Here is a 40,745-nt window from a genome sequence, read left to right as displayed (position 1 = left end):
TATATTAAATTAATTTTTCATAATTAGAATCTTATACCAAGCTGAGCACCCAAATCTACACTAGATAGTTTAAAGTCATAAGTTTTGCTTTTCATAAATGGTATATCATAAGCAATATAAATACCAGCTGTTAAATTAAGAGGTAAAATGAAATCAAGAGCAACTTTTACATAAGGTATAAAAGGTTTATTAAATTCTCTATATAGTTTTTGTATCATACATACTAGCTTGAGCTATTCCGTTTTCACCTCTTTTGTCATACATAAGTCCTGCTATAGGGAATTTAAATCCTCCGCCTACACCTATAGAAATAAAAGCTAAATCTATTCTAGGCATTAAACCAAGATTAAAACTGTCAAAAGAAGCACCGTATCTTCCTTTTTCACCTTTTAATCCGAAAGCAAATACATCTTTCTGATAACCTATATCAAGACCTATTCCTAAAGCTATATTGCTTATTCCAAAATAATATCCAGGTATAACATGAATACCAAATTCAAAACCAGCATCAGCTTTAGTGTATTTAGAAGCATCAGTTCCAGTGTATGTTCCTAAACTTACACCAAAAGGAAATAATATATTTACCTCAAATCCTGTTTTTGCCATCAGATTTCCACTTAATGCAATGATTAGTAAGCTTACAATTGTTATTATTTTTTTTATTTTTTATAGTCCTTTATATATTTTTTATTGTCATATATATTCGACAATCGCTATAATATATTTATAATAAAAAAAATTATGATAAAAAAAGAGGAATACATATTATTGAATATGCATTCCCCAAATATTGTTTTTTATTAATTAAATTTTTTATTAGAATCTTAAACCAACTTCAGTACCTAAATCGAAGGCAGACATTTTAATATTGTTGCCCGGATCTTTGTGTTCAACTAAAGGTATATCATAAGCAGCATATACTCCCAAAACTAAATTTAAAGGAAGCATAAAGTCAACAACACCTTTAATATAAGGTATATATGGATTTTTAAAGTTTTCTTTTATTTTATTTAAATTATATTTTTCAGAAGTTTCTGAGCCATTTCCTTCATTAAAATAGCTGCTTCCTCCTAAAGGTATTTTTACACCAGCACCTACACCTATAGAAACAAAAGCAACATCTAATCTAGGAAGTACACCTATCATTAAACTGTCAAAAGTTACTCCGCCTTTTAAAGTTTCGTCCATTGCAGCTTTGAATGCAAATACATCTCTGTTATATCCTAAATCTAAGCCTAAACCGAATGATAACATATCAAAACCAAAGTAATATGCAGGCTGAACATGAACACCAAATTCAAATCCGACATCAGACTTTAAATTTTTAGCATCATTACCGCTAAAATGACTGAAACTTGCTCCAAGAGGCACCATAATACCTAAACCAAAACCTGTTTTTGCCATAAGTCCGCTGCTTATGCTCATTACTAATATACTTGTTATTATAATAAATTTTTTCATTGTATTTTCTCTCCTAAAAAATTGTATATATCTATATAGTAAATTATAGTTGTTAAGAAAAATAAACCATATATAATTTGATTTTTGTTTATTTATTCTATATGCTATAATGTTATTTGAATTATTAATTGTTTTTAGATTGTAAGAGTATTCTAACTTTTTTGCAAGTTATTTTTTATGTTTTTTAACTTTCGACTAAATTGTTAAAAAGTACAAAAATGATAAAATAGGATTGCAATAAATAGAAAATAATTATATGTTGTTTTAACGAGGTATTTAAATTTTGGTTTAAAATCTAATAGTTAGATAAAAAAATCTAATAAGGACTTAAATAAATATGCAAGAGAAAATTAACGAATTAAGAAAAAGAAAAGAAAAAATAGAAGAAGGCGGCGGAAAAGAAAAAATAGAAGAACGCCACAAAAAAGGTAAATTAACAGCTAGAGAACGTATTTTGCAGCTTTTAGATGAAGATACTTTCTGTGAGATTGATGCTTTTATAGAGCATAGATGCAGTGATTTTGGAATGGAAAAGAACAAAGTTGCTGGAGAAGGTGTAGTTACAGGATACGGTAAAATTAATGGAAGACAAGTATGCGTATATGCTCAAGACTTCACTGTAATAGGCGGTTCATTGGGACAAATGCATGCTGCTAAAATTTGTAAAGTACAGGATATGGCAATAAAGCTAGGCTGTCCTTGTATTGGTATCAATGACTCAGGCGGAGCTAGAATACAAGAGGGTATTGACTCTTTAAGAGGTTATGGTGATATATTCTATAGAAACGTTCAGGCTTCTGGTGTAATTCCTCAAATATGTGTTATTATGGGACCTTGTGCCGGCGGTGCAGTTTATTCTCCTGCTTTGATGGACTTTATACTTATGACTGATAAAACTGCTAACATGTTCATTACTGGCCCTCAAGTAGTAAAAGCAGTAACAGGCGAACAAGTTTCAGCTGAAGAACTTGGAGGAGCTTTTGTTCATAGTAAAACTTCCGGTGTTGCTTCTTTGATGTTCCCAGATGAAATTTCTACTTTAGAAGGTGTAAAAAAATTACTTTCTTATATACCTCAAAATAATTTGGAAGATGTACCTTTAGAAAATACTGAAGATGATCCTAATAGAACTGATGAAGAATTATCAAATATACTTCCAGACAGCCCTAATAAACCTTATGATGTTAAAGAGATAATAAAAAGAGTAGTTGATAATGGTGAGTTTTTTGAACTTCAGCCTTTATTTGCTACTAATATAGTTATATGTTTTGCACGTCTTGATGGTAAATCTGTTGGTATAATAGCAAATCAGCCTAATTCTATGGCTGGTGTATTAGATATTAATGCAGCAGATAAAGCAGCAAGATTCATACGTTTCTGCGACAGTTTCAATATTCCATTGGTTACTTTAGTTGATACTGCAGGATATTTACCTGGTGTAGGTCAGGAGCATAATGGTGTTATTAGACATGGTGCTAAACTTTTATATGCTTATTCAGAAGCTACTGCCCCAAAAATTACTCTTATTATAAGAAAATCTTACGGCGGAGCTTATATAGCTATGTGTTCTAAACATTTAGGTGCTGATATGGTTTATGCTTGGCCTTCTGCTGAAATTGCTGTTATGGGCCCAGATGGTGCTGCTAATATCATATTCAAGAAAGATATAGATAAAGCAGATGATCCTAAAAAAGTTAGAGCTGAAAAAATAGAAGAATACAAAAAAGAATTTGCTAATCCTTACAGAGCTGCAGTTAGAGGCTATGTTGATGATGTAATAGAACCAGAATATACTAGAAGCTATCTTATTAATGCTTTACATTTACTTGCAAGCAAAAGAGAAACTAGACTTCCTAGAAAACATGGTAATATACCTCTATAAGTTTATTTGATTAATAATTATTAAGGAGTTATTAAAAATGGAACATAATGCGGCTATTGCCATATTTGGTATAATGTCTGTTTTGATTGTTGCTTTAGTTTTCTATATATTGTCTATAATTTTGGGTATGATTTTCAAAACTAGAAATATAAAGAAAGAAGAAGAAATCATTAAAGTAGTAGAAGAAAGCAAAACTAAAGAAGAAGATTTACTTGATGATACTGAACTTGTAGCAGTAATAACAGCTTCAATCTCAGCTTATACAGGTATGTCTAATAATAAATTCATTATTACATCTATAAAAGAATCTAAAACTCCTATATGGGGAATGGTAGATAGAGTAAATAAAGTTAATTAAAAATAGGGAGAAATAATTATTATGATTAAACAATATAAAATAACTGTTAATGGAAAAGTATACGATGTATCAGTAGAGGAAATCAAATCTGAAAAAAGTAAGCCGGCAGCTACTGCAGTAAATACAGCAACTCCTGCAGCAGCTCCTAAACCAGCAGCAACTACAACTGCAGCAGCTCCTGCTCCAAAAGCAGCTGTAGCTATAGATGAAAATGCTATATCAGTAAAAGCAACTATGCCTGGTACTATATTATCATTCAATGTGGCAGTTGGAGACAAAGTTGAGGAAGGTCAGGTTGTAGCTATATTGGAAGCTATGAAGATGGAAAATGAAGTTACAGCTCCTGCTTCAGGTGAAGTAAAATCTATACATGTTGAAAAAGGCTCATCTGTAGTTGAAGGTCAAGTTATATTACAAATTAAGTAATATTAAGGGGTAAATATGAATAATGCTTTAGGTTTGGATTTTAACAATTTACTTACAGGTTTTTATCCGCCAACTATTGCCCAAATTATAATGATACTTTTAGGTGCATATCTTATATATATGTCCATCTATTATAAAAAGAAACCTTTACTTCTTCTTCCTATGGGTGTTGCTATATTAGCAGCTAATATGCCTTTGCCAAAGCTTACCGAAGATGTTGTAACAAGTTTTTTAGGTTTTTTACATAGTGGGGCAGATAGCGGAGTTTATCCAGTATTGGTATTTTTTGCTGTAGGTACTATGATAGATTTAGGTCTTGTACTTGCTGACCCTAAGAATTTCTTTATAGGAGCAAGTTCACAAATAGGAATATTGATAGTATTCTATATTATGAGTTCATTAAATGTGGGTGAAGGTTTATCTGCTGCTGCTTCAATTATAGGTGCTGCTGATGGTGCTTTAGCTATGTATATGAGTTCATTAATTACAGAGCCTAAATATTTTGCAGCTATTGTTATGGCAGCTTATTTATATATGGAACTTCTTCCTTTATTACAATCAACTCTTACAAAAGTTTTAACTACTTCTAAAGAAAGAAAAATTCCTATGAATTATTTAAGACAAGTATCAAGAGGCGAGAAAATTATATTTGCTGTTATTGCTATGGGGCTTTGCGGTATATTCTTAGCTAATTCATTCCCTCTTATAGCTGCACTTTTATTCGGAAGTATTTTAAGAGAATCTGATATTATAAAGAATTTCTCTATAACTTTACAAAAGTCATTAACTGGAATACTTACAATGCTTATTGGTATAGCTATAGGTTCTTCTGCTACTGCTGAATATTTCATGACTTTCAATACTATTATCATATTTGTATTTGGTTTATTGTCATTGATATTGAGCACTACTATAGGTATAGTTACTGCTAAGATTATAAATATATTATCAGGCGGTAAAGTTAATCCTATAATAGGTTCTGCAGGTTTAAGTGCTTTTCCAGTACCTGCTTGGGGAGCCCATGTTTACGGACAGGAGAATAGTTCTTCTAACTGTTTGCTTCTTCATGCTATGGCAGTTAATATTTCCGGTATAATATCAGGTGCTGTTGTTATGGGTATACTTCTTACTTTCTTTCATTAATTAAGATTATTAAATTATTTTTATAAATGAATTTTAAGCCTTGCTGTTGATATTAAAACGGCAGGGCTTTTTATATATACCTAAACAACTATATTTTGTCAGAAATAATTTTTTAAATCTTAAATATCTGCAGGGCTTTGCCCTTACGAAGTACACAGCGTGCAGCACCCCACTTCTTTTGCTACCGAAGGAAGTGCCTGCGACCATAGGAAGTCCTTTAGGGTGGTATTGCCACAAAGAAGCTTATATCCTCGACAGGCTCGGATACGCTTCGCGAAAGACTGCATTTTTGACATAAATCTTGGTTTTACTTCACATTTCAAACAAAACTTAATAATATTTTATACTATTAATAAACAAAAATTAGATTTACAAAAAAGTAAAAATTGACAAAATATAGTTGTTTAGGTATATTCTAATTTATTAATTACAATTTGCTTATTAAATCATTATATTTATCTATATCTAAATTGATTTCATTTAGTATTTTACGCATTAAAGGTCTTGATATTACTTTACTTGAATGAAAAGGAAGAACAGTACATCTTCCGTCTTTATGTTTATAGAATACATGACTTCCTTTTTGTCTATCCTTGATAAAACCTAATAACAATAAAAGTTTTTCAATAGTTTTAGCGTCTTTTAATATAAGCCTGCTCATACCAATTCTATTTCTTCTATTTTTACAAATTCAGGTATAGTATTAATTTCGTCACTATCCATTTCTTCAAGACATAAATCCAAAACTTCTTTTAACTTTATATATAATTCCTCCAAAGTGTCAGCCTGAGTATGTGCTCCTGCGATTGAAGGAATATATCCTACATATACATCAGTTTCTTTATCGTATTCTATATATGCAAAGAATTTTTTATTCATAAGTTTAAGCCTTTATATTTGTTAAAGATATTATAACAATAATCAAAGTAAATTACCAGCAATGCAGCATTTATCTAAAACCGTATTGATTTTGAATATTTTTTATATTATTTTTAGCCTCAATATTATTAGGATTTAATTCCAAAGCCTTTTTATAATCTTTTAAAGCTTCTTTGTACTGTCCTAAATTTTGTTTAGAAAATCCTCTGTTATTATAAAAATCACTGTCATTATTATTTAACTCTATAGCTTTATTATAATCTTTAATAGCTTCTTGATACTGACCTAAACCATATTTAGCATTTCCTCTATTAAAATAGGCATTAGGATTATTAGAATCTAATTCTATAGTTTTATTATAATCTTTAATAGCTTCATTATATTGTTCTAAAGATATTTTTGAATTTCCTCTATTATAATAAGCATCAGCATTATTAGGATTTAATTCTATTGCTTTGTCATAATCTCTAATAGCTTCAAAATATTGTAATAAACATTCTTTAGTAAGTCCTCTGTTATTATAAGTATTACCATCATTAGGGTCTAACTCTATCGCTTTGTCATAATCTTTGATGGCTTCAAAATATTCTTCTAAATGATATTTAGCATTTCCTCTACTAAAATAGGCATTAGGATTATTAGAATCTAACTCTATAGATTTATTATAATCTACAATAGCTTGTGAATACTGACCTAAATTTAATTTAGAATTTCCTCTGTTGCAATAAGCATAACTATTATTAGGGTCTAGCTCTATTGCTTTGTCATAGTCTTTAATAGCTTCAAAATACTGATTTATTTTATCTTTAGAAACCCCACGGTGTATGTAAGAATTACTATAATTAGGGTTTAAGTCTATGGCTTTGTTGTAATCTTTAATAGCTTCTAAATATTCTCCTAAACTATATTTACTAAGTCCCCTACCAATATAAGAATTAGTATGATAAGAGTTTAATTCTATAGATTTATTAAAATCTTTAATAGCTTCTTTGTATTGTCCTAATTGTGCTTTAGCTATCCCTCTATCATTATAAATATTATAATCATTAGTATTTAATTTTATTGCTTTATCAAAAGACTGCACTGCTTCTTCATATTTTTTTTCTTTACAATAATTAACGCCTTCTTCATAATACTTTTCGCTGTCTTTATATGATGATAGTTTTTTATTAATTTCTTCCAAGGCTTGTTTAGCTTCATTATAATTAGGGTTTAATTCTAATGCTTTTTTATAATCGTCTATTGCCTCACTATAGAGTCCAATTTCTGCTCTTAAATCGCCTCTTTCTTTATAAAGCTCAAAATCATCGTCTGTTCTTTCAAGAAATTTATCCAGCCTTTTTAAATTCTTGATATCTCTTTCACTCGTATTGTTAAATTTATTTTTATCATAAGAAAAACTACTAATAAAATCTGTATATGTATAAAAATCATCTTCGCTTACATTTTGTATTACATAAACCAATGTTGATATATTGGTGCTTGCTTTCATTATTCTATTTAGTTCTTCATTGAAAGTTTTTATTTTGCTATTAAATCCATTAAAATCAGTATAGCTTTCTGCACTGATACTGCTTAAAAAATTATTTATTTCTTCTATGTATTTTCTTGTTTCTACTATTAAATCTTCTCTTACATCTTTGAATTTGTTTTTCTCAAAATCTTCCAATTCTTTTTTACATCTTTCTATATGTTTTTCAAAAAAGTAGTTAATAATAGACATACATAATTCCTAGTATAAAATTATTTATATTATAATACAAAAAATAGTTAAATACAATAATAATGTATAAAATTTTACGCACGGTTAGCTAAGCTCTATATATAATAAAAATTAAAATTATGAATCTATCTATATTTTAAATTATATTCTCCGTGCGGTAGTTACATTGTAAATTTAAAAAATATGGGTGGGCAGCTATAATAAGAGTTTTGATTTTAAAGAAGAATAATTTATAAATATCAGAAGTTATTGAAAGGGTATAGGGCGGGCATGCAAAAAACATTCTTCAATTATGAAATTAATTACATTCCCCGCCATTTATTCCTTACTATTATCTTTTGAATTTTAATATCAATTTTTTAATTTGCTTAATTATAAAATTAATATTATTAGATGTACATAAAGTTTAATTCAAACCACCATATCTATTTTGAATATTTTTTATATTATTTTTAGCGTATTCATTGTTAGGGTCTAATTCCAATGCCTTTTTATAATCGTTTAATGCATCCTTGTACTGCTCTAAATTTTCTTTAGATACTCCTCTGTTGTAATAAATATAACTATTGTTAGGGTCTAACTCTATCGCTTTGTTATAGTCTTTAATAGCTTCAGCATACTGTTTTAAATAGTTTTCAGTATATCCTCTCATATAATAAGCATCACTATAATTAGGATCTAAATATATTGCTCTATCATAGTCTTTAATAGCTTCAAAATGCTGTCTTAAAGAATATTTAGCATTTCCCCTGTTATAATAAGCTATTGAAAAATTCGGGTCTAACTCTATTGCTTTGTCATAGTCTCTAATAGCTTCAGCATACTCATATAAATATAAATTTATATTTCCAAATACTAAATAGATTTCAGCATTATTTCTATCTAACTCTAAAGCTGTTTCTGCATCTTTTTTTGCTTCTTCGTATTGTTTTAAACACTCTTTTACTCTGGCTATTGCACTATAATATTTTGATTTACTATCATCTAATTCTATAGATTTATTAAAAGACTGAACAGCTTCTTCATATTTTTTCTCTTTAAAATAATTTATACCCTCCTCATAATATTTTTCACTTTCACTATTGAAAATATTTCTGTTTTTTATATTTGTTATTTTTTTATTAATTTTTTTTAGAGCATTTTTAGATTCATCATAATTAGGGTTTAATTCTGATGCCTTTTTATAATCATCTATTGCTTCATTATAGAACCCAAGCTCTGCTTTTAAATCTCCTCTTTCTTTATAAAGCTCAAAATCATCATTTATTTTTTGTAAGTACTTATCTAGCAATTTTAAGTATTTTATATCTCTTTCACTAGCATTATTAAATTTATTTTCATCATAATAAAAACTACTAATAAAATCTGTATATGCATCAAAATTATCTTCACTTGCTTTCATTATTCTGTTTACTTCATCATTAAAGAATTTTATTTTGTTATTAAAGCTGTTAAAATCAGTATCACTAATACTACTTAACAAATTATTTATTTCTTCTATGTATTTTCTTGTTTCTACTCTTAAATCTTCTCTTACTTCTTTAAAATTATTATTTTCAAAATTTTCCAATTCTTTTTTACATCTTTTTAAATGCTTTTCAAAAAAATAATTAATAACTAACATTGGCAATTCCTTATACAAATATTATTAATATTATAATACAAAAAATAGTTAAATACCATAATAATGTATAAAATTTTACGCACGGTTAGCTAAGTTCTATATAATAAAAATAAAAATTATGAATCTATCTATATTTTAAATTATATTCTCCGTGCGGTAGTTACATTGTAAATTTAAAAAATCTGGGTGGGCAGCTATAATAAGAGTTTAGATTTTAAAGAAGAATAATTTATAAATATCAGAAATGATTGAAAGGGTAGAGGGTGGGCATACAAAAAACATTCTTCAATTATAAAATTAATTACATACTCCTACCTTTATTCTTTATTACCAGTTTTTGAATTGTGATATCAATTTCCTAATTGCTTAATTATAAATTTTAGCACCCGCCCAAGTGCTGATTAACTTTAAAATTTCTTTCCCGCACGGTGAGCTAGATTAACAATATAGTAAGATTTGAATTACAAACAAATCAATATTTTTAGCTTTACTTAAATTCCAGCCCTTTATACTTTGTTATCAACTTTGTAATTTTAATATCTATTTCTTAATTTACTTAATTAGAATTTTTAGTACCCGCCCAAGTGCTGATTAACTTAAAAATGCTTTTACTGCACGGGGACAAAATTAACAATATAGTAAGATTTGAATTATCAATATTTATATTTTTGGCTTTATTTAAATTCCCGCCCTTTATTCTTTATTATCAGTTTTGAATTTTAATATCAATTTCCTAATTACTTAATTAGAATTTTTAGCACCCGCCCAAGTTTTTATTAACTTTAAAACGTTTTCCCGCACGGTGAACTAGATTAACAATGTAATAAAGTTTGAATTACAAATAAATTTATATTTTTAGCTTTACTTAAATTCCAGCCCTTTATACTTTGTTATCAACTTTGTAATTGTAATATCAATTTCCTAATTACTTAATTAGAATTTTTAGCACCCGCCCAAGTGGTGATTAACTTTAAAATTTCTTTCCCGCACGGTGAACTAGATTAACAATGTAATAAAGTTTGAATTACAAATAAATTTATATTTTTAGCTTAATTCTGCGTGCGGTGGATAATTAATAAATTTAAAAAAAATTATAAAATTAGGCTTAAAATGATAAAAAAATTTGTTTAACTATTAGCATACGATTAATAATTTTAAGGAGTTTATTATGTCAGGTAATGCTAATATAGTTGTTATGGAAGGAAGATTAACTAAAGACCCTACTTATATGAAAACAAAAAATGGAAAATCTTTATGTAAGTTTTCTATAGCAAATAACAGATTTTATTATATGAATGGAACTTTACAAAAGGAAGTTTTCTTTTTTGATTTAGTTACTTGGGGATATACTGCTGATAAAGCTGCTGTAAGTTTGTTTAAAGGAAGGCATGTATTAGTAAATGGTGAATTAAGACAAAATGTTTATACCGCTAAAGACGGCACTAAAAAAAGCAGTGTTTATATATTAGCATTGGATATAAAAAATTTAGATAAGAAGTCTATAGGTAATACAACATATACCCAAACTGCTAATAATCAAACAGTATCAGATTTTATTGAGGAAAATCTTGAGGAAGTATTTTAGAATCTTTAATAAATTGTATTAATTCTTTTTTTAAAGTTTCTTCATCTCTGTCAGCATTTATATGATGCATATATGGTTCATTGAAGGAAGAAAATATTTCATCAACTTTTTTAAGATAGGTTTCATTTTCAAATCTATCTACGAAGCCTCTTTTTTGCATGATTCTGTTTAAAGCAGTTTCTATAGGAAGATGGAATATGAATACTAAATCAGGTTCTATAATGAAATCTTTATGCAAATTATATATATACTCTTGATCAATGCCTTTAGTACCTTGATAAGCTATAGAGGAGTACATATATCTATCAAGAACAACTACATATCCGTCATTAAGAGCAGGTTTGATCATGTGTGTTATATGCTCTTTTCTATCTGCTATAAAAAGAGATAATTCTTCTTCAGGTTTTAAATCTTTAGAAAGCATGCTCTCTCTTAATTTAGAACCATAATATGCATGAGTAGGTTCAAAAGTATATATTGATTTTATTCCAATATTATTTAATTCATTTGCAATATTCATACCATGGGTAGATTTACCAGAACCATCAATACCTTCTAAAACTATTAATTTGCCGTCCATAAGCTTCCTTAAAAATTAAATTACCTCGTATAAAATATAACAAAATATATAAATAAGAAAATGATTTTATTTGTTTTTTATCTTATTTTTAGTGTTGCTATCCCTATAATAGCTGCAATTATACCTATTATGTAGAATCTGAATACAACTTGAGTTTCTTTCCAGCCTGATTTTTCAAAATGGTGATGTAAAGGAGCCATTTTAAATATACGCTTTTTGAATAGTTTATAAGAAAATACTTGTAATACTACACTTAAAGCCTCTGCTACATAAACAGCACCTATAATGAGAAGAAGTAATTCATGTTTTATAAATAAAGCTATGATACCTAAAACTCCTCCTAAAGATAAACTTCCTACATCTCCCATAAATACCTGTGCTGGGTGAGCATTGAACCATAAGAATCCTAAACCTGCCCCTATTAAAGCACCTACAAATACTGTCACTTCTCCAGCATCTGCTATAAAAGGTATTTTTAAATATGTTGCTATGAGTGAGTTTCCTGATACATAAGAGAGAACAGCTAAAGCTATAGACATTATTATTAAAAGCCCTATAGCTAAACCGTCAAGTCCGTCAGTTAAATTTACAGCATTACTCATACTTACAACTACAAATGTAGCAAAAGGTATGTATAAAATTTTTAAGTCTATGTATAAAGTACTGGCAAATGGAATAAATACAGTAGAAGAAGGAACCTGTGCCACTTTTACTGCTTCTAATACTCCGATACCTTGATTAAGTTCAAAAGTCATTAAGAATGTTGATTTATCAAAATAATATAAATAAACACCTATTATTATACCTACGAAAGTTTGGAAAAATATTTTATATTTACCAGGCAAACCTTTGGAATTTTTATATTTTATTTTGAGAAAATCATCTAAAAAACCAGCTATAGAAAGTATTACTAATGATAAAGTGAGCAGTATTATTTTTAAGTTATCTAATTTTCCCCATAAAAGTATACTAATTAAAATACTTCCTACAATGAATATACCACCCATAGTAGGAGTTCCTGTTTTTACTAAATGTGTTTCTGGGCCGTCATCTCTTACAACTTGACCAAAATGCAGCTTTCTTAATTTTTCTATAATTCCCGGAGCAAATAAAAGTACTAATATCAATGCAGTGGCAACTGCACCTGCAGTTCTGAATGTAATATATCTAAATATGTTGAAACCAAAAAATGACTCTCTTAATGGATAAAAAATTTCGTATAACATTAATAAACAACCTTAAAATTTAAAAAACTTAATTTATTTCCAATATACTATTATATATAAATTATTTTGTCAATTAAAAATATTATGTTAATTAGTTAAATTTAACTAAATTTGTATTAAAATAATAAAAATATATAAGATATTTGGTTATGTACTTATCAGTATTTATAATATGATTAAATAGAAAGTTGTAAAATATAATTTAGAAGAATTTTTATTTAAAATAAAAAACAGAGAGATAAAAGCTAAATCTCTCTGTTTTATTTATATAGAAATAATATTTAATTAAATAATTATGCTAAGAAACCTTGTATTACTGGCATTAATATTTTTAATAAAAGAAGTGCTGATAATATCCAAGTTAATAAAGATATATCTTTACTTTTACCAGAAACAAATTTTAATATAGTGAATGATAATACTCCGAAAGTAATACCTTCAGCTATACTATAAGCGAAAGGCATAAATATTATACATATAAATGCTGGAATAGATTCTGTATAATCTCCGAAATTAATTTCTAATATAGGAGTCATCATGAATAAACCAACTATTATCAAAGCAGGAGCAGTTGCAGCACTAGGTATAGCTAAGAATATATGTGATAAGAATAATGATATAGTAAATAATATAGCTACTACTAAAGAAGTTAAACCAGTTTTTCCGCCTTCAGCAACACCTGAAGCACTTTCTACATAAGTAGTAACTGTAGAAGTACCTAAACAAGCACCTACTACTGTACCAACAGCATCAGCAAATAAAGCCTGTTTACATCTAGGAACTTCTCCGCCTCTAGTAAGCATATTAGCTTTAGTACAAACTCCTACCAATGTTCCTACAGTATCAAACATATCTACGAAAAGAAAAGTAAACATCACTATAAACATATTAGAACTGAATATATTGCTGAAATCAAGTTTAAAAGCTATAGGTTCTAATGAAGGAGGTATAAAACTTGCATGAGGAGAAAGTTTTGTAAGCCCCATAGGAATGCCTATTATAGTAGTAATAAATATACCCAAAAGTATAGCTCCTTTAACATTGTAGGCAAGCAAAATAGCTGTTATAATAATACCCAATATTGCAAGAAGTCCGCTTCCGGAAGTAATATTTCCGAGACTTAGCAAAGTAGAATCATTATTAACTATTATTTTAGCATTTTGAAGTCCTATAAAAGCAATAAACAAACCTATTCCCACAGAAATAGCTCTTTTCATATTAACAGGTATACTATTAACTATAGCCTCTCTTACATTAAATAGAGTAAGGGTAATAAATATAATACCTTCTATGAATACTGCAGTTAAAGCTGTCTGCCAGCTGTATCCCATACCAAGAACTACAGTATAAGCAAAGAATGCATTTAATCCCATACCAGGTGCTAATGCGAAAGGTAAATTAGCAAGTAATGACATTATTAATGTAGCTATTATTGCTGATACTACAGTAGCAGTAAATACAGCACCTTTATCCATACCAGTAGTACTAAGTATGTCTGGGTTTACAGCCAATATATAAGCCATAGTCATAAAAGTTGTAATACCTGCTATGACTTCAGTTTTTACATTGCTGCCATGCTCTTTGAGCTTGAAAAACTTTTCCATAAAATATATCCTTTAATTTTTTTATTCATATAATACAAATAAACTATATGAAAGCTATACTATATACAAAATTAAAAATTTTGCAATATTTTTTTTACTATAAATTCATTATATCTGTTTTAATACGCTCTTATTTTTTATAATAATGAATACTATTAATGATATTTTTATAGTTCCAAAGAATCTAAAAATTCTAATTTTCTTTCATTCTGTTCATTATCTCCGCCTTCATGTCCATTAAAAGTGTAAACATTGATAGATTTATCTCCAGCATAATTGTTATAAGCGGCAAATACTGTTGAAGGAGGGCATATTATATCCATTAATCCTACAGAAAATAATGCTTTTACTTTAGAACGTTTGGCAAAGAAAGCTCCGTCAAAATATGATAAAGTTTCAAAAGCAGTTTTTTCGTACATTCTATTAGTTTTGCAAAATCTAGCTATTTCATTATAAGGCAAAGTATCTGTGATAGTACATGCTCTTTTATAATCGCATAGGAAAGGAACATCAATCATAGCAGCTTCAATTTTTTCTTTAGTCAAAGAAGAAAGTCCCAAAACTGCAAGCGATATACCGCCGCCCTGACTTCCTCCGCTTATTACAATTTTATCTGTAAGAGTATGTTCTTTAGCAGCTTCTATCGATTTAACGGCGTCAATAAAAACTCTTTTATAATAATAGTCTTTTTTATCATGTATTCCCATAGTAAGAAAACCGTCAGCATGAGGAGATGAACCTACAGGGTCTGGAGTTATTGCTCCGTTTCCGCCTTCTGCTCCCTGACCTCTAACTTCCATTACAAATACGCTATATCCAGCAGATGGGTATAATAAATGTTTATTAGGATAATCGCGTCCTCCGCCATATCCGGGGTAAGTTATTACACATGTTAATTTTTCATTTCTTTCTCTAGCGTATTTTGGTGCTATATACCAGCCGTTTATTGTATGCTGTGAATAACCTTTGAAGCTTACACTCCATACGTCAAATAATTTTAAATGAGTGTCTATTAAAGTGTATTGAGCTTCTGTTTTATGATTATTCTCTTTTAATGTATTAGTCCAAAATTCGTCAAAATCTTTAGGTTCTTCCGCAGAGCCTTTATATTTATATAGTTCATCTAAACTTAAATCAAAGAATGCCATAATTTAATCCTTATAAATTTATACTGATATTGAAGTATAGTACAATTTGATTTTTTTTCAATTATAATAACATTTATAATAAACGCACGCAGAGTAAAATTGACAATATAATTTTATTAATAATACAATTTTGATTTATTATTTAATTTTGTTCACCGTGCGTTGAATGCATTTTAAAGTTAATTTAAACTTGGGCGGGTGTTAAAAATACTGTTTAGGCTTTATTGTAAAAATATATTATATTTCAGTATTTAGTAATGAAGGAAAAAGGGCGGGGTATGTAAATAATTTTTTAAAGCTTAATTACATTTGCCCACCCTCTATCTTTTATACTTTAATTTGTAATATAAATGTTTATTTTCTTCAATATTTTAAACAGATTTTTTAACCCCCACCCTAATTTTTTTTAAAATTGTTATGCAATTACCGCACGCAGAACAAAATTATCAATATAGATTTATTAATAATATAATTTGATTTTTTATATAGTTCCATTCACCGTGCATTGAATACTTTATGAATTTAATTTAGGCTGGAAGTGTGATTTTATCTCTTTGACAAAGTGATGAATTTAGTATATTATAAAATTCTATTAAATTTTTTAGAGAGTTATTATAACAATATGAAAAAAGAAAAAAAAGAAGAAGCTGTAAGACTTGTAAAAGTAATATTAGAATCAGGTTTTGCCAGCAGAAGAAATTGTGAAAAAGCAATAATGTCAGGCAGAGTAAGAGTAAATAATCAAGTAATACTAGACCCAGCATATAGAGTAAAAAATGAAGACAGCGTTTCAATAGACAGAAACTTGATAAAAAGACAAACAAAAAGATATATGGCATTATATAAGCCTATAGGTGTTGTAAGTACTACAAAATATTTACCGGGCAGAAGAATAATAACAGAATTTTTCAAAGGTATAAAAGAAAGACTTTTCTATGCAGGAAGACTTGACTCCGAATCACGCGGTATAATGATTATTACTAATGACGGAGAGTTTGCTAATATTATTACGCACCCTTCTTATGAAATATTAAAAGTTTATGATGTTACTGTTAATGGAAAAATAGATTCAGAAAAATTGTTCAATGCCAGCAAAGGTATTACAATAAAAAATGTAACTTATTCTCCATTTAAATTTAAAATCTTATCCAAAGGAAGAGTACAAAGTAAAATACGCCTTACAATCAATGAAGGTAAAAATAGAGAGATAAGAAAGATATTCGATCATTTAGGATATAAAGTTATAGATTTGGAGAGAATATCAGTCGGCTGCGTAAGTAAATACGATGAAACTTCTGGAACTTTGGAAGCAGGACATATAAGAGATCTTACTAAAAAAGAAATAGAATTCTTCTTCAAACAAAAGGATAAAAAATTAAAAGATATAGAAAGTATATTCTCAGATGTTTCTAAATACGATGATATAGATGAAAATTATGATGAAGATAGTATTTTAGAAAATAATGATGATAAAAAAGAAGAAATAAAAAAACATGATAAATCTAAATGGGCTAAAGCTAAACCTAAGAAAAAAAGATTAGTTACTAAAAAAACTAATACATATAAAGCTAAAACTCAAAAGAAAAATAATAGTTCTAAAGATTTTATTGATAAAAAATTTGATAAAAAAATTGATAAAAAACAAATAAAAAGAAAAGATGATAGGAAAAAATCTTTTAAAGACAATAATACACAGAGAAAACCAGTAAAAAAGTTTAATAAAAAAAGAATATAATTATTTTAAATTTGTAATGATTCTAACATCTTTACTGTTTTTGGAAGTCTTTTTATATTATTTTCAGAAATAGATAATATTTTAAGTTTCTTTAAATTTGTTATTTCTTTCGGTATATTAGATAATTTATTGGAATCAAGTCTTAATTCCTCTAAATTTTCTAATAGCTGAATTTCTTTATCTAATTGAGTTATTTTATTAAATGAGGCATCAAAAAATTCTAAATTATGAAGTTCAAATATCTCGCTTGGTAAAATATTAAATTGACAGCTGCTTATATCTAACTCTTTTAAATTCTCAAGTTTTGATATATTTTTATTCAATTTACTAAAATAATTAAAAGATATATTTAAATACTCTAAATTTTTAAGCTCAAAAATTTCTTTAGGTAATGATTTTATTTTATTTCCTGATATATCAAGAGTTTTTAATTTTTTTAGATTAGATATTTCTTTTGGTATAGTTTTTATATAATTCAAAGATATATAAAGTTCTTCTATATTTTTAAGTTCAAAAATTTCTTTGGGCAGTTCTGTTATATCTAAATTGCTTAAATTTAATTCTTTTGCATTGCCGATATTTTTTTCATTATAAGGAATATCTGCATTAATTTCTTTAGCCCATTTGAGTATTTTATCATAGTCTGTCATAATTAATCACCGTTATTGTATCGATATACAATATATATTAATATATGTTTACGTCAAAAAATGACGCAAAAACACATATTTTTATATATTTTCAGAATACAAAAACTCTTTAAAATAGTTCGGATAATCAATCTCAAATTTAAGTATATCTTTACTAATAGGGTGAGTAAATTCAATTTCCTTTGCTATGAGCATAAGTCCGGGATATTTATTGAAACTTTTAGAATATATTTTATCTCCTGCAACAGGGAATCCTTTATATGAAGAATGAACCCTTATTTGATGAGTTCTTCCGGTTTTTAAATTAATTTCTATAAGAGTATGACTTTTAAATCTTTTTAAAACTTTTATATGAGTTAATGCATCTTTGCCGTCTTCTCTTACAGTCATTTTTTTTCTATATACTTGATGCCTTCCTATAGGTAAATTTATTTCTAAATAATTATCTTTTAATACTCCTATTACAATAGCATGATATATTTTTTTTATAGTTCTGTTTTTGAATTGTTCCTGAATGCTTGATACTATATTGGCATTCTTTCCTATTATCATAAGTCCGGAAGTATCTTTATCCAATCTATGTATAATGCCGGCTCTGCTTTTATTTCCAACAAAATCAAAATCTTTTATATTATAAAGTAAAGCATTAACCAAAGTTCCGCTCATTTCTGAAGGTGAACAATGAACACTCATATTGGCAGGCTTATTTATGACAAGCAGATATTTATCTTCATATAATATATCTAAAGGTATATTTTCAGGCTCCGGATTTTCTATATCTGCTTCTTCATTTGAAAGATTATCTAAATTCACAGAAACTTTATCATTTAATTTAAGAGAATATGATAATTTCTTTTCAGCTCCATTTACTATTATAGAAGTTAAATAATTTTTTATTTGGCTTCTTGTGATATTTAATTGTTCGCTTATAAATACATCTAATCTTTTATTAATATCATTTTCTGTAATAATAAAAGTTTGTTCATTATTTGTAATTTCTGATTCATCTATAATATCATCATTATTTTCAAATTCTAAACTCATAATCAGTTATTTTCTTTATTGTTTTCTATAGTAGCTTTATTGTTTTCTATTTTTTTATTTTTATCGAAATCTTCTTTAAAGAAAAATACTCCAATAGCTATAATACATATACCTATAGTAATGGAAGCATCTGCTATATTATAGTTGTATGGAAATCTTATAGTTTCATTAAATCCCATACTTATAAAGTCAGTGACGTATCCTCTCATAATTCTATCAACCAAATTTCCCATAGCTCCGCCAAGAACCATAGTAAATCCAATCATAGATAATTTTTGTTTTTTTACATTTATAGAAAGCATTATATAAGCAACTACAATCATAGCCAAGAATACAACAACCTTTAATAATTCAGGTATTATATGCTGTATAGATTCTGGTACATTATTAAGAAAGCCGAATGATACACCATAGTTTCTAGTATATATAAATATCAATATATCTCCTATAACTCTTTTTACAATAGTTTCCTGAAGATATTTATCTATAAAATATTTAGATACAGTATCAGCTACAAATATCAATAAAGCTATAATAAAATATATCTTTTTTTGTTTAATTTCTTCTATAATCTTACTAAATTTCATCATAATTTTTTATTTCTCTTAAATTAATTTTTTGATAATATATAAACTTATAAGTTGTAAAAAAGTGAATTTACTTTCATTAATTTTATTATAAATTGATAATAAAGCTAGCAAGTAAATTTACTTAAAAATAGAATTTAGAAAATAATAATTTATATTACTAAAAATTACAAGTTATTTTTCATAATATAATAGCTTAAAAAAATACACATATTTACAATTTTTTATATTTTATGTTATAATCTTTGAACATAAATAATTTTTTATAAAATGATAAAATATGGAATTAAAAGATAAAGTTAAAAAAATTACAGATGCAAAAATATTAGTTATAGGCGATTTAATGCTTGATAAATTCACCTACGGAGATGTTGTAAGAATATCTCCAGAGGCTCCGGTTCCTGTACTTCATGTAAATCATGAAGAAAATTATATAGGCGGTGCAGGAAATGTGGCAAGGAATATAGCAGCATTAATAGGGGAAGATTGTTATGAAAATATATTTATGATAGGTGTTATAGGAGAGGATAAATCAGCAGACACTATCATAGATAATATGAAGCAATCTAATATATCAACTTCTGGAATAGTAGTAGATGACAGTAGGTATACTATAACAAAAACTAGAATAGTTGCTAATACTCAGCAAATAGTAAGAATAGATCATGAAGATACAAGTCCTTTTTCTGATAAAATAATGAAGAAAATAGAAAAGATCTTTCTTGAAAATATTGATGATTATAATGTGGTAATAATAAGTGATTATGCTAAAGGTCTTATAACTCAAAAATTATCAAAAAAAATAATAGATACTTGTAATAAGAAAAATAAAGCGGTATTAGTTGACCCTGCTATAAAGCATTTTTCATTTTATAAAAAAGCTGCTTTAATGACTCCTAATTTAAAAGAGGCAGTTGAAGGAATAGACAGCAAGATTCCATTCTATGAATTTGATCCTGAAGCTATAAATATATTAGGTAATGAAATAATAAAAAAATTATCTTTATCAAGATTAATGATAACTTTAGGAGCTAATGGAATGGCTTTATTTGATAAAGATATAAAAGTAAAAAATAAAAAACTTCCTTTTATAATACCTACAAAGGCAAAAAGTGTTTTTGATGTTTCAGGTGCCGGAGATACAGTTATATCTGTACTTGCTATGTGTTTATCAGTGGGAATGTCATTTAAAGAGTCTTCAGAAATTGCAAATGCTGCTGCTGGTGTTGTTGTAGGTAAGAGAGGAACTTCAACTTTGACATTAGATGAATTGATAGAGGTATTATAAAAATATTACTTATATGGAAATATAATTTATGAAGAAAAAAATTTTTTTATTATTATTTATATCATTATTATTAATGACTTCATGTCTTCCTAAACCTTTAATAGTACCTGCAAAAGTTGTTACAGAATTAACTTTAGGTAAAGATATAGGAATATATACTAATGAATTTGTAAATTTGGATAGCCCAAAAATATATAAAGTTGATAATGAATACTATTTTGGGGAATTTTACACAGTTAAAGATGATACTGTTTATGCCCTAGATTTATCTAATTCAAGAATGGTTATAGCTTCCGGAAGTAATGTTAGGTATTTTCCATTAGCTTATAATAATCTTGAAACTTCAAAAATATCTCTTATAGATTCAAATGCTAACATGTATATAACCGGATATAATTTGAGATATGTAGGAGATATAGTTGTAAGTAATGTTATGATGTCATTGCCTTCAGAAAGTCCTTCAAGCGAAGGCGACAGACCTCTTATAGAAACTTATACTGTTAAAGTAACAAATACAAATTATACAAAGGTTGGTTTTGTTTCTTTAAATAAAATAGATTCAAACGGCAATACATTATACAGTATAGATACTGTAATAGACAATGAATATGAATCGCTTATAAAATTAATAACATTAACAAATCATAAATTTGCCATATTAAAAAGAGATAAAGACAAATCTCCTTTATTAGATATATATGATATGGACACTGGAAAAATGGAAAAAAGATTTCCTTTAAAAGATGTAGAGTATACAGACAAGAAAAAAATGTCTTATAGGGAAATTATAGATTGTGTGTATGTTGTAGATAAATCGGTTATAGCCATACTCACTATGAATGTAGTTGAAGGAAAACATATTGAAGATATTATATATACTACTAAATTGGACGATTTTAAATTAAAAGAAGCATATAAAATTCCATGCCGTGATAATTCTTTAGCGGTAGGAATATCAAGCACGGGTAGGGTAACTTATACTGGTATGGACAATGGAATGTATTTCTTTATAAGGACGAATCCGTTTTTGTCGCAGAATTATAGTAAGGAATATTTAGGCACAGACGGATTTAATAAGTTAAGAGGAATACATATGTTTGACGATTCCATTTACGGCTTTATGCTTGATGGCGGAAAAATAAGATTCCAAAACTATTAATATATAGCTAATAACTATATTTTTTAGTTTTTTATGAATGTAATTTTAATTTATTAAATAGTATATACCTAAACAACTATACTTTGTCAAAAATAAATTTATGTTTTGGTTTTATATTTGGGGCTTTGCCCACCGCTCTGCGTGCTTACGCAACACCCCACTTCTTTTACCGAGTAGGTACCTTTCTGTATTGGTATAAAAGAACCAAGGCTCTGCCCACTACACTTCGTTTCGTGAAAGAACTGCATTTTTAACCTAAAATCAGGGTATTATACCGTATTTGATACATATTCTTAAAATATAAAGTTCTAGCAATTGCGTTTTCGCGAAGCGTATCCGAGCCTGTCGAGGATATATCTACTTTGACGAAGTCCGCAGAGCGTGTGCGACAAAAAAGTAGATAAAATTTATATAAAGTGCATCAGTTGACAAACTTAAAAATTTTCAGTATATACCTAAACAATTATATTTTGTCAAAAATAATTTTTTTAAATTTTAAATATCTGCAGGGCTTTGCCCTTACGAAGTACACAGCGTGCAGCACCCCACTTCTTTTGTTGCCACAAAGAAGCAAAAGGGCTACATTTTAGCTTAAATTAATAATCTATCTTACATGTAATACTATTTTAGTATGATTTAGTACTAATGTTATACTTGCACTTTTTGGTTCTTTTTGCGGCGGGAAAAAGAACAATAAAAAAATTGACAAACTTAAAAATTTTCAGTATATACTAAAATTTTTTAAGAAGGTATATATTCAATTTCAAAAATATTTTTATATATTTTCATCAGCAAGCATAGTATTAAATTGCATTCTTGAATATACTTTTATCTTTTCATTATGCTGTACAAGACTTTTAGCACTGTTGCTTAATTCTACAGGTATTATAAGTATTCCGTTTTCAGCTCCGGATTCTTCTATCATTATCAAAAAGTCTCTAATCATTAATTCTCCAACTTCTATCTTTTGCCATCTTTTGAATGATACTAAAGTAAGTTCTTTTTTTGGAGATTTAACACTGTAGCTTAAAAAATTAATTTCGTCTCCTAATTTATTATTATCATTTGATTTATCTGTGTATTCCTGTACTATGGAATGATCCAATTTTATATGCATGATATTAGTGCATACTTTTTTGAAATCTGCTTTATTTAAATCATATATTTTATCTACTTTTAAATGTAAAGTTGATTCCGATTTATCGTATATATTATCTAAATTAATTTTTAATTCTTTTAATATATTATCTATATTTACAGTTTGTTTTGCATCTACTAATGTGTATAAATAATTTGTATCTATGAAAGAGCTTTCCCATAAATCAACAGCATATTCCCAATTTTTAATATTTTCTTTAGGAACATATTTCTCATAGTTGTCATTTTTATAATTATCCAATTTAGTTTCAGTAATTGATTTCTTTATTTGAGAAGTAGCTTGAACTATTTCGGATAGATATTCTAATATATTTTTTATATTATATTTTTTTAATTCTTCTATATTGAATTTATCTATCATCTCGAATGATTTTTTTGAGAAGTTTATATCTTTTATAAAATATGAATAAAAACAATAATCAAGTATTAAACTATAATTACTTTTATCATAATCTTTTATATTGTAGAAATTATATAAATCATTATATACTTCTAAAAATTTTTTATTATCAGCAAGTTTATATAATACAAATAAATATAACTTATTAATATATTTTTTGCTTTTTTGTTTTATTATTATTTTTTCTATAAAATTATTTGCTATATTAAGGCTTTCAGATAATATATATAAAGATATTAATGATTTTTGAATATCATCAATTTCGCTTTTATATTCCTTTGCATTTTTATCTGTGTTTAATCTTTTATATAATTCCTCTAAAAATGCAATACATTTATTATAATCTTTCACTTGAAAGAAAGCGAATGCGGCAGCTTTAAGGTGTTCTATATCAAAATCTTCTTTTAATAATATGACTTTAGTAAAATAGTGGCATGCAAGCGGATAATTAGCTTCTTTTGTAATTTCATAAGCTAGTTTCATAGTATGCTCATTATCATTAGGAGATAATTGATGAAGTTTAATAGAATATTTTAGAGAATCTTCTTTCCTTCCAGCCTCGTTGTAATATTCTTCTAATCTTTTACATATAGATATTTTTTCCTTCGTTTTAAGGAATTTTGTTTTTATAAGTATTTCATATCTTTGCAAAGCTAGATTATTTTCACCTATTTTGTCTTCAAGCTGAGCCAATCTATATATAGATACATAATCTTTATCATTATTAGTTATAATAGCTCTTAATTCTTCTATTTCTTTTTGTATTTCTTTAGATGATTTTTTATTACCTCCTTTTTTGGCTTTCAGTATTTTTTTTATTAATATGTAAGATGCCGCTATCAATATTGCAGCTGATATAAAAAAATAGTGCATTTATTGTATATCTTTTAAAAATAAAATTTCTCTATAAAGATAAGAAAATTATAAAAATAATAATTTATTTTTTATTATAATTTAGTCTTATAATTTACTGTCCCTTAGCATATAATTAAATTGATTTCTAGTATATACTCTTATTTTGTTATTATGAGTAGCATAACTTTTAGCACTGTTAGTAAGTTCTACCGGCAATATCAATATTCCATTTTTTGCTCCAGATTCATTTACAAGTAATATGAAATCTCTAATTATAAGCTCTCCAACTTCTGTATTTCTCCATCTTTTGAATGATATTAAAGTTAAATCTTTTTTGCTTTTATTTGATGCAAATGCTAAGTAATTAACTTCATCTCCATAATCATAATCTATTAAATGATCATTATATTCCTGTACAGCTGAATACATTAATTTCTTTTGTATTATATCCTGACATACACTTTTAAAAGATGATAAAGTTATATCAAATATTTTATCTACTTTCTTAATTATTAAATTATCTAATGTAGCATTGTCTTCATTTATATTACATTCTGATAATATTTTTTCTATATCCATAGTATGTTCTATTTGTACTAAATTGATTATATCTTCAATATTATTGAATGAATTTTCCCACAATTTGACACTATTTTCCCAAATTTCTACATATTTTTCATCAACATATTTTTCATAGTTTTCATTTTTGTATTTTTCATCATTGTTAAGTTCCATATTATTTCTTAAATTCTGAAGTACTTCCTGAGCTTTTGCTACTTCAGACAAATAAGCAAATATGCCGTCTAAATCATACATATCAAATTCAGGAGCATTAAATAATCTTATATGTTCAAAATAACTTGATGCACTGTTAATGTCTTTTATAAAGTAATTATAAAAAGCAAAGTCCAAAATAATACTAATTTCTTCTTTGTCTATTTCATTAACTTTATACTGACTTGAAAGCTTTTCATGCAATTCTATAAACTCTTTAGTATCATTAGCTTTATATAATATATACAAATATATTCTGTTTATGAAGAATCTGTATTGGCGGTCAGTATTAATGTATCTTGATGATAAGATAGTTTCTGTTAATTTTTTTGCATTATTTATTTCATCAGTTGCAATATATAAAGATATTAAAATCTTTTCTACCAATACCATTTCATTAAAATCATCTTCAATATGACTTATATTTCTGCTTAATCTTTTATGCAATTCTTCAAGCATAATAATTATTTTCTTATATTCATGATTGATAAAGTAGCATAAAGCAGCTATTTTTAATTCATCTATTTCAAAGTCGCCTTTATTATTTAAAATCCTATCAAAATATTCGCATGCTATTTTATAAGCACCTTCTTTACCCAAAATATTTGCTGCTTTTAATGAATAATAATTATTTTTTGGATCTAATTGAGCTATTTTTAATATGCATTTAAATACTTCTTCATTATTATCAAGTTTTTGATATAAGGCTTCTAATTTTTGATATATAGCTATTTCTTCGCCTTCAAAGTATCCTGCATCAATTAATTTTTTATAAGTTTCTATGGACTTTTCTGTGAAGTTATACTGTTCTTGTATAACAGCAAGATCATACATAGAATCATAATCTCTAGGATTACCGGCAATCTTTTTTTCTAATTCTTCAATTTTTCTTTTTATATTCTTTGGTCTATAATATTTATCAGAATTTGATATACTTTTTATAAATAAAAATATACCGAATATTACTACCATAGCAATAACAACAATAACTATAATGTATATGTACGAGCTAAACATAAACTGTCCTGTAAAGTATATTTATATTTTCCTATTGTAGATTGAAAATACATTAATGACAACAAAAATATTGTAAAAATGTGAAAAATTATATAAAATTACTTTTCAAAAATATCTCAAATTGATGTTTAGTATATACAGTTATTCTGTCATTATGTTTTGCATAACTTTTAGCACTGTTTGTCAATTTTACTGGAAGTATTAATATACCATTTTTAGCACCTGATTCCTGAATCATAAGCATGAAATCTCTTAATATTAGCTCTCCAACCTCTGTATTTTTCCAGCGTTTGAATGATATTAATGTTATATCTTTTCTGCTTTTACTTGTATGATATGCTAAATAATTGACCTCATCACCGAATTCATACTTTATTATATTATCAGAATATTCTTGAAGTATTGAGTATGATAATTTTGTCTGAATAATATTTTGGCATAGTTTTTTAAAGTTATTCAAACTTAAAGAATATATTTTATCTATTTCTGTTATATTGGATTTTGTTGATTCATTATTTGAGTTTTGCTCTGCATTAAATTCTGCCAAAACTTTATCTATATCCATAGTGTTTCCTACTTCTGATTCAACTAATGAATTGATATAGTCAAAGTTAAAGAAAGTAGATTCCCATAATCCTAAAATTTCTTCCCATATAGTTATTAAATCTGATTCTACATATTTATCAAATCTTTCGTTTTTATATTTTTCATCATTCAATTTCATAGCATTTCTTAATTTAGTTAATTGAATGTATGCTTTATTAACTTCATTTAAATAGCTTAATATATCATCTATTTTATAAACATCAAAAGTTTTTATATTGAAAGATTTTACTTTTGAAAAATATTTTATAGAAGTTTCTATATCTTTTAAGAAATAAGCATAGAATCCGAAATCAAATATAAGAGATGCATATTGTGAATTTGCTGTATCTAATTTGTATAAGTCTTTTAATCTAATATATAAATTATTAAATCTTTGATTATCAGATAATTTATATAAAACATACATATACATTTTATTAATGTATAGTTTATGTTCTTCACTTAAAGTATTATTGCTTAGTATTTGTTCTAAAAATGCTGTTGCTATATTTAGTTCATCAGCATAAATATATATTGAGATCAATAAAGTTTCTAGTTTATATACTTCTGACATATCAGCATCTTTTTCATTTTTAGCTTTGTTTAGTATTCTTTTATATAATTCTTCTATAAATAAAGTGGCTTTTTTATAATCCTTATTCATAAAAAATGATAAAGCACCTACTTTTAAATCATCAATTTCAACCTCTTTTTTTGATAATTGTATTTTATTAAAGTATTCGCATGCTAGTTTGTATTTACCTTCTCTTCCTAATATATTTCCAAGTTTAATAGCATAGTAAACATTATTAGGTTCTGATTTAGATATTCTTAAAGCGTATTTCAAACTATTTTCTCTGTCTTCTAATTTATGATAACCGTCTTCAAGTTTTTTATATATATCAGTTTCGTTTATATTATTATTTTTAAAATATCTTGCTTTTAATAAAATTTCATATTTTACTAATGCATATTGCAGCTCTCCATATTCTTCTTCCAGCATTGCTAATTGATATAATGAATCAAGGTCTTTAGGATTTAATGCTACTATTTTTCTAAGCTCCTCAAATCTTTTTTTAACGTTTTTTGCTGGTTTTTTTGTCTTTTTAATAAAGATATTTTTTATCATTATGATAGTAGAAATAAGTATAATTATGGCAATGACAATTACTAAGATATAAATTGTAGTATTATTCATAAATAATTCCTTAACTTATTTTTTACCCTCATGAATTAAGTATATAAAAAAAATGTAAAGTTTAAATTACTTTTTTCATATTTATTATTTTTTTTGATATATTGACATTAATAAATAATAATGTATATTTTTTCTAATTTTATTCGATTCATTACAAATTCAGGAGTATAAGAAATGAAAAAGATAATTTTATTGTTAATGATTTCATTATTAACAGCATTTTTTACTGTTTCATGCGGAGGAAAAAACAGTGCTTCAAGTAATTCAATAACAGTAATGGTTCCAGATTGGGCAGTACCTTCTGATGAAATGCTTGATGCTTTTACAAAAGATACAGGCATTACAGTTAATATGAATGTTATAGCTTGGGAAAATATCAGAGATAAAATATCAATTGCTGCTGCAGGCGGAACAGCTGCTGCTGATGTTGTAGAAGTAGATTGGTCTTGGGTAGGTGAGTTTAACAGTGCAGATTGGCTTGAACCTATAGAATTAAGCAAAGAAGAAATCGATGCTATGCCTTCTATACAGCCATTTATTATAGACGGTAAAGTTTTGGCACTTCCTTATGCTAATGATTTCCGTTTGGCTTATTATAATAAAAAACATTTTGAAGCTGCAGGTATTACTGAAGCTCCAAAATCTTGGGACGATGTTTATGCTGCTTTAAAAGCTATAAGAGATGCAGGCGTTACTGCATATCCTTTTTCTATGCCTTTAAATGCTGATGAATCTTGTACAACTTCATTAATATGGATGGCTTATTCAAAATATGGAGTAGTATTTAATGAAGATGGTACTTTAAATAAAGATGCAGTATTAGGAGCTTTACAATTTATTAATCAAATGATAAATGTTGATAAATTAATAGACCCAGCTTGTAAAACTTCTACAGGTATGGACGCTTATAGAAGAATCAACTCTGGAGAAGCTAGCTTTATAGTAGGTCCTACTTCATTTGTAAGCAGAGTACAGGATCCTAATGAGTCTAAAGTAGTAGGAGAGGTTATACCTATATTACTTCCTGGTGCAACTGGACCTTCACCAAAAACTTTTGCTTTACCAGAAGGTGTTGGTGTAATAAAATTGTCAAAAAACAAAGAAGCAGCAATGAAATTTGTAAAATGGTTTAATTCTCCAGAAACACAAAAACAATTAAATTATGTACAAAACACAATGCCTACAAGAACATCAGTTATGGAAGATTTGATTAATGAAGGTAAATTAAAAAATACAGGTGCTTTACTTGAAGAATCTACTTTAATATCAAGTCCATTCCCAAAAGGCGTACCTAGCTATTATTCAGAAATGACTACAGCAATATTCAATGCAGTTAATGAAATGGTTTTAGGTGCTAAAACTCCAGAAGAAGCATTTAATGCAATGGATACAAAAATAAAAGAATTAGTTGCAAGATAATTAATTTTTATTAAAGTTTATAATAAGGCATTGCTTTTTGAAAGTGATGCCTTTATATTTAATTTGCAATATGAAATTATTTGTTTGACTATTTTTAATAATTTTTTTATCTTTAATATAAGAATTACAAAATATTTTTGGATTATGAAAAAGAGTAAGACTTTACCTTATTTACTTATTTTACCATCATTTATAATTATGGTGGTTTTTGTTGTTTATCCTATAATAGTTACATTCTTTTATAGTCTTAGAAAGATGAAACTGACTGCTCCTAAAGATACTGCTTTTATTGGATTTAGCAATTATATAGTTACTTTAAAATCTTTTGATTTTTGGTATTCACTTCAAAATAGTATAATGATTATGATTGTAGTAGTTATTATATGTGTAGTATTTGGACTTTTATTTGCAAGCATATTAAACTTTGAAAGCAGATTGAAAAATATTCTTATGGCTATAGCGGTAATACCTTGGGCATTGCCTCCGGTAGTTAATGGAATACTATGGAAATGGATATTCTACCCCGGATACGGATTCTTTAATAAAATATTATATAACCTCAATCTTATAGAGGAGCCTATACAGTATTTATCGAATAGATATTCATTAATGCTTATAATAGGCATAGTTATAGCATGGAGAAATATACCTTTTTGTTCTATAGTTCTTCTTTCAGCTATGAGAGCTATACCAGATGTGGTTTATGATGCTGCCAGTATTGACGGAGCTAATAAATTTCAAATGTTTACTAGAGTCACTTTACCGCTTTTAATGCCTGCTTTAGGTATTATATTGACATTTACATCTATATCAGCAATAAATGTATTTGATGAAGTTGTAGCTATTTCCGGATACAGCAATTTAGGAAAGACAATACTTCTTGAAGATTATATGATTACATTTTCTTTCTTGGATTTCGGTAGAGGAAGTGCTTTAACATATTTAATAATGATTGTGGCAGGTATTTTAGGAATGCTGTATATAAGGGCTATGTCGAGAAAAATTGATTATATATAATAATTTTTTATTGCAAAACTGTATTATTTAATATAATATTATAATATAAAATTGAGAGGACTGTTGTTATGTTCAAAAAGAGCAGCGAAGATAGGAAAAAAGAAAGTTTAGGGTTATTGGATAATATTGGTATAAATGTAGATAAAGATTTGCCTGTTATAGATACAAGCAATATTAGTATGCGTACAAAAGAAGAAATAGCTAAACGTGCCATAAGCTGCTTATTTTCTATACAAGCATCTTTAATAGATATTAAGGATTATGATTATAGTTTTTTTGAAGATAAATTAATTAAATTTTGTGTAAAATATTGTTTAACAGATCAGGAAAAACTAATTTTTGAAGGAAAAATGGATAAAGAAGATTTAAAACTTATGCCTTGGAAATATGAATCTTATTGGATTCTTTGCTGGGTTTTAGGTTTTGTTTCAAAATTAAATATACCTAATGAATGCTGTGATTTTGATAAGGCTATAGATTTTATTTTCAGATGCAATAATTTTGAAGATTTTATAAGTAAAGTAAAACTTAGAGATACTGAAGAAGTTTTAGATGAATATGATTTTACTTATAGATTGAATAATGTTATAGATGATGATAGTAATAAAGAAAATAATTCTATTTTGAGAGGTATAGTATCAGAAAGATATATGGCATTGAAATGGGTATTATATCCTGATGCTGAGTGGTTATAATATATATTCTTATGAAAAAGAAAAAAAGTAAAAGATTAAGCTTTTTATATTATTTATCTATAGTATTTTTTATAATAATAGTTTTGGGGCCTATTATTTGGGCTATCATTGTAAGTTTTACACCGGAATATGAGATGTTTAAAAATACATCTAATTTCCTGCCAAAAGAACCTACAATAGATAATTATTTTAAATTATTTACAGCCTCAGATAGACAATCCAAAATGTTTTTTGTAGGAATACTTAATTCTATAAAAACGGCTTTTATAACAATATTTTTATGCCTGCCTTGTTCGATAATGTGTGCCTATGCTATATCAAAAATGAAATTTAAAGGCAGAAATATTGTAAAGACTTTGATATTGATATCTATGGCAATACCGGCATTTACAACTATTATTCCGCTTTATAGAATGTTTTCGCTTTTATCTTTGCTTGATAATTTATTTTCTTTATCTTTAATATATGTAACATCATTCTTGCCTATTAATACTTGGATGATATCTAATTACTTTGATACAATACCAGTTGAGATAGAGGAGGCATCTTATATAGACGGCTGCAATGAAATAGACGTTTTATTAAGAGTGATGATTCCTATATCAGCACCGATTATTTTATCAGCTTTCTTGCTTGTATTTTTAATGTCTTGGGGGCAATTTCAAATACCTCTTATTTTAGCCAGTTCAGCAAACACAAAGCCTATATCAATAGTGGCATCTGAGTTTGTTTCAAAAGATAGCATACAATATGGTATAACAACAGCGGCAGGACTTTTAGCAATATTTCCTCCTGCATTGCTTGCCATAATATTTAGGAAGTTTTTAGTAAGAGGAATGACAGGCGGTTCGGGAAAATGATGTATGAAATGTATTATAATAAAATAATATGTACATTTCGTATTATTTTTTGTAAAATATCGCAAATTCTTGACTTTTTAAATATATTATGTATAATATGAATTGGAAATAATATGTTTATTTAAGGTTATTTTTAGTGTTTGATAATTTAACAAAATCTATATCTAATGTATTCTCTAAAATACATGGTAAAAAAGTACTTACTGATAAAGATATCACAGACAGTCTTTTAACTATTAAAGAAGCTCTCTTGTCTGCTGACGTATCATTAGAAGCAGCTGATAAATTCCTTGAGGAAGCTACTAAAAGAGCTATAGGAAAGGAAAAATTAGAAGGTGTAGAACCTGCTAATCAATTTATAGCTGATGTTCATGATACTTTAGTTAATATGATAGGTGAGGGTGAAAGCGGTTTAAAATTAGAGCCTGTTGAAAAAACTACAATAACTATATTGTTCGGTTTACAAGGTTCTGGTAAAACTACTACAGCAGCTAAATTGGCTAAATATTATAAAGATAAAAGACGTGTTATGTTGGTTGGTCTTGACGTACATAGACCAGCAGCTATGGAACAGCTTGCAGTATTGGCGAGAGAAGTTGGAGTTCCTTATCATATAGACACTAAAGAAAAAAAAGCATATAAAATCCTTAAAAAAGCTTTAGCTATAGCCAAAAAAGAACAGTATAACATGATATTAGTGGATACTGCAGGCCGTTTGGAAATAGATGAAGATATGATGCTTGAACTTAGACGTGTTGTAAACTCTGCTGATGTTACAGAAAAATTATTGGTAGTTGACTCTACAGCAGGTCAAAGTGTGTATGATGTTGCTAAAAGTTTTCAAAGCAATATTGGCATAAATGGTGTTATACTTACAAAATTTGACTCTGGTGTAAGAGGCGGTGCTGCCTTATCATTAAGGTATGCTACTGGTTCATCAGTTAAATTTGTCGGTGTCGGAGAACATATTGACGATATTGATGTGTTTGATCCTAAAAGAGTGGCAGGTCAAATACTCGGTATGGGTGATATTGTTAAACTTGTAGAAAAAGCCCGTGCTGCTATAAGTGAAAAAGAAGCTCAGGAAATGCTTCAAAAAGTTATAGAAAACAACTTTGATTATAATGATTTCTTGAAACAAATAGAAGCTACTACCAAAATGGGCGGATTAAGCAAAATGACATCTATGATACCTGGTATGGCAAATGTGGATACTGAGCTTTTAAGCCGTGAAGAAGAAAAATTCAAGAAGTACAAAGCTATCATACAATCAATGACTAAAAAAGAAAGACTAGCCCTATTTCCTTTAAATAATTCAAGAAAGATGAGAATTTCTAAAGGAAGCGGTCAAAGTGTTTATGATGTTAATCAGCTAATAAAGCAATTTAACATGATGAAAAACATGATGGGCAGCACTAAGAAGATGGATAAGCTCGCAAAATCCCTAGAGGGTATGGGTATGTCTATAGATGATTTAAACAAATTAATGTAATTAAAAGTTTGGAGGAAAAGAAAGGTGGTAAAATTAAGATTAAAACGTATAGGTCGCAAACATGAGCCTCATTATCGTATTGTAGCTGCAGATGCTCGTTTCCCACGCGATGGTCGTTTTATAGAAGAGCTAGGTTGGTTTAATCCTAAAGCTAAAGATGTATTGTATAAGTTAAACATAGAAGGTTTAAAAAAATGGCTTTCTAATGGTGCACAGCCAACTTATGTAGTAAAAAGTATTCTTATCAAAGAAGGTTTAATGGAAAAAGATAATGGTGCTCCTCTTGAACGTAAAAAGAAAAGAGCATTAAAAAATCCTGAAAAAAGACGCAAACATCGTAAACAAGCTAAGCCTGAATCTACTGAGGAGAAAAGCGAAGCTTAATTTACGTCTTATAATATATAAAGGAGTGTGCTATGACGGAAGAAAAAGAGCTTATTGAGTATTTGGCTAAAAAGTTAGTGGATGAGCCTGAGGGTGTTAGTGTTAAGGTTATTGAGGGTGAGAAGAGTACGATTCTGGAATTGAAAGTAAACCAAAGCGACATAGGTAAAATTATAGGTAAAAGAGGTCGTATTGCGCATGCATTACGTACTATTCTTTTTGCAGCTTCCATGAAAAGTGGTAAACGTGTAATGCTTGAGATTATTGACAATTGATTATTTTTTACGGCAAGATCACAGGTATACATGGTTTAAAAGGAGAGGTTGAAGTAGCTTTTCTTGATAAAGATTACTTCGCCTCTCTTCCTGTTTTAAATAAAGATATACCTATAATTATTAACAATCAGACATTTACCATTCTAAATGTTAAAAAGAAAAATAAGGCTTTCGTACTGGCGTTAAAAGATATTGATGATATTGAACAGGCTAAAGCTTTTATTGGTTCGGATATATTTATTGATTCCTCTTTATTACCTCAATTAGATGATGATACTTTCTATGAGGCTGAATTAATTGGGTATGAAATTATTGATTTAGACAATAATTTATATGGGAAAATAGTTGATGTATACAGCCTTCCTTCTAATTATGTGCTTGAAATAAAATTAGCAGAAAATGATGAAATAGTATCTATTCCTTTTGTTCATGCATATTTCGGAAAATCTGATAAAATTAAAAAAACTATACAAATCATTCAAAAACCTATATTTGATGATGATTGATTTATCATTAAAATAATTCATTTTTTACCTTTTTTATATTCTTATGTTATAAAACTGAATAAAATTAAAGGATAAAAAATGAAAAAAATTGTCACAATATTTATTACTTTATTATCTCTTTTTATTATTTCCTGCGGACAGAAAAATACCAATGAAACAGCAAATGCTGCTATGGATCATTCTGCTCATCATGCTATGGGGTCAGATATTATTAGTTTAATGCATGCTCCTATGATGGAGAAGCCATTTGAGAAAACAGCTAATATTGATGTAGACTTTTTGGTTAATATGATTCCGCATCATCAAGGTGCTATACTATCTTCAAAAAAATTATTAGAAACAACAACTAATCAAACTTTAATTGACTTAGCTAATAATATAATAAAAGCTCAGGAAAAAGAGGTTGAGGAGTTTACACTTTTAATTGATGAGTTAAAAGCTAAAAATACAAATTATGATGATATAGATACAGCTGCTTTCGGAGATGAAATGGAAGTTCTTATGAATAATATGATGGAAGCTATGGCATCTATAAAAGTAACAGAAAATGATGATATCAATTTCTTAAAGGGAATGATACCTCATCATAAGGGTGCTGTAGATGTATCTAGGAAAATTTTAGAGGCAACAAAAGATGACAAGATAAAAGAGATTGCCTACAGAATTATAACTGCTCAGGAAAAAGAGATAAATGATATGAATAACATGCTTAATTCTATGAATTAATAAACTATTTAATATTAAATTATATGGGTTGGCATTTTATTATGATGCCCGCCCATTTTCTTTTATATACCATTAATAAATTTCAATTTTTATTTTCCTTAATATTTTAAATAGAAAAAGCAATGCCCACCCTAGATTTTTTTAAATTGATTGTATTTACACCGCACGCAGAATGAAGCTAAGAGATATAGTTATATTAAAATACAATTTTTATTATATATTATAGTTCATTAACCGTGCGTTAAAGACATTAAATTGAAATTTTTCACTTGGGTGGGTGTCTTATTTCTTTTGAGGTTATGAGGAAAATTGAATTGTATTGTTGATTGAGCAATAAGGATAAAAGGGCGGGGTAGTGATAAAAATTCATTTGTTAATATAATAATTGACAAATTGATTTATTTTTGTATAATCTATATACTTTAACATTTGGTAATTAATTATGGCTAAAAAAGATAAAAAGGACAATAATACTATTTCATCTGGAGAAATAGCAAAAAATAAGAAAGCCCTTTTCAATTATGAAGTAATTGAAAAATTTGAGGCAGGCATAGTTTTATTAGGTACAGAAGTAAAATCTTTACGTGAACGCAGTGTTAATATGGCAGACAGTTATGCTTCTTTCAAAAAAGGTGAATTATTCATAGTAAATATGCATATATCTCCTTATCATTTTGGCAATAGAAATAATCATGAACCTTTAAGAGAAAGAAAACTTTTAATGAAGAAACGTGAATTAAAACGTTTGTATGGTAAGATTAGAGAACAAGGACTTACACTTATACCTGTTAAACTTTATTTTGCCAGAGGAAAAGTAAAAGTTGAATTGGCTTTAGCTAAAGGTAAAAAATTACATGATAAAAGAGAAACTCTAAGAAGAAAAACTTTAGACAGAGAAATGGAAAGATATATTAAAAGATAATATATCTTTATTCATAGGATAAAGCATTTCTTAAATAAAATTCTATTTTTGATATATTATCTGCTACTTGTTTTATATATTCTTTTTTGTTTTCATTAGTTTTATATTCTCTTATAGACTTAGCAAAATCATCAAGCATATCTTTTATATGATTCATTGATATCTTTTCAAATTTTTTTGCCAAATTTTCTATTTTATCCACTATACTATAGTCGATGTTATTTATGCCGCTGAATGTGATATCAGATAGAAGTATTTCTAAATCTCTAATCAAATCAAAAATCATATTATTAATCTTTTATTTTTAGTAAATTAAGTGAGTATAAGAAAGGTATTTCTTTTTTTACTTTTACAATATAGAAAATAGATGCTATAAATATACCAACTAATGCTAATATTATAGATAAATCACTTATAATGAAAGCTGTTTTATATAATACTAATACACATATAGGTATATATATTCCCCCAGCTAATGAAGTAAGTATCATAAATAAGAAGAATATAAATATAGGATTTTCAATTAAATGATTATTTATTATATATTCTAATCCTATATGTTTTGTGAATATATCAAGGTATAAATATATCATAGAAATGCATGCTAGTATGAAGAAAGCTATAGCATACATTTTTTCTCTTTTTACTAAGAATCCTGCTATAAAGAATGCTATCAATAATACAGAGAAGATATAACTATCTAAAAACATAAAGCTTGCTACTATTATTAATTCCATAAAAATAATAAATAGCATTAATCTAAAATTCTTTTTTATAGAATTAAATCCAAAGAAAGTGTACATTACTATTTTTGATTTAGCAGTTCTATATTCACTGTATATATGTCTGAAATAACTTATAAATATTAAAGCTATAGATACAAGAAATAGGGCAGGGAATAGAGTTAAAGTTATTATTATTGAACTATTAATATTTAAATTAGCCGTATCCCCATTTATTAATTTTGCTGATATAGTATTTTTTTCATCATTTATAATATTCACATAAGAATATTCTTCATAAGATATATTAGTATTTCCAGTTGAACCGACATAAAGTATATGCATAAGCACAACGCCTTCACCTTTATCTTTTAAATTAAGTTTGGCTTTGGCTACACCATTTTCATCGGTTGGAACCACATAAACATTAGTATATGCAGTAGTATTTGTATTTACAGTTTCTTCAGGAGCATTTTTTTCTTCATCATCTTCTTCTATATCTTTTAATAGTACCTCTTCATTATTTGGTATTGCATTAGGTAATTCAAAATCAAATAAATCAGGTTTTAAAGATGTGAATCTTACTAATCTATTAACAAGAGGAAGTCCTCGTCTTTCAACCATTATAGAAACTTCATTAGAGGAGTTAGTGTCAGATATATTGAATGTATTTTCTTTTTCATAGGTAAATGTATATTCTGAAGTTTTATTAGTATTTTCTTGTGCATATATTACATTTAATATTGCAAAAAGAAATATTATAAAATATTTTAGCATTTACACAAAAACTCCTGATTAAGAAATGATATTTTTTAATTTAGTGAGAATAATATAATTATCGAACAAATTAATAAAATTAAATAATATAATTTTTTATATTATTTAACCTTATTAATTTTTATGATACGAAAAAGTTTTATTAACACTATTATAACTGTAATAAATACTGATAAGTAAAAAAAGAACACCATCTTTTTAAAGATAAGTGTTCTTTTTATTTTTTTCGTTATTTATAGCTATTAATTATTTTATAAGAGCAACTATCTCTTCATTTTTTACTATTAAATATTCTGTATCGCCTTCTTTAATTTGGATACCAGCATATTTATCATATATAACTATATCGCCTTTTTTTACTTTTATATCTTCACAATCGCCTATTTCTACAACTTCTGCTTTTTGAGTTTTTTCTTTAGCTGTATCTGGAAGAAGTATTCCGCTAGAAGTTTTTTCTTCTTGTTCTAATACTTTTAAAAGCACTCTATCTGCTAATGGTTTAATAGATGACATATTCACTTTCTCCTTAATTAATATATTTATTTAATGATAATTATTTTTTTAAAATATTTGTATAATATTCTATAATAAAATTTATTAAAAGTCAATAATATAGAAGTTATTAATATTCTATTAGTACATTTACAGGATATTTAGATATTTCTTTTCTTCCATCTAATTCTTTTAATTCTATTAGAAAAGAAGATCCAACAACAGTTGCACCTAATTTTTCAACCATTTTAATCATAGCGAGTGCAGTACCGCCTGTAGCAATTAAGTCATCAACTATTAAAACTCTATCACCTTTTTTAAGAGCATCTTCATGCATATATAAAGTATCTGTGCCGTACTCTAATGCATATTCTTCAGAGATAGTTTTATAAGGTAATTTGCCTTTTTTTCTAACAGGTATGAATCCGCAATTCATTTTATATGCTAAAGCTGAACCAATTAAGAATCCTCTGCTTTCTGCTCCAACTATATAATCTATTTTTTCATTACTAACTTGTTCTGCCATTTTGTCTATAGCATATTTAAATGCATCTTTATTTTGAAGTAAAGTTGTGATATCTCTAAAAAGTATGCCTTCTTTAGGATAATCTTGAATGTTTCTTATATAGTTTTTTAACTCCATACAACACCTCGCTTAATAAATTGTAGTTATGTAAACAACACAATCTTTGATTATAATACATTTATTAAAAAAATCAATTAGAAATTATATTTAAATTTTTAAGATTTTTAATTATATTATCTTTTATGTAATTGTGTAATTTTATTATTATATAAAATTTATTTTATAGGCTTTATGAAAAAATATATAAAAATAGTACGAAAATATACTAATTTGAATTTGCAGAATTTCATTTTGTTTTTTAGAAGTTATAAATATAATTTTTTAAATAATTAATATTTGAAATAAAAAATTATGTTTTTAAATTTGTTTCATAAATATATGTCAGCATAAAAAATCTTGATTTTAAAATATAACTATTATATAATAATACTATCAATAAAAACAAAAAAATAATAATAGTTAATGGTAATTGTCATGAAAAAAGTAAATTTATGTTTATTAGGAGCTTCTGGTGCAGTTGGTCAAGAGATGCTTAAAGTACTAGAAGAAAGAAAATTTCCAATTAATGAGTTAAGATTACTTGGAAACAGAGAAGCAGGAAAAAAAGTAGTGTTTAATAAAAAAGAATACACTATAGAGAAAGTAGGTAAAGATTCATTTAAAGATATGGATATTACATTGGTTGCAGTAGGAGCAGATATTAGTAAGAAATTAAGCCCTGAAGCAGTTAAGGCTGGAAGTATAGTTATAGATAACAGCAGTGCTTTTAGAATGGATAAAAATGTTCCTTTAGTTGTACCTGAAGTTAACCCAGAAGATGTTAAACTTAATAAAGGTATAATATCTAATCCTAACTGTTCTACAATAATAGCATTAGTGGCTTTAGCACCACTTCATAAATTCGGTAATATTAAGCGTATTATAGCTTCTACTTATCAAGCAGTTTCTGGTGCTGGTAAAGAAGGTATGGAAGAATTAGAGCAGCAGATACAAGATTATGTTGCCGGCAAAAAATTAAAAAACAGCACTTTCAAATATCAAATATTACATAACCTAATTCCTCATATAGATTCATTTGATAAAAATGGATATACTAAAGAAGAATTAAAAATGACTAATGAAGGAAGAAAAATTCTTCATGCTCCAGATATGCAAATAAGCTGTACTTGTGTAAGAGTTCCTGTTATAAGAAGTCATAGTGAATCTATTACTGTTGAAACAGAGAAGAAAATAACAGCTAAAAAAGCTAGAGATTTATTATCTAAAGCTAAAGGTGTAAAAGTAGTTGATGATCCTGAAAAATTCAAATATCCTATGCCTTTAGATACTTCTGATCAAGATGATATATATGTTGGAAGAATCAGAGAAGATATTAGTGCTAAAAACTCATTAACATTCTGGTGTGCAGGCGACCAAATAAGAAAAGGTGCTGCTACAAATGCAGTTCAAATAGCAGAATTACTTTTACCAGATTTAGAGAAAAAAGGTGAAGAAGATGATTCATCTGCTAAAAAACCTGCAAAAAGAAATTGTGCTAAAAAATCTTCTAAAAAAGCAACAGCTAAAAAATAATATTAAATAAAATAAACTTGCTTAAAAGAAGTTCTCTATAAATTAATTAGAGAGCTTCTTTTTTTATATATAAAAAATAGTGCATTGTTAAAAAAATTAGATAAAAGAATTTTAATTACATATCCCGCCCTTCATTCTTTATTAGTCTTTTTTGAATTTGCACTTTTACTTTCTTAATAACTCAATTAGAAATTTCAGCACCCGCCCAAGT

The 40,745-nt window shown here is 27.1% G+C and carries 38 protein-coding genes and 1 pseudogene; 19 read left to right on the top strand and 20 right to left on the bottom strand.

Translation table 11 applies throughout. The features are described 5' to 3' along the window. Window positions 1-23 precede the first annotated feature (23 nt). A pseudogene (locus R4K56_RS07980) lies at window positions 24-663 on the bottom strand (hypothetical protein). Window positions 664-816: 153 nt separating this feature from the next. Continuing rightward, complete coding sequence (locus tag R4K56_RS07975; RefSeq protein WP_335772616.1) at window positions 817-1,461, bottom strand: hypothetical protein; 645 nt, start codon at window positions 1,459-1,461, stop codon at window positions 817-819. A gap of 337 nt (window positions 1,462-1,798) precedes the next feature. Here R4K56_RS07975 and R4K56_RS07970 point away from each other — a divergent pair, with 337 nt between their 5' ends. From R4K56_RS07970 to R4K56_RS07955, 4 genes are read left to right on the top strand one after another with little or no spacing between them, the layout of a single operon-like run. Continuing rightward, window positions 1,799-3,343 (top strand): acyl-CoA carboxylase subunit beta, encoded by a 1,545-nt coding sequence (locus R4K56_RS07970; RefSeq protein ID WP_335770605.1) that lies wholly within the window; start codon window positions 1,799-1,801, stop codon window positions 3,341-3,343. A 37-nt stretch (window positions 3,344-3,380) separates the two neighbouring features. Further along, the gene (locus tag R4K56_RS07965) at window positions 3,381-3,701 is read left to right on the top strand and encodes an OadG family protein (RefSeq protein WP_297296083.1); all 321 of its coding nucleotides are present in this window, start codon (window positions 3,381-3,383) and stop codon (window positions 3,699-3,701) included. Between the two features lie 21 nt (window positions 3,702-3,722). Continuing rightward, a complete protein-coding gene (locus R4K56_RS07960) occupies window positions 3,723-4,127 on the top strand; it encodes a biotin/lipoyl-containing protein (RefSeq protein WP_335772615.1) in 405 nt (134 codons plus the stop codon). A gap of 15 nt (window positions 4,128-4,142) precedes the next feature. Then, complete coding sequence (locus R4K56_RS07955; RefSeq protein WP_335772614.1) at window positions 4,143-5,270, top strand: sodium ion-translocating decarboxylase subunit beta; 1,128 nt, start codon at window positions 4,143-4,145, stop codon at window positions 5,268-5,270. 427 nt (window positions 5,271-5,697) lie between these two features. Here the strand turns inward: R4K56_RS07955 and R4K56_RS07950 are convergent, their stop codons facing one another. The 4 genes from R4K56_RS07950 to R4K56_RS07935 all read right to left on the bottom strand — a co-directional run bounded on the left by R4K56_RS07950 (window position 5,698) and on the right by R4K56_RS07935 (window position 9,496). Beyond that, a complete protein-coding gene (locus R4K56_RS07950) occupies window positions 5,698-5,931 on the bottom strand; it encodes a type II toxin-antitoxin system HicA family toxin (RefSeq protein WP_335758055.1) in 234 nt (77 codons plus the stop codon). Beyond that, window positions 5,928-6,149, bottom strand: a complete 222-nt coding sequence (locus tag R4K56_RS07945; protein WP_335758054.1) for a type II toxin-antitoxin system HicB family antitoxin — start codon at window positions 6,147-6,149, stop codon at window positions 5,928-5,930. The genes R4K56_RS07950 and R4K56_RS07945 overlap by 4 nt, the downstream gene beginning before the upstream one ends. A gap of 70 nt (window positions 6,150-6,219) precedes the next feature. Further along, complete coding sequence (locus R4K56_RS07940) at window positions 6,220-7,872, bottom strand: tetratricopeptide repeat protein (RefSeq protein WP_335772613.1); 1,653 nt, start codon at window positions 7,870-7,872, stop codon at window positions 6,220-6,222. A 406-nt stretch (window positions 7,873-8,278) separates the two neighbouring features. Then, complete coding sequence (locus tag R4K56_RS07935) at window positions 8,279-9,496, bottom strand: tetratricopeptide repeat protein (protein WP_335772612.1); 1,218 nt, start codon at window positions 9,494-9,496, stop codon at window positions 8,279-8,281. 1,168 nt (window positions 9,497-10,664) lie between these two features. Here R4K56_RS07935 and R4K56_RS07930 point away from each other — a divergent pair. Beyond that, window positions 10,665-11,081: a single-stranded DNA-binding protein gene (locus R4K56_RS07930; RefSeq protein ID WP_335760752.1), complete on the top strand. Its 417-nt coding sequence runs from the start codon at window positions 10,665-10,667 to the stop codon at window positions 11,079-11,081. Here the strand turns inward: R4K56_RS07930 and tmk are convergent. From tmk to R4K56_RS07910, 4 genes are all read right to left on the bottom strand, one after another. Then, window positions 11,050-11,661, bottom strand: a complete 612-nt coding sequence (tmk, locus tag R4K56_RS07925) for a dTMP kinase (RefSeq protein WP_335772611.1) — start codon at window positions 11,659-11,661, stop codon at window positions 11,050-11,052. The two genes, R4K56_RS07930 and tmk, sit on opposite strands and share 32 nt — an antisense overlap. Window positions 11,662-11,738: 77 nt before the next feature. Continuing rightward, a complete protein-coding gene (mraY, locus tag R4K56_RS07920) occupies window positions 11,739-12,887 on the bottom strand; it encodes a phospho-N-acetylmuramoyl-pentapeptide-transferase (RefSeq protein ID WP_335758049.1) in 1,149 nt (382 codons plus the stop codon). 293 nt (window positions 12,888-13,180) lie between these two features. Then, the gene (locus tag R4K56_RS07915) at window positions 13,181-14,491 is read right to left on the bottom strand and encodes an NCS2 family permease (protein ID WP_335772610.1); all 1,311 of its coding nucleotides are present in this window, start codon (window positions 14,489-14,491) and stop codon (window positions 13,181-13,183) included. Window positions 14,492-14,658: 167 nt separating this feature from the next. Continuing rightward, window positions 14,659-15,639: an acetylxylan esterase gene (locus R4K56_RS07910; RefSeq protein WP_335772609.1), complete on the bottom strand. Its 981-nt coding sequence runs from the start codon at window positions 15,637-15,639 to the stop codon at window positions 14,659-14,661. Between the two features lie 622 nt (window positions 15,640-16,261). Between R4K56_RS07910 and R4K56_RS07905 the strand changes: the two genes are divergently transcribed. Continuing rightward, the gene (locus R4K56_RS07905; RefSeq protein WP_335772608.1) at window positions 16,262-17,374 is read left to right on the top strand and encodes a pseudouridine synthase; all 1,113 of its coding nucleotides are present in this window, start codon (window positions 16,262-16,264) and stop codon (window positions 17,372-17,374) included. 5 nt (window positions 17,375-17,379) lie between these two features. On the opposite strand, the gene R4K56_RS07900 is transcribed toward R4K56_RS07905, so the two are convergent. The 3 genes from R4K56_RS07900 to lspA all read right to left on the bottom strand — a co-directional run bounded on the left by R4K56_RS07900 (window position 17,380) and on the right by lspA (window position 19,658). Continuing rightward, complete coding sequence (locus tag R4K56_RS07900; protein ID WP_335760748.1) at window positions 17,380-18,024, bottom strand: leucine-rich repeat domain-containing protein; 645 nt, start codon at window positions 18,022-18,024, stop codon at window positions 17,380-17,382. 81 nt (window positions 18,025-18,105) lie between these two features. After that, window positions 18,106-19,068, bottom strand: coding sequence for an RluA family pseudouridine synthase (locus tag R4K56_RS07895; protein ID WP_335758044.1), 963 nt, complete (start codon window positions 19,066-19,068; stop codon window positions 18,106-18,108). Between the two features lie 2 nt (window positions 19,069-19,070). Further along, a complete protein-coding gene (lspA, locus tag R4K56_RS07890) occupies window positions 19,071-19,658 on the bottom strand; it encodes a signal peptidase II (protein ID WP_335758043.1) in 588 nt (195 codons plus the stop codon). Window positions 19,659-19,935: 277 nt separating this feature from the next. Between lspA and rfaE1 the strand changes: the two genes are divergently transcribed. Both rfaE1 and R4K56_RS07880 read left to right on the top strand, forming a co-directional pair. Further along, window positions 19,936-20,943 (top strand): D-glycero-beta-D-manno-heptose-7-phosphate kinase, encoded by a 1,008-nt coding sequence (rfaE1, locus tag R4K56_RS07885; RefSeq protein ID WP_335772607.1) that lies wholly within the window; start codon window positions 19,936-19,938, stop codon window positions 20,941-20,943. Between the two features lie 28 nt (window positions 20,944-20,971). Continuing rightward, window positions 20,972-22,102, top strand: coding sequence for a hypothetical protein (locus tag R4K56_RS07880; RefSeq protein WP_335769323.1), 1,131 nt, complete (start codon window positions 20,972-20,974; stop codon window positions 22,100-22,102). Window positions 22,103-22,877: 775 nt separating this feature from the next. Here the strand turns inward: R4K56_RS07880 and R4K56_RS07875 are convergent. From R4K56_RS07875 to R4K56_RS07865, 3 genes are all read right to left on the bottom strand, one after another. Next, a complete protein-coding gene (locus R4K56_RS07875) occupies window positions 22,878-24,533 on the bottom strand; it encodes a restriction endonuclease (RefSeq protein WP_335786899.1) in 1,656 nt (551 codons plus the stop codon). An 87-nt stretch (window positions 24,534-24,620) separates the two neighbouring features. Continuing rightward, a complete protein-coding gene (locus R4K56_RS07870; protein WP_335772508.1) occupies window positions 24,621-26,306 on the bottom strand; it encodes a restriction endonuclease in 1,686 nt (561 codons plus the stop codon). A gap of 88 nt (window positions 26,307-26,394) precedes the next feature. Beyond that, the gene (locus tag R4K56_RS07865) at window positions 26,395-28,089 is read right to left on the bottom strand and encodes a restriction endonuclease (protein WP_335772507.1); all 1,695 of its coding nucleotides are present in this window, start codon (window positions 28,087-28,089) and stop codon (window positions 26,395-26,397) included. A 174-nt stretch (window positions 28,090-28,263) separates the two neighbouring features. Here R4K56_RS07865 and R4K56_RS07860 point away from each other — a divergent pair, with 174 nt between their 5' ends. The 10 genes from R4K56_RS07860 to smpB all read left to right on the top strand — a co-directional run bounded on the left by R4K56_RS07860 (window position 28,264) and on the right by smpB (window position 36,385). Next, window positions 28,264-29,508, top strand: a complete 1,245-nt coding sequence (locus R4K56_RS07860; RefSeq protein WP_335772506.1) for an ABC transporter substrate-binding protein — start codon at window positions 28,264-28,266, stop codon at window positions 29,506-29,508. 144 nt (window positions 29,509-29,652) lie between these two features. Continuing rightward, a complete protein-coding gene (locus R4K56_RS07855) occupies window positions 29,653-30,525 on the top strand; it encodes a carbohydrate ABC transporter permease (RefSeq protein WP_335772505.1) in 873 nt (290 codons plus the stop codon). A 68-nt stretch (window positions 30,526-30,593) separates the two neighbouring features. Continuing rightward, window positions 30,594-31,220, top strand: coding sequence for a DUF4272 domain-containing protein (locus R4K56_RS07850; RefSeq protein WP_335772504.1), 627 nt, complete (start codon window positions 30,594-30,596; stop codon window positions 31,218-31,220). Between the two features lie 11 nt (window positions 31,221-31,231). Next, window positions 31,232-32,080: a carbohydrate ABC transporter permease gene (locus tag R4K56_RS07845; protein WP_335772503.1), complete on the top strand. Its 849-nt coding sequence runs from the start codon at window positions 31,232-31,234 to the stop codon at window positions 32,078-32,080. Window positions 32,081-32,216: 136 nt separating this feature from the next. Continuing rightward, a complete protein-coding gene (locus R4K56_RS07840; protein ID WP_297298907.1) occupies window positions 32,217-33,572 on the top strand; it encodes a signal recognition particle protein in 1,356 nt (451 codons plus the stop codon). Between the two features lie 24 nt (window positions 33,573-33,596). Beyond that, complete coding sequence (rpsP, locus tag R4K56_RS07835; RefSeq protein ID WP_297298909.1) at window positions 33,597-33,956, top strand: 30S ribosomal protein S16; 360 nt, start codon at window positions 33,597-33,599, stop codon at window positions 33,954-33,956. Window positions 33,957-33,988: 32 nt separating this feature from the next. Beyond that, window positions 33,989-34,231 (top strand): KH domain-containing protein, encoded by a 243-nt coding sequence (locus tag R4K56_RS07830; RefSeq protein WP_008726607.1) that lies wholly within the window; start codon window positions 33,989-33,991, stop codon window positions 34,229-34,231. Next, window positions 34,228-34,737: a ribosome maturation factor RimM gene (gene rimM, locus R4K56_RS07825; protein ID WP_335772502.1), complete on the top strand. Its 510-nt coding sequence runs from the start codon at window positions 34,228-34,230 to the stop codon at window positions 34,735-34,737. Before R4K56_RS07830 ends, rimM begins: the two co-directional genes overlap by 4 nt. A 78-nt stretch (window positions 34,738-34,815) precedes the next feature. Then, the gene (locus R4K56_RS07820; protein WP_335772501.1) at window positions 34,816-35,463 is read left to right on the top strand and encodes a DUF305 domain-containing protein; all 648 of its coding nucleotides are present in this window, start codon (window positions 34,816-34,818) and stop codon (window positions 35,461-35,463) included. A 442-nt stretch (window positions 35,464-35,905) separates the two neighbouring features. After that, on the top strand, window positions 35,906-36,385 hold the full coding sequence (gene smpB, locus R4K56_RS07815; protein WP_297298914.1) for an SsrA-binding protein SmpB: 480 nt from the start codon (window positions 35,906-35,908) through the stop codon (window positions 36,383-36,385). A 7-nt stretch (window positions 36,386-36,392) separates the two neighbouring features. Here smpB and R4K56_RS07810 read toward each other — a convergent pair whose 3' ends face one another. The 4 genes from R4K56_RS07810 to R4K56_RS07795 all read right to left on the bottom strand — a co-directional run bounded on the left by R4K56_RS07810 (window position 36,393) and on the right by R4K56_RS07795 (window position 39,019). Further along, the gene (locus R4K56_RS07810) at window positions 36,393-36,671 is read right to left on the bottom strand and encodes a hypothetical protein (RefSeq protein ID WP_335758414.1); all 279 of its coding nucleotides are present in this window, start codon (window positions 36,669-36,671) and stop codon (window positions 36,393-36,395) included. A 4-nt stretch (window positions 36,672-36,675) separates the two neighbouring features. After that, window positions 36,676-37,884, bottom strand: a complete 1,209-nt coding sequence (locus R4K56_RS07805; RefSeq protein ID WP_335772500.1) for a hypothetical protein — start codon at window positions 37,882-37,884, stop codon at window positions 36,676-36,678. 246 nt (window positions 37,885-38,130) lie between these two features. Further along, window positions 38,131-38,397, bottom strand: coding sequence for a co-chaperone GroES (locus R4K56_RS07800; RefSeq protein ID WP_297298919.1), 267 nt, complete (start codon window positions 38,395-38,397; stop codon window positions 38,131-38,133). A gap of 109 nt (window positions 38,398-38,506) precedes the next feature. Further along, window positions 38,507-39,019 carry an adenine phosphoribosyltransferase gene (locus R4K56_RS07795; protein ID WP_335772499.1) on the bottom strand — a complete coding sequence of 171 codons (513 nt, stop codon included), beginning with the start codon at window positions 39,017-39,019 and terminating at the stop codon, window positions 38,507-38,509. A gap of 417 nt (window positions 39,020-39,436) precedes the next feature. Here R4K56_RS07795 and R4K56_RS07790 point away from each other — a divergent pair, with 417 nt between their 5' ends. Next, a complete protein-coding gene (locus R4K56_RS07790) occupies window positions 39,437-40,534 on the top strand; it encodes an aspartate-semialdehyde dehydrogenase (protein ID WP_335772498.1) in 1,098 nt (365 codons plus the stop codon). The last annotated feature ends 211 nt before the right edge of the window (window positions 40,535-40,745 follow it).

Origin of the sequence: Brachyspira pulli (assembly GCF_036997785.1) — a bacterium.
Taxonomy (GTDB): Bacteria; Spirochaetota; Brachyspiria; order Brachyspirales; family Brachyspiraceae; genus Brachyspira; species Brachyspira pulli.
Note: the sequence above shows the minus strand (reverse complement) of the source record. Positions and strands in the feature narration are given on the sequence as shown.

Bases quoted from the DNA above. Each gene is read 5' to 3' on its own strand.
- R4K56_RS07975 (WP_335772616.1), bottom strand. From the start codon at position 1,461: ATGAAAAAATTTATTATAATAACAAGTATATTAGTAATGAGCATAAGC.
- R4K56_RS07970 (WP_335770605.1), top strand. From the start codon at position 1,799: ATGCAAGAGAAAATTAACGAATTAAGAAAAAGAAAAGAAAAAATAGAA.
- R4K56_RS07965 (WP_297296083.1), top strand. From the start codon at position 3,381: ATGGAACATAATGCGGCTATTGCCATATTTGGTATAATGTCTGTTTTG.
- R4K56_RS07960 (WP_335772615.1), top strand. From the start codon at position 3,723: ATGATTAAACAATATAAAATAACTGTTAATGGAAAAGTATACGATGTA.
- R4K56_RS07955 (WP_335772614.1), top strand. From the start codon at position 4,143: ATGAATAATGCTTTAGGTTTGGATTTTAACAATTTACTTACAGGTTTT.
- R4K56_RS07950 (WP_335758055.1), bottom strand. From the start codon at position 5,931: ATGAGCAGGCTTATATTAAAAGACGCTAAAACTATTGAAAAACTTTTA.
- R4K56_RS07945 (WP_335758054.1), bottom strand. From the start codon at position 6,149: ATGAATAAAAAATTCTTTGCATATATAGAATACGATAAAGAAACTGAT.
- R4K56_RS07940 (WP_335772613.1), bottom strand. From the start codon at position 7,872: ATGTCTATTATTAACTACTTTTTTGAAAAACATATAGAAAGATGTAAA.
- R4K56_RS07935 (WP_335772612.1), bottom strand. From the start codon at position 9,496: ATGTTAGTTATTAATTATTTTTTTGAAAAGCATTTAAAAAGATGTAAA.
- R4K56_RS07930 (WP_335760752.1), top strand. From the start codon at position 10,665: ATGTCAGGTAATGCTAATATAGTTGTTATGGAAGGAAGATTAACTAAA.
- tmk (WP_335772611.1), bottom strand. From the start codon at position 11,661: ATGGACGGCAAATTAATAGTTTTAGAAGGTATTGATGGTTCTGGTAAA.
- mraY (WP_335758049.1), bottom strand. From the start codon at position 12,887: ATGTTATACGAAATTTTTTATCCATTAAGAGAGTCATTTTTTGGTTTC.
- R4K56_RS07915 (WP_335772610.1), bottom strand. From the start codon at position 14,491: ATGGAAAAGTTTTTCAAGCTCAAAGAGCATGGCAGCAATGTAAAAACT.
- R4K56_RS07910 (WP_335772609.1), bottom strand. From the start codon at position 15,639: ATGGCATTCTTTGATTTAAGTTTAGATGAACTATATAAATATAAAGGC.
- R4K56_RS07905 (WP_335772608.1), top strand. From the start codon at position 16,262: ATGAAAAAAGAAAAAAAAGAAGAAGCTGTAAGACTTGTAAAAGTAATA.
- R4K56_RS07900 (WP_335760748.1), bottom strand. From the start codon at position 18,024: ATGACAGACTATGATAAAATACTCAAATGGGCTAAAGAAATTAATGCA.
- R4K56_RS07895 (WP_335758044.1), bottom strand. From the start codon at position 19,068: ATGAGTTTAGAATTTGAAAATAATGATGATATTATAGATGAATCAGAA.
- lspA (WP_335758043.1), bottom strand. From the start codon at position 19,658: ATGATGAAATTTAGTAAGATTATAGAAGAAATTAAACAAAAAAAGATA.
- rfaE1 (WP_335772607.1), top strand. From the start codon at position 19,936: ATGGAATTAAAAGATAAAGTTAAAAAAATTACAGATGCAAAAATATTA.
- R4K56_RS07880 (WP_335769323.1), top strand. From the start codon at position 20,972: ATGAAGAAAAAAATTTTTTTATTATTATTTATATCATTATTATTAATG.
- R4K56_RS07875 (WP_335786899.1), bottom strand. From the start codon at position 24,533: ATGCACTATTTTTTTATATCAGCTGCAATATTGATAGCGGCATCTTAC.
- R4K56_RS07870 (WP_335772508.1), bottom strand. From the start codon at position 26,306: ATGTTTAGCTCGTACATATACATTATAGTTATTGTTGTTATTGCTATG.
- R4K56_RS07865 (WP_335772507.1), bottom strand. From the start codon at position 28,089: ATGAATAATACTACAATTTATATCTTAGTAATTGTCATTGCCATAATT.
- R4K56_RS07860 (WP_335772506.1), top strand. From the start codon at position 28,264: ATGAAAAAGATAATTTTATTGTTAATGATTTCATTATTAACAGCATTT.
- R4K56_RS07855 (WP_335772505.1), top strand. From the start codon at position 29,653: ATGAAAAAGAGTAAGACTTTACCTTATTTACTTATTTTACCATCATTT.
- R4K56_RS07850 (WP_335772504.1), top strand. From the start codon at position 30,594: ATGTTCAAAAAGAGCAGCGAAGATAGGAAAAAAGAAAGTTTAGGGTTA.
- R4K56_RS07845 (WP_335772503.1), top strand. From the start codon at position 31,232: ATGAAAAAGAAAAAAAGTAAAAGATTAAGCTTTTTATATTATTTATCT.
- R4K56_RS07830 (WP_008726607.1), top strand. From the start codon at position 33,989: ATGACGGAAGAAAAAGAGCTTATTGAGTATTTGGCTAAAAAGTTAGTG.
- R4K56_RS07820 (WP_335772501.1), top strand. From the start codon at position 34,816: ATGAAAAAAATTGTCACAATATTTATTACTTTATTATCTCTTTTTATT.
- smpB (WP_297298914.1), top strand. From the start codon at position 35,906: ATGGCTAAAAAAGATAAAAAGGACAATAATACTATTTCATCTGGAGAA.
- R4K56_RS07810 (WP_335758414.1), bottom strand. From the start codon at position 36,671: ATGATTTTTGATTTGATTAGAGATTTAGAAATACTTCTATCTGATATC.
- R4K56_RS07805 (WP_335772500.1), bottom strand. From the start codon at position 37,884: ATGCTAAAATATTTTATAATATTTCTTTTTGCAATATTAAATGTAATA.
- R4K56_RS07800 (WP_297298919.1), bottom strand. From the start codon at position 38,397: ATGTCATCTATTAAACCATTAGCAGATAGAGTGCTTTTAAAAGTATTA.
- R4K56_RS07795 (WP_335772499.1), bottom strand. From the start codon at position 39,019: ATGGAGTTAAAAAACTATATAAGAAACATTCAAGATTATCCTAAAGAA.
- R4K56_RS07790 (WP_335772498.1), top strand. From the start codon at position 39,437: ATGAAAAAAGTAAATTTATGTTTATTAGGAGCTTCTGGTGCAGTTGGT.